Here is a 57,671-nt window from a genome sequence, read left to right as displayed (position 1 = left end):
GTTGCCACCATTTTATCTATGTAGAGGTCGCTCTCCCGCCACTTAACTGCAAAACAACAGTTCAAGTATTTTAAAAGCCGGCGACATGTTCCACCGAAAATCGAAACATGCTGCCAGCTTTATATTTTTCTTATTCACATTTATTTCATGATCGGAATATGGTACTTCACCTTCCGGTAAATTTTCCAGCCGAGTACACCCGGAATTCCAATGACCATAGCCAGTGTCGATACGCCTCCGATGATTGCATAAATAATCAGGATCAATAATGTGAACATTCCCATATCCCCTTTCTTTTTTATCGTTACTGTTCACGCTTTGCGCAAACAGCAACGTTTTATCTCCTCTGGTATTTTATTCAGAGATGAGACAAATGGAAATAGGTTTTCATGACCCTTAACGGGTTCTGTATGACTTGATAACAGTTTCTTTATAACCCCGCAATTTTCTTTTGCGTTTTCCTAACTTTTCTGCAATTTTCAGACAGAATCAGCAGACACGCCACCTGCACCTCTCCAATATGCAATGCAATGAAAAAAATCCCCGTTGCCATGCATGCACGCGCACACAGCAACGGGGATTCTAAATTCAATTACATAGAAATTACATCGAGATCCACCCAAACGCATTGGCCACAGAGCTGATCAGGATAATGACTGCAAATACCGGGCACAGGTACTGCACCATGATGTTGAAGACCTGCTTTCTGTGGAATTTGCCTTCCCCATGAAGCACCTCTTCTTCGATCCGTTTAATTCCAATGACTCTGGACACCAGAAGACAGGTTGCGATTGCTGCGATCGGCATCATGACCGAGTTCGTCAGGAAATCAAAGAAATCCAGAAACTGCATACCTATGATGGTTACATTTGCTAACGGACCGTATCCCAGACAGGAAAGTGTTCCAAGTACCAGCATAATGCCACCGATCATGACCGTAGCCTTTTTCCGGCTCCAGCCAAGCTCGTCCTCAAAAGTAGACACTGCACTCTCCGTCAGCGCGATAGAACTGGTAACTGCCGCAAAGAGTACCAACAGGAAGAATAAGACGCCTGCAATACTTCCAAAGCCCATGCTTGCGAATACTTTCGGAATGGTGATGAACATCAGCGCCGGTCCTGCCTGCAGAGTATCCGGATCACCGCCGGTAAATGCGAACACCGCCGGAATGATCATCAGTCCTGCCATAATGGCAATCGCGGTATCAAATACCTCTACATTTCCGGTGGATGCTTCAATCGAAACATCGCGCTTCATATAAGAACCAAACGTGATCAGGATTCCCATGGCAATGGACAGGGAATAGAACATCTGTCCCATGGCTGTCACCACGGTCATCCAGGAAAAGTTTTCTACATTCGGCACCAGGAAATATTTGATTCCTGCGCCTGCCCCCGGTCTGGTCATGGAATAACCTGCAATGATAACGGACAGCACGATCAGGATCGGCATCATAAACTTAGATACACGTTCAATTCCGTTTCTCACACCCGCATAGATAATAAACAGGGTGAAAAATGCAAATGCAATAAAACAGATTTCCGTTGCTGCCCCATTCGAAATAAATGCGGAAAAATTGCCATTCTCCGCAAGCTGCGCCCCCTGCCCGGTCAGATATCCAAACAAATACCGGATAACCCAGCCACCGATCACGGAATAATAAGGAACGATCAGAATCGGGATCACCGCATTGATCCAGCCGCCAAAGGAAAACCAGCCAGACTTTCCGAACGTATGGTATGCACCAACCGGACTCTTTTTCGTCATGCGGCCGATGGATGTCTCTGCCACGATCATGGTGTATCCAAAGGTTAATGCCAGCAGAATGTAGATCAGCAGAAAGATGCCGCCGCCATATTTTGCTGCCAGATACGGGAAACGCCAGATGTTTCCCAGTCCTACCGAAGCGCCTGCCGCAGAAAGCACGAAACCGAGCTTTCCGGAGAAGCTGCTTCGCTTCGTATGTTTTTTGCTCATAAGATAATAAACTCCTTTAATTAATAAACAATAAGCGGATATTTGGAAATTATACCACAAGAAAACCCCTGCATCAAGCAGGGGTTTTGAAAATATCGCTTTTATTTCTTAAGTGCTCATTTGTTAAAGAAGGATTATTTCTGGTCCTTTAGGATTTCTTCCACAGTCAAGTAACTCTTCTCATATCCAAGCGCCTCGCAAAGCTGCATCACATACGGCTTTTGCAAACGGGCCTTCTGAAGTGCTTCTTCCTGGGCAAACACCTCTTTTGCGGTTCCATCGGCCAGCACCTGTCCGTGTGCCATGATGATGACGCGCTCGAAGTTTTCTGCCACAAAATCCATGTCATGGAGAATGGCGATGACCAGCTTTCCGCGTTCTGCCAGGCTCCGGATGATGCCGCCGATGATCTGTCTGCCCTTCCAGTCCTGGGCGATGGTCGGCTCATCTAAGATCAGCACATCGGTATCCATGGCGAGGACGGAGGCAATCGCCGTCATCTTCCGCTCGTAAAGTTCCAGATCATACGGGTTCTCCTTCTCTTTTCCTTTTAGTCCGGTCAGTTCCAGTGCCCGCTCTGCTTCTTTTTTCGCACGCTCCGGGTCCATGCCGATATTTAACGGGCCAAACAGGATCTCATCCATCACGTTGTATTTAAAAATCTGGTCATCCGGGTTCTGGAAGACATATCCGACATTGCCAGCCAGCATAGCCACGGTCTTGCCGGAAATATCTTCCCCATGGAAATAAATCGTGCCGGATACTGGTTTTAACAAGCCCTTTAAGAGTTTCACCAGTGTGGTTTTTCCGGCGCCGTTCTGACCGATGATGGCAGTCGGACGCTTGTCCAGTTTCATATTCAGTGCTTTGATGACCGGAACGTCGGCCAGGTAGGCGAAATCGAGGTTTTCGATACAAAACTGCTCTGTTTCCACATTTCCGGCTTTTTCCACGCTTTTTCCATCTTCCGCATTCCCGGCATTCCCTACGCTTCCGTGCTTCGCTTTCAGCACCCCGGCAGCCTCTTCCACCGTCACCGGATAGGTTCCACCCGGCAGTGTCACCTGCTCTGCCTTACAGATGCGGGTAAATGCCGGTGCCAGGATTCCGTACTCTTCCAGGTTTTTCAGGGAGAATACTTTCTGCGGCGTGTCAAATGCAATCTGCTTTCCCTTGTGAAGCAGTAAGATCCGGTCACAGTAAGCTGCCATTTTTTCGATTTTCTGCTCGATCATCAAAATGGTGATGCCGGAGTTCGTCAGCTTTTCGACTGCCTGGAAGACCTCATCGCTTCCCTGCGGGTCCAGCTGCGACGTCGGCTCATCTAAGATCATGACATCCGGCCGCATAACCAGCACACTGGCGATGGCGACACGCTGCATCTGACCGCCGGACAGATCAAACGGATTGCGGTCCCGGTACTGCCAGATATCCAGAAGCTTTAAGGCCTCCTCGACCCGCTTTTTCATTTCTTCGGCCGGAACGCCAAGGTTCTGCATACCGAATGCCACTTCTTCGTAAACATTGTCTTTCGCGCCGGACAGCTGGTTAAACGGGTTCTGGAATACCAGTCCCACATGGCCGCAAAGCTGTGCCACCGGAGTTTTCCCAGCTTCGAGCCCGTCCACCATGACCTTGCCGCCGTAGGCGCCCTTATAAAACTGCGGAACCAGCCCCATAATCGCCTGGCTCAGTGTACTTTTTCCGGCTCCGTTTTCCCCGATGATGCCGATGAACTCGCCCTTTTCCACCGAAAAATCAATGCCATCGAGCGCCAGTTCCTTTGTGTGGGGATAACGGTAACGTAATTTTTCAACGGTTATCACAGACATCCTACGATCCTCCATACCACAGCCGCCAGAATGCAGAGTCCGAGCAAAATTGTGACCGCACGGTCACCCTTATGCGGGGTCCGCTCTGCCAGCCAGGTTTTCTTCTTACCAGCGCCAAATCCGCGCACCTCCAGGGCAATGGCACGCTCTCTGGTATTGATCAGGGAGCTCATGACCACCGGAGAGATCAGCGGAAGAAATGCCCTGGCACGGGTTCTTAAGTTTCCTTCGGTCTCGAGTCCGCGGCTCCGCTGTGCATCCATGATCGTGTTCATGGTTCCCATCATCTGCGGGATGATCTGGAATACCGAAGTAACGATATAGCCAAACCGCGGGGAAAATCCGCGCTTTTCCAGTTCATCCACAAATTCGGACGGTTTGGTGGAAAGAACGAATACCGCGAAGGAAAGCAGCATGTTTAAGATATTAAGACCAATACGGAGGGCATACAACATGCCCTCCCGGTAAAACTTCAAACCGCCGATCTGAAACAAGACGTTTTCATTTTTCTGGTTAAACAATCCGTGGATCAGGAAAATGGTCAGCAGGATCGTAAAGGAAAACGCGATCAGCGGAACGGTCTTTTTTAAGATTTTTCCACTCGCCAGCACCAAAAGACTTACGGCGATAAACACGCCGAACATCCACAGCCGCCCGGAAATCAGCGGAATGCTGATCGCCGCGGCAATGTACATCAATTTGGTGAAGGGATGTACCTTTGTCAGGTAGGTCCCGTTATCTACAAAAAGACTGATACTTTTCATGTTTTATTTCCCAGCCTCTGCCCTGTCTTAAGGCAGAAGCATTTCCTTTTCTAAGTTCGTAACTCGTAACTGTTTCAGTACCTTCCCAGTCACCTAAGTTCAATAAAACGGTTTCGCACTTAATCCAGGGTTTCAATCTCGGAGTTTGCCTCATACAGTGTGGTCAGCTTGTTCGGCAGTCCCTTTAAGATAAAGAAGACCACGATCAGGGTGATGAGCTTATCCGGCACGTCAACCACAACCTCATCGAACAGGGAGCCTAAAAATACCGGCATGGATGCTGCCTGGGTTGCTGCAAATACCGCATCGCCCCATACATTTCCGGTGGTGCCGCCCCAGAATAAAACATTTAACGGGGTGGAGATCACAACTGCGGTAAGTCCGGCTACGCACGCTGTTAAGATTGCCTTCGGGAAGGACTTCATAAATCCCAGACGCGCCATAATACCGACGGCTGCGCCAATGCCAAGGCTGGTCAGCGCATAAATTAAGGTAATGTTATCGCCTGCTGAAAAGCCGTAGATCAGGTTGTTGGCTGCTCCGCAGATCGCGCCGATGATCGGGCCTCCCAGGCAGCCGCCGATGCAGGTTCCGATGGAATCCAGCCACAGCGGAAGCTTTAACACACTTGCAAACAGTTTTCCAAGATAGTTGATACCGATGCAGGCCGGGATCAGCACGATCACTGCCGCGTCAAATTTTGTTTTAAATAAATTGTTCATAACTCACACACCCTTTCCCTTCTTTGTTCCGTTTTCCAGAACGATATGTTTTGTTTCATTGCCGGCTGGATCATCCAGGATTCCGTTTTGGCATATTGCTCACTGGATGGTCCGGGATTCCGTTTTGGCATATTGCTCACCGGATGGTCCGGGATTCGTTTTTGCCAGTTGCGTTTCCTGTCAGGCGTCCAGCTTTGCTAATGCCGCAAATGCCGTCAGGATCTCATGCTCCTCACCCTGTGCCGTCAATGTCTCGCCATCCACATAGCGGCCAATGTTTTCTGCGACATTGCCCTTGCAGGCTGCCACGACATTTAAAATAGAAGCCGCCTTCATGCCGCGGATCCGGCCGACTACAAAAAGTGCTGCCGTCTCCATGTCCGATGCCATGACTCCTTTTTTCGCCCAGTCCGCATAGATGGCCGGATTGTCATCGCGATACAAACAGTCGTGACTTCTGGCAATTCCCGTGTGGAACCGGTAACCAGCCTCGCTTGCGCTTTCCTCACAGGCAGTCAAAAGCCTGTGGTCAGCAACAGCCGGATAACTGAGCGGCGCATAGCCAAGGGATGTTCCCTCATCGCGCACAGCGGCTTCGACCATAACCAGGTCACCGACTCCGGCTTCTGGCTGAAGTGCACCACAACTTCCAATACGGATTGCCGCCGTCACCCCAATCTTTCGCAGTTCTTCCACCGCGATCGCCATGGAAGGTCCTCCCATGCCGGTAGACATGACCAGAACCGGAACCCCATTCCAGAAACCGCTGTAACTTTTATACTCCCGGTTCCAGGCAAGCAGCTTTGCATCTGTTAAATAACCTGCTGCCCGCTGTGCCCTTGCCGGATCACCCGGAAGCACCGCATAACGGATTCCCAGATTTGCCGGAAGCTGGATATGCGGCATCTTCGCAGCCGGAACATCCAGTAATTCACTGGAATGCGCTTCTTGATTTTCTTCCAATGTTATACCCTCCCTTCCATGTATCGTCACAGTTCAGAAAATTTTCACCCATGAACAATGGCCAAAATGTATACCCAATTGCGAATTTAACAACAATTTATGATAAAGATAGCATTAACTTTAGGTAAAGTCAATGAAAAGTGCGTAATCACAGGCTTGTTTGTTAATTAAATAACAACTGTTGGACTTGTATTTTTTTCGTGATAAAACTATACTGTGTTTTATATTTATAGAACAATGCCTCTGCCAACCATACCGTCAGCTTCCTCTGGCGGTATGGTCAGCAGAAGGAACATCGCATAGCAGGAGGAAATCTCATATGAAGCAATCCGAATCGAAGAACCAGGACCTCTTTCTGGTCATTGATATGCAAAATGTTTACACCGCTGGACAGGAGTGGGCATGCGAAGGCATAGAAACCGCTTCCGCTTCCATTCAGCGCATTTTAAAAAGCAATGCTCCACAAAAAATCATCTTTACCCAGTATCTGGCAGCAGATCACCCGGAAGGCGTATGGGCCGAATACAACCAGGTCAATGCCGCCGTCAATGCGGACCCATGGCTGAATGAAATGATGCCGGAATTTCTTCCCTGGACCAAAACCTGTCCAATTTACAGCAAGAACGTTTATTCTTCTTTTGCCATCCCGGAGGTTGTAGTTGCTGCCAAAAAAGCCGACCGGATTGTCATTTCCGGTGTAGTCGCTGAATGCTGCGTGCTTTCTACCGTGTTCGCTGCCATCGATGCCGGATGTAAAGTCATCTACCTGACCGATGCCGTTGCCGGACTCACCAAAGATTCCAAGAAAGAGGCAGAAAAAATCGTCTCTTACTTTGCCCCGCTCCATATCGAATGCATGACAACGGGCGAATATCTGAAACAACAGTAATCCGTTTTTAATGAAAGGAAGGAAGGATCTCCATGACACAATCATTTCGCATCCGGGTGGAAAATATTTGTATTCTGATCTTGGGTTTTTTATCACTCGGAATGTTTGCCTTAAGCTTTTTCCACCATCTCCCGGCAGAAGCAGCACTGCTAGTTTCCACGGAAATGGACTGGATGGTCCAGCGTGCCTCTTCTTTCGTACTGCTCTGCCTCTGTATGCAGCTCTGGAAACGGAAGCATGCCGCACGGGTCATTACCCAGGCACTTCTGTTATTGGATTTTGTGAGTAACATTCCCCACGTTTCAGACCTGTTTTCCCTTGCATGCATGGGGTCCGATGTGATCCTGTTTCTGGTCTTTTTCTGGTTCCGCTCCGACTTCTGCTGCCCGGCTTCCAAAACCAACCGAAAACGCGGATTCCTGATTCTGCTGCTCAGCCTGGTCGGAGTCACCGCCAACGCAGTCATCAGCTACCACTATTTAACGCCGATTCTTGGCGGTGGGCAGCACACACTGCTCGACAGCTTCGAAGAAAGTCTCGACATTCTTCTCGGCAACGGTGCGTCCATTCCGGTTTCCCATGGTGCCCACATGCTGGAGCTTGTCATGTTCTGGTTCAGCTGGGCCTGCATTCTTGCTGCCCTGCTTTACGCAGTCCGTCCATGGCTCACCCCATCCACCCGGCGTGAATCGGATCTGCAGCACGCCCGCACATTGCTTAATCTCTACAGCCAGAACAGCTGCTCTTATCTCGCTTTAGAGGATGACAAACAACTTTACTTTGGACGCAATGTAGACGGGGTCATTCCCTACGGAGTTGTCGGTGATACCATCATCGTCAATGGAGATCCTGTCTGCGCCGATTTGGATTTTCCGGTTCTGCTTGCCGAGTTTAAAGAGTTCTGTGAAAAAAGCGCTCACAAGCTTTTCTTCCTAAGTGTTACCGATCACTTTCTGGAAGAATATAAGCGTCAGGGCTTTGGCTATGTAAAATGCGGCGAAGAAGCACGATTTTCCCTGGCTGATTATGAGATCAGCGGTAAAAAGGGTGCCAAAATGCGCATGAACATCAACCACGCAAAAAAGGCTGGTGTAACCGTTTTGGAATACCGCCCGCTCGAACAACGGAACCAGGAAATTGAAAACGCCTTTGAACGTGTGACAAACGAATGGCTCGGTCAGAAAAAAAGCTCGCTTCTTGCTTTTACCATGGGAAAAGCCGGTCTGGATAACCCTATGGATAAGCGCTATTTCTACGCCACGGATGCGGACAGAAAAATTGTTGCCTTCATTGCCTTTGTCCCATTTCTTGGCAAAGACGGCTACATGGCTGATGTCACCCGTCACGGAAACGATGCGCCAAGCGGTGTCATGGAAACCATCATCTATGAAGCATTCCAGACCTTCCGCTCAGAAGGCATCCACTACGGAAGTCTTGGCGTTGCTCCCCTCGCCGGACTCGATGATGAAAAAGCGAGCCTGGTTGAACGGCTGCTGCGTTTTGTCTACAACAATCTGAATGACTGTTACGGATTTAAGGATCTGTACCGTGCCAAAGAAAAATACAGCCCGACAGAGTGGATTCCGGCTTACTACATTTATCTGCCCAAGCACCCGACCCCGGATATGTTTTACGCAGTCGTAAAAATCCAGAACCCGAACGGAATCCGTGAAGGTTTGCAGTCTTTTTTAAAAGGGAAATTACATCATGAGGAACATCCAAGAAACGATCCGCACAAACAGCGGGAAGATCAAAGAAAAAACAACTGATATTTTGCGGTCAGCCCAACAAATACCCGGATCTGCTGGGCTGCTATCTGGAAAACACCGAAATTCCCGTTCCGACCGGGGCTATTTTGAAGCAGGCGAAGTACGTCTTTATTATGAAATATCCGGCGCAGGGCTTCCCATACTGCTGCTTCATGGCAACAAGCAGTCGCACCATGTGTTTCATTCCTATGCTTCCAAGCTTCAGAAATCCTATCAGGTCATTCTAATGGACAGCCGGGGACATGGGCATTCCCAGTTGCTCTGCAGCAAAGCAGGACACACTGCATCACACAAAGAGGAATTCTTTACCATTCAGGACATGGCCCACGACGCCGCCAGCTTGTTGGTGCATCTTGGTATTTCCAAAGTCATCCTGTTCGGATTCAGCGACGGAGCCAACATTGCCCTGGAATTTGCAAGCCTTTATCCAGAACGTACGCTTGCAGTGATCTCCGCCAGCGGCAATGCCCTGCCGCATGGTCTGATATTTCCGGTGCGGCTTGGAACGCTGATGCTTGGCAGCGTTCTCACACTGGCTCAGAGGGTCCTTCCAAGCGGAAAACTCCATCAACAGCTCGGCAGCCAGCTGCAGATGAACACGCTTTTAACAGACTCTCCAAAGCTTTCCCCGGACCGCCTGCAAAAAATCCAGGCTCCGGTCCTTCTTATAGCCGGAACCCGTGATCTCATCAAAACCTCCCATACGCAATGGATGGCAGAACAGATTCCGCATAGTCAGTTATGCCTGCTTACTGGCGGGACACATAACGTACTGTTTTCACAGGAACAGACCTGTCTGGGCAAGATCCTGTATTTTCTGAAAGAAAACAATCTGTGAAAAAACATAACAGCCGCAAACAATTTCATAAAACTATGAAGTGCTGTAAATGCCACATCCGATGGAATGCACACAAAATAAGAGCTATCTGACTTTCTCGTCATCAGATAGCTCTTTTACGAAATATCCCGAAGCTTCACTTAATAACCTCTCTTTCTATTATTTAGTTTTTTATTTCATTTTTAAATTGCTATGGACCTCTGCCTTTCATTGGAATCTCCCTCCTTCGATTACATCTATGTAAACTCGTTAAGAGATTTTCTACTGGTAAAGTTTAGTAACCCATTGGACCGCCCTCCATGTTCTGAAGATTTTTGTTTTTCTCTTCTTGTGTTCTTTTTGATTTTTTCCTCTCTTGTTTTTTGTTGTCTTCATTGTACTTCATAAAGTACAATTTGTCAAGTATTATTTCAAAATATTTTTATATTTTTCTTGTTTTTTCTGAATATATTGTCACAAAATTTTATTTTATATGTACAAAAAGGACATTTCCTAAGAAATGTCCTTTTTGCAGATTCATCATTCTATTAATCTTCTTCACGTTTCTTTCCAAGCAGCATGACTGCACCTGTCTGGAAAGAACATACTCTTTTACACACTGCAAAACTTTTTATATAACCGATATTTACCTTACTTCAATATTCTCCGCCAGGTTTTTCAGTTCCTGCGTCATAGACGCATGATACCATACCTCGCAGCCATTCTGTGGAAATCTGTGAAATGCAGCTTCGATCCGTGTAAAGATCTTGCTGCAGTCTGTTTTTTCCAGATGGGTAAGTGCCAGGATAAAATGACGGTTTCCATAGCGGGTAAATGCATCATTGCTCCGCAGGGATGTCTGAATTGCTTTACGCAGATTCATCATCTGATCTGAAAACTGGTTTTGTGTCATAATTTCCTTTTTTTCATTATAAGTAAGGGTTAAAAACATCAAAATTACTTTATTTTCCACACAGGAGCGTCCACGTACCAGGAGCCTGCAATAATCTACAAAGCTCGGATAGGAACAATAATATGCGCCGTCCTGCTTTCCTTTGTCAAATAAAGACTTTGCCACATCTCCTTCCTGTGTCTTAAATAAGTAATCAATGGACGTATAATTTCCATCCGCAGATTTCTTTTTTCCCGCCATATGATTTTTTTCATCCATGTACAGGTCATCGAACTGTTTCCGTAATTCTTCTACGGGCTGCCTGCCAAGTTCCCGCTTATACAGTTCCAGTGTTTCATTATAAATTTTTGCTGCTTCCTCGTAACAATACAATTCCAGGTAATACCGGACCTGCCAAACCTGCCAGTCATCGAATGGATAGATTGCCACTGCCCGTTCATATACCGGAAGAAGTTCCCGGTACTTCCCATCCTGACTGTAGGCAGCATCCAGTTCATGAATGGTTTCTTCATACAACATTTTCAGTTCCAGGCTTTTCTCGTGAAACCACATATCCGATTCGTTTCCCGGAAGCAATGCACCATGATAGCTTTCATTGGCTTTCAGATAGCATTCCTGCCGTTCCTGTCCTTTTTTCCTTCTTGCTTCTAAAACAAGATTCCGGAAATATTCCGTATCCAGTTCCAGAGGACAGGAAACTTTGAACGTACAGATTCCATCCTGGATCTGGATGCAGTCTTCATCTGGCAGTCCGGCAGCCCGTAACTGTTTTTTTAAACGATAGATCACGTTATTCAGATTACGGTTGCGGTCGTTTCCTGCAGTTTCCACACCTGACTCATACAAATAATCTAAAAGTTCCCGTTTTGAAATTCCATTCTCCCCTGCAAGAAGCAGCATCTGCAGCAATTTAGCTGCTTTTGACTGTTCCATACGTTTCAGTGAAATTGCTTTTGTTCCATAACTCATGGAAAAGCATCCAAGCATTCGCACCTTCAGCGTTTCCAACTCATTCCCCTCATTTCCCATTACATTGTTTTTAACAGATGTTTTCAGCATTTTTTCCGTTCCTGTTCGCGTAAACGTGCCCAGTAACGGAATTTTGCCCGTTATGCCGTACCAATTTTTCGATATGGCAAGGCGTCTACCGCAGACAGACAACAGTTCATCTGCATACAGAGGGCGGGCTGTTTCACGCCGTTCCGTATGTTGATAATACAGATATTTTTCATCGTACATGTTCTGTTCCGCCAGGCGGAGAAGTTCCGCAATGTCCTTTTTTCCATCATCCCATACATATCCAAATGCCGCAAGACCGTTTTCTTCCTGTTTTAACCGATTGTTTAACGTCTCCGCAAGATTCAGAAACATTTCCTGCTCTATCTCCAGACATAATACGATGAATTCATCTCCGCTGATCCGATAAATCTGATCTTCCGGAAAATACTGTTTCATTACCTCTGCAAGACGCACTAACACTTTATCTCCATATTCGTGTCCAAACGTATCGTTCACGTATTTCAAACCGTTCAGATCCGCAAAACCAACACCACACGGTACCGGGTGCTTCTGAATTCTTTTCCGCATGCTGATATAAGAGGTGTGATTTTTTACCCCCGTCAGCTGATCCGAGAAGCTCAGACGCAGCAAATATTCCTGATATCTGCATTTTTGGATTTCTGCTGCCAGTACACTTGCGATATCTGACAAAAGCTGTTTCTCTTCCTGACCGTTTTCTCCCCGTCCAGCTTTTCCTTTTTCTACCAGCAAGACACCATTCTGTCTTTTGTCATAAAATACAGGAACCGTGAACAGTCCACTGACTCCTGTCTGTGATACAGAACCAGACTGCGGATCGATATAGTTCCTATACTGATGGATCAGCCTTTGGGGTTCGATACAGTCCGAAAGATTCTTTCGATCAATGTATACGCTTATGTTTTCTGCGGTGGTTTCCGCATTTTTTTCTGCATTTCTGTCTTTTTCATACTCAAAAAAGCAGGTCTTATCCGCAGCGTAGTACTCTCTTATCAATTCTAACACCTGCGGCATAACCTGCCGGTAATTCTTTGACAACGCAAGCAGTTCCATGCATGCGCTTTTTGTATCGGTCATTCTTAATTGTTCAGACTGATCCGTATACATATCTCGCCCCATGACATTACTCTCCCTGTACGTTCTTTTCCCAATAAAAATAACAGTCTTATTTTACTGTAATATCTTCAACCATTATAGCATCTATAGATATAATCTTCAATCGTTATAGATGTAATTTTTTCACCATAAATTTGGTATCCTATCTCTATAGTTTAAGGGAGCAGCAGGCATGGATATTGGAAAAAGAATCAGTTATTTTAGGAATGCGAAACAATATAGCGTAAACCGGCTCGCAACTATGGCCGGTATCTCTCAGAGTTATTTAAGAGATGTAGAATTAGGAAAAAAGAACCCCACGGTCGAGGTTCTTTCTTACGTGTGCGGAGCTTTGGATCTTTCTTTAAAAGATTTTTTCGATGATTCCCTTGAATTTCACTTTCAGCAGGATCCTCTGCTCACCCGGATCTACCAGATGAGCCCGGAACAGCGGACTGCACTTCTTCAGTTTTTAAACTCTATGGATAAATCTTAATTTGACAGACTTGCCAAAGCATGGAATCTTCTGTCAGAAACCGGAAAACGTGGATTCGAACATTTTGATGTTATGCTGCAGACTCAGCGCACTGTAAAGCTGCTCTCATCCTCCAGTGGAATCTGTTCCGTATCCATCCAGTCGATCGTGATAAACTGATTATGGTTGAGTCCCACCAGAAGCTTATTGATCATATACTCGCTTCCCTGAATCTCCAAAAGTACGGTTCCATCGTATTCATTGCGGACCCAGCCGGTCAGGCCCAGTGACTGGGCAAGATATTTTGCTGTATAGCGGAATCCAACTCCCTGGACCCGTCCCCGGAAAATAATGCGTTTTCTTACATCTGCCATTGCTGTTTTCCTTCTTTCTCACTTCTGTGTCTTACAAAATCCCTCTATTTCTCAAAAATAGATTCTCTGATATTATCCATTATGGTCCTTTTGCACCTTTGCACAGTGATCCATCTGTGCCTTCGCCTTGCGCGCAACCTGACCGGCCGTCTTCATCGTGCTGCCGCGTACGATCATGCCATTTCCAAAGCGCTTGCGGATGTCGTCGACCGCTCCATCCAGTTTTTGTTGTTTCTCATGATTTTGGGTGTCCTCGAACATTGACATTTGCCAGAAATCGTCAGACGTCAGATCTGTTAATGCAAGACCGATCAGACGCAGGGGCTGGCATTTCCAGCACTCGTACAGCAATATCTTTACCTGTGCAAAGATCTCTTCTGTTACATCTGTGGGATTTGTGAACTTTCTCTGATGCGATCTCGTCTTAAAATCCAGCGTCCGGTAAGTGACACTTACACAGCTGCACTTTTTCCCATCGCGCCGCATTCTGGCAGAAACCACATCGCACTGCGCCAGCAATATGGAAAAAGCCTGCTCGTAGGTCACAATATCCTCCTCGGTTGTTGTTTCCGCACTGTAACCTTTTGCTTCCTCTCGTTCTGCACAGACCGGCGAATCATCGATTCCATTTGCATATTGATACAGCTGATGCCCGGCTTTTTCGCCCAGCATACGTTTGATTCCCTCTTCCGGATAATGCGCCATCTCCCCAATCGTTCTGATTCCAGACTGCACAAGCTTCTGCTCCGATGCTTTTCCCAGGAATAACAGATCCCGCACCGGAAGCGGCCACATCTTTGCCGGGATTTCAGAAGGAAACAGGGTATGAACCTTGTCTGGTTTTTCAAAATCCGATGCCATCTTCGCCAGGAGTTTATTGGTTCCAATTCCGATATTGACAGTAAAACCAAGTTCATCCCGGATTTTGTCCTTGATTTCCTGAGCCAGGGCAACCGGATCTGGATAGATCAGATGCGTACCGCTCATATCCAGGAAGACTTCGTCAATGGAAAAAGACTCCATAACCGGTGCATAGGAAGCACAGATCGCCTTAAACGCACGGGAGCACCTTTCATACAAAGCAAAATCCCCCGGCACACAGACAAGTTCCGGACATTTTTGCAGTGCCATGGACACCGGTTCTCCCGTAGTCACTCCGTACTTTTTCGCCGGAATCGATTTTGCCACGACAATGCCGCGCCGCGATTTCGGGTCTCCTCCAATGCAGGATGGAATCTCGCGAAGATCCGGCAGACCTTCCCGGACGCGCTTCGCTGCTTCCCATGACAAAAATGCACTGTTTACATCCACATGAAAAATCAATCGTTCCATATACGCTTCTGCCGCTCCTATCGTTATTTCTATTTTCATTCCTCTATAACAGAAAGAAATCGCGTTCCGTATTTTGCATATTTATATTCTCCAACTCCGGATACATTCAACATTTCCTCCCTGGAAGCAGGTGCTTTCGCAGCCATATCGATCAGTGTCTTATCACTGAAAATAATATACGGAGGTACATGTTCTTCCCGGGCAATTTCCATTCGGAGTGCCCGCAGCTTGTCAAACAGTTTAAAGCCAGCTGAGGTAAGTGCCTCCGTTCCTTTTGCTGTTTTCTTCGGTTTTGCCGTTTTTTCAGGGAGCTTGTCCTCATCGGTGATCTTAACCAGTACTTTGGTATCCAGATTTTTCAGGGCGCTGATATCCCCCAGCCGGATCACCTGATAATCGCCAACCTGTAAATAGCCATCCAATACCAGCTGATCCATCAGGCGGCGCAGCAGATTTCTTTTGACAGAAGCCAAAACACCATAGGACTTATATGAGGTTGCCCCGATTTCTGCCAATCTTGCGGTCTTTGCTCCTGCTACCGTATCGATGATGATCGTCTTTCCATACCGGCCTTTTGCCTCATAGACACAGTTTATGATCTGTTTGGCCGCCTGTGTCATATCCAATGTTTCAAATTCCCGCAGACAGTTTCCGCAATCCCCACAGGGGTTCTCCGGGTTTTCTCCAAAATATTTTAAGATGTAATTGCGCAGGCATTCCGTCGTATAGCAGTAGCGCTCCATAACCTGAAGCCGCTTTGTATCCCGCTCCTTTACCGTTTCCCGGTCTGCAAAATCGAGATCAGACAGATCTTTATGGTCCAGCAAAAAGCGGTTGATCGCAATATCCTGCGGCGAAAACAGCAGAATACATTTGGAATCCAGTCCATCCCGCCCGGCTCTGCCCGCTTCTTGGTAATAATTTTCCATGCTCTGCGGCATATTGTAATGAATGACAAACCGGACATTCGACTTATCGATTCCCATGCCAAATGCATTCGTTGCAACCACAATGCTGGTATAATCAAACACGAAGTCATCCTGCATCTGTTTTCTCTGGGCAGCGCCCATTCCGGCATGATATTTTGCAACCGATATGCCTCTGCCCTGTAAGAGTTCATACAGATTATCTACGTTTTTTCTCGTAGCGCAGTAAATGATTCCGCTGTCCCCAGGATGCTTTTCGATATAATCCACAATATACTGATCTTTATTTTTCGGCTTATCCACCTGGAAGAATAAATTTTCCCTGTCAAAACCGGTTAACAGCGTATACGGATCGACCAGACCCAGGGTACATACAATATCTTCCCGCACACGTTCCGTCGCAGTTGCCGTAAAGGCACTCATGACCGGACGCTTGCTTAAACACTGGACGAACTCCACGATTTTCATATAACTGGGTCTGAAATCCTGTCCCCACTGTGAAATGCAGTGCGCTTCGTCGACCGTCACCATGGAAATCTGCACTTCTTTTGCAAGATTTAAAAATCCGTCTGTAAGCAAACGCTCCGGCGCTACATAAATGATCTTATATAAGCCCTGCTTTGCTTTCTTTACCGTCTCAAAAAAAGCTTTTTCCGAGAGCGCACTGTTGATAAATGCCGCTGAAACGCCCGCCTGGTTCAATGCCTTCACCTGATCCTGCATCAGCGAGATCAGCGGTGAAATAACCAGTGTGATTCCAGGAAGTAATACTGCCGGAATCTGGTAGCACACTGACTTTCCAGCTCCGGTCGGCATGACCGCAAACGCGTCTCTGCCAGATAAAATGCTGTCGATGACAGACTTCTGTCCCGGTCGGAAAGAATCGTATCCAAACAGCACTTTCAAGGCTTCTTCCGGTGTATGATATGGTTCGCTCTGCTGTGGATGATTTTCATAAAAATCCGCAGGATCACCAACCATCCCATCCACCGGATCATATTCACCGAATGGGGCAGCGTATTGATCGGCATATTGGTCTGCATATCGATCGTCATACTGCTCCTCATATCCATCAGCCATCTCAAACAAGCTGTCCCAGGATGGATCATCCAGGTATCCATCCTTTGTATTCGAATTTTTACTCATTGTAACTCCATGTTTCCTCTCATATGCATTTTTGCTTTCGAAATCATCGTCTCAAAATTTCATTGCCCGGATTTTCCGGAATGTTTATTTTTCTTCGAGCCTGTACTGCTGCACCAGCCGTTCTGCTTCTGCCCTCATCTGCTCCACGACTTCATCCGGTCCAACTATCTGAATATCCTCGCCCAGTGAGAATATCCAGCCCAAAAACTGTCTGCTGACGTGTACGTCCACATTCACGGTAACATGCGCTTCATCCGCCGGAATCATCATCACATTTTTTCCAAACCGGTCAATGATTACCCCTGCCAGATTGTTATTCACCAAAAGCTTCACCGTTTGCTCTTTTCCGCCAAACATTCCGAAACTCTTCTTCGCATAATCTGCCATATCCAGCTTTTTAAAGTGTTCTTTTCCTTCTCTGGATTCTTCAGATATTTTGATATGCAGCATCTTGTCTACCCGATAATGCTTGATCATTCCTGCGTCCGAGTCATATCCGATCATATAATAATTTTCGTCATCCCAGGACAGTCCCCAGGGGCTGATGCAATACCAGGCTCCATTATGCTTAAGTTCCATTTCTTTTTTCACATTCCACTGAAAATACTGGAACCGGATCTTCTTATTTTCAGAAATTGCATGATGAATCGCATCCACCGTATAGTAGATACTTTCATTCATCGTCTTTATTCTGCCGGAAACGTATACCTGGCGCTGCAGCTTCTGCGCATCGTACTTGCTGACCAGCGTTTCCAGTTTTTTGATCAATGCATTCGATTTCTTTTCTGTAATGAATTTGGAAGACTGGATCGCGTCTACTAGAAGCTTCAATTCCGGAAGTTCAAATGGACGGTTTACAACATGATAATGATAACGGTTGCCAACCGCTTCCCCCTCCACCTCAATGCCAAAAACACTTAAATCCCGCAAATCATTATAAATGCTTTTCCGGTCTGCCGTCACATCGTATTCCAACAGTCCTGACATAATTTCTGACATGGTAATATAATGATCCTCGTCTGTCCGCTCCTGCATGATCTGGGCAAGCCGGTAAAGTTTGAACTTTTGATTGCTTCCTTTTGGCATGCGTCCTGTCCCCCCTTTGTATGATATGAGTCAAGTATAGCACAGGTGGGGTATAAAAGCACCATCAAAAATCCTCCCCTAAAATAATTTTGATGAAATCATTTTAAGGGAGGAACTTTTATAAATTTTCTATTTCCCACTCATTTTCTTCAGATACGTATTCTTCAGCTGATTCTCTTCTTTTAGTTTTTTAATCTGATCATTCAGATACTGCATATATTCCCTGGCAAGCTTTACACCGCCGCGTACTGCCACATCTTCATGCTGTGACATTTCATCCAGCCACTGATTCAGGGATTTTTCGCGGATATCGTTGTAGGAGTTGTCTTCTTTAAAAAACATAGTCTCTTCCTCATTATCGGATATAGTAAACGTAATCGGCTTTTCTCGGCGCTGCTTCTTTAGCCGGAACCGCAGCATATCCAAGTACCAGATGACCGATTCCTTCGTAATCTCCTTCGATTCCAAGACTCGCTAAAAGTTCTTTTCCTTCCGGTGTCTCAAATTCCTCTTTTGCACGATGGATCCAGCAGCTGTCCACACCAAGATCTGCAGCAGCGTTCATGAGATTTCCCATTACCAGGGTTCCATCATAGAGATAGGTTGGCATTGCCTTGTTGGCCAGCACAATAAGCAGTTCCTGCGCTCCGTAAAACGGATCGAAACTTTCATCCTTTCCCATAAATTTTGCATTCATGGCAGAAAGCTTATCCCGCAATTCCTTATTTGTAACCGCGATAATAATCGGGGACTGTTTTCCCATACCGGTTGCGGCGTAAGTTCCGGCTTTGATAATTGCCTGCAGTTTTTCTTCTTCGATCAGCTCCGGCTTGAACGCACGGCAACTTCTTCTTGTTTCCAGTACTTTTAATGTTTCTGACATGATCCCATTCTCTCTTTCCGGGCTGATATTTTCTTTCGGCCCTTTCTTTTGAATATAACCACAAAAGATGCTCCTGTCAAGAGAGCAGGAACACGTAGACCTGTTGTCGAGCAGCCTTAAATTTCGTCTACATAGGTGTCCCAACCTCAATCAGATTTCCGTCCAGATCATAAAATCTGACCACCTTCTGTCCCCACGAGTGCTCCATCAATCTATTGACATACTCTATCTCAAAATCGGAACTCTCCAGCCTATTAACAAAACCTTCGATATCAGATTCCTCAAAATAAAGCTCTGTCATATGATTCTTTGGAAGCAAATTTTTATCCAGAAACTGTTTCCTATTCTCGCATCCTGCAGTACCAGTCCCTCTGACATAATTACATTGCCATCCTGGTCCAGGATCACCTCCAAACCAAATATCTCTTTATAAAACCGGATTGCTCTGTCCATATCGTTTACAGCAATCAGAACGTTTTTAAGTTTCATATCACTACCTCGCCAATGCACTCGCGAAAAAGTTTTCTGTTCGCTTTTGATATGTTACCGTCTATCTAAACAATTTAACCTCCAACCAGACGAACTTGCTAAATTCATGCATATGCTTGCACTTGCTCGTAATAAGTGTGCTCATGATGAACGGTTCTTTGATATTAAATTCAAAGAAAGAATTCATACAAAAAGCATCAAAAATTTTTCCGTTCTCGGAATTGTACGTGCAGCGGATGGTTCCTATACTTATGGAACAAACGATGCCTACGCTATAGCAATAATGTTTGCCTTATTATTGAGCAAATCTGATTTAAACGATTTTATATCATCCATGAGAACTGCTTTTGCTAAACTTCAAAAACAGCTACAATCTGCCACTGCTGTGGTCAACGCTACATTGAATTCTTTCCCAATGCAAAGCAGGAAAACCTTTTTATCGGAATGATTCACGCATTTCTCTACATGGGGATTCCCAAGTATGTTGATTTTTTATATTTTTTAGGAAACTAGTGTTCTTTGTAAAGCCATTCGGCTCATTCCTCAAAAATTCTGATATACTTGAATTCTCTCCATTACTTTTGCATTCGGTTTTTGTGATAGTGTTAGTTTTTATCACAATACTACCAGTCCCCACCGCATTCATCCATCGCATCATCCACACCATCTGCATAATCTCTATCTCTGTCGTATCTGTCATAATCGTAATCCCCATCCATATAAATATCATCATATCCGTCATCATAAGAATCGTATGCAGAATAAGTACTTTTCTTTGTTGCAGTACTCTTTTTCATACTGCTGCAAAAAGCACTACCAACATCTTGTTAAACAAATTCTTTTTCATACAAATCAGCCTCCTTGTCAATAAAACCGTTCGATTATTTCATTGCTCTTTCTGATTCGTATTCTAGCACCTTAGGTGTCCTATAAATAGGCCTCGCCTGTTTCATACGCAACATTTTCTTTTTGCTATAAAAAAGCACCTCTTAGATCAACTCTAAGAAGTGCTCTTACTTCATTTTATATTTAATTTTAGTACAGCTTTGCGCCTGCCGGAATGTGGTTGTCTACCATCAGCAGGTTCAGCTTCTCTTCGCCGTTCTCCTCGCATACTGCGCTAAGCAGCATACCGTTGGACTCGATGCCCATCATAGCTCTCGGCGGGAGGTTGGTGATGGCGATGAGGGTCTTGCCTACCAGCTCTTCCGGCTCATAGTATGCATGAATACCGGAAAGGATGGTGCGGTCGGTACCGGTTCCATCGTCCAGGGTGAACTGCAGAAGCTTTTTGGATTTCTTGACTGCTTCGCATGCTTTTACCTTCACTGCGCGGAAGTCGGACTTGGAGAAGGTCTCGAAGTCTACGTGCTCCTCGAACAGCGGCTCTACCGTTACGTTGGAGAAGTCAATTTTCTCGTTCGGGGTGAAGAAGCCGTTGTTGTCACCTGCAGACTTGGTCTCGCCCTCTGCTGCTTCAGAAGTGCTGTTATCTGCTTTGGAAGCTTTCTTATCTGCATCCAGGCTCTTCATGGTCGGGAATAATAATACGTCACGGATGGCCGGGTTGTCGGTCAGAAGCATAACCAGACGGTCGATACCATATCCGATACCACCTGTCGGAGGCATACCGATCTCCAGTGCATTCAGGAAATCTTCATCAGTGTGCTGTGCTTCGTCATCGCCTGCTGCCGCATTTGCATCCTGCTGTGCAAAACGCTCTCTCTGGTCGATCGGATCGTTCAGCTCGGAGTACGCGTTACACATCTCCCAGGTGTTGATGAACAGCTCGAAACGCTCTACCTTGTTCGGATCAGACGGTTTCTTCTTGGTGAGCGGAGAGATTGCCAGCGGGTGATCCATGATGAAGGTCGGCTGGATCAGTTCTTTCTCGCAGTACTCCTCGAAGAACAGGTTGATGATATCGCCCTTGGTGTGACGTACCTCGTATTCAATGTGATGCTCGTCTGCCAGTCTCTTTGCTTCCTCATCGGTCTCAACTGCGTCAAAGTCGATGCCTGCATATTTCTTGATCGCATCGTTCATGGTCAGGCGTGCAAATGGCTTGCCGAAATCGATCTCGGTTCCGTTGTAGGTGAACTTGGTGCTTCCGCAAACCTTCTCAGCCAGATAACGGAACATGCTCTCGGTCAGCTCCATCATGCCTTCATAGTCAGTATATGCCTGATACAGCTCCATCAGGGTGAATTCCGGATTATGACGAGTGTCTACACCCTCGTTGCGGTATACACGACCAATCTCGAAGACTCTCTCGAGGCCGCCTACGATCAGTCTCTTTAAGTACAGTTCCAGGGAAATACGAAGTTTTACATCCTCGTTGAGGGCATTGTAATGAGTCTCAAACGGACGTGCTGCTGCACCGCCGGCATTGGATACCAGAGTCGGGGTCTCAACTTCCATGAAGTCTCTTCCTGCAAGGAAGTTACGGATCTCTTTGATGATCTGGGAACGTTTGATGAAGGTGTTCTTCACATCCTCATTCATGATCAGGTCTACGTATCTCTGGCGGTAACGCATATCGGTATCGGTGATTCCGTGGTATTTCTCCGGAAGGATCTGCAGGCTCTTGCTTAACAGAGTCATCTTCTCTGCATGAATGGAAATCTCACCGGTCTTGGTGCGGAATGCATAGCCTTCTACACCGAAAATATCGCCGATATCGGATTTCTTGAAATCTGCATAGGATTCTTCACCAATGGCATCTTTTGCCACGTATACCTGAATGGTTCCCTGTAAATCGCGGATGTTGCAGAAAGAAGCTTTACCCATGACACGTTTGAACATCATACGTCCGGCAATGGATACATGGATCGGCTGTGCGTCCATGATTGCTCTTCTTTCATTATAATCTGCATTCAATGCTTCTTTTGCCTGTGCTTCGTCCATTCCTTCTGCGCTGAACGGTGCTCTTCCAGCCAGGATCTTCGCTTCGTGCTCATCGTAAAGCTTTTTCACTTCAACAGAATGATGCGTCTGGTTGTACTTTGTGATCTGGAACGGATCCTTGCCTGCTGCCTGAAGGTCTGCCAGTTTCTCACGGCGAACTTTCAAAAGCTGGTTGGTATCCGGCTCTTTTGCATTCTGCTGCTTTGCGTTCTGCTGCTCTGCCATCTTTTCCCTTACTCCTTTGTTTCTTCTATAAATAAATGATGTTGGGCAAAAAAGCGTTTGCCCCTATGGTATGATTAGGATACTCTCTGGATCTCCAGAATCTTGTACTGAAGTACGCCAGCCTGGGTTTCTACGTCTACCACGTCACCAACGCTCTTGCCGATCAGGGCTGCGCCTACTGGAGACTCGTTGGAGATCTTGTTCTGAAGGCTGTTTGCCTCGGTGGAACCTACGATCTTGAATTCCATCTCCTCATCAAAGTCTACATCGTATACTTTTACTTTGCATCCAACGCTTACTTTGTCTAAGTCGATCTCGTCCTCATCTACAACCTCTGCGTTCTTTAACAGCTTCTCCAGCTCTTCGATACGCAGCTCGATGTCTCTCTGCTCGTCTTTTGCTGCATCGTACTCAGCGTTCTCGGATAAGTCGCCCTGTTCTCTTGCCTCTTTGATCTTCTGGGCGATCTCCTGTCTGCGGTTGATCTTTAAGTCCTGTAACTCATCTTCATACTTTTTTAAACCTGCATAGGTTAAAATGTGTTTCTTAGCATCTGCCATGTTGCTCATTTCCTTCCTTTTTACGTTGCCGGTAACTACTGGCAACAAAATAAAATCCCCTCAAATCATTACTGCGTTCTGTCAGCGCGGTCTTGTATCTTCGCCATCGTTACTGATCACGCATCGCGCAAACAGCAGCCGATTTTCTTTCCATTTCCGCCTGCAGTAACAGGATTTTTCTTTAGTCATACATTCTGAATATTATACTTGAAAGCACTTTTCTTGTCAAGCACGGTATCGCGCCGGATTTCGCGGAATTTTGCCAGATTTTTGTTGCGCTGCATATCGAAAAAATGGTACGAACGCCCCACTGGTTCAAAACAATTTTGGCTCGAAATCGTTATCCCAGCATTCCGTACCGCCCCAGCAGTTCCACCAGCTGCTCCTCGGTTTCCAGCATGTTGCACTCCCGGCGGATCGTTGCGGAATGCGGAAGCCCGGCTGTGTACCAGGCGATGTGCTTGCGCATCTCCTTCATGCCGATGTACTCGCCTTTCAGCGCGACATGCATGCGGGTGTGGCGCAGGATCATCTCGCCGACTTCCACCGGTCCCGGAGCGGGAAGCACTTCCCCGGTTTCGAGGTAATGATTGATCCGATGAAAGATCCATGGGTTTCCCCTTGCGCCGCGACCGACCATAAGACCGTCGCAGCCGGTTTCGTCTAACATCCGCTTTGCATCCTGCGGCTCGAAGATATCACCGTTTCCGATGACCGGGATCTTCACGGCATCTTTTACCTGCCGGATGATGTCCCAGTCTGCCTTGCCGGAATAGTACTGCTCCCTTGTTCTTCCGTGCACGGCCACGGCAGAGACGCCGCAGCTTTCCGCGATCTTCGCAATCTCCACGGCATTGACATGGTCATCGTCAAAGCCCTTGCGGAACTTGACGGTAACCGGCTTGTGTACCTTTTTCACCAGAGCAGACAGCAGTTCTTCCACCAGCTTTGGATTTTTCATGAGTGCGGAGCCTTCGCCGTTTCCGACGATCTTCGGCACCGGGCAGCCCATGTTTAAGTCGATGATATCGTAAGACCCGTCCTCGATCTGATGCGCAATATCGCTGACGATCTCCGGATCGGAGCCAAACAGCTGGATGGATACCGGCCGCTCTCCCTCTCCGATTGCCATCAGGTCTTTCGTGTTCCGATTCTTATAGAGAATGGCTTTTGCACTGACCATCTCCGTCACCAGAAGGCCGCAGCCCTGCTCTCTGCAAAGCTGGCGGAATGACATGTCGGTCACGCCGGCCATCGGTGCCAGGATCAGGTTGTTTTCCAGTTCTACATTTCCAATGCGCAGCTTCATGTTTCCGGGCCCTCACCTGTATCAATTCCATAGCTTTCCGCCACTTCCTCTGCATCTTCCCCGAGATAAAACACCTTAAAGTAAAGCTCCAAAGCCTTTAAAAATTCCTGTCCCTCCTGGCGGTACTGCTTGATCTTTAAATCGGCTCCGATCTCGTCGCAGTAGCCGTCGTACTCAGAAATGGTATGCTTAAACTCCAGGGTACCGTCCGGCTCGAATTCCATGGTTAAAATGCCGCCGCATTCCTCGGTAAACCATACACACATTACATGAAGCTGTTTCTTGACTGCCTCCGGGAGGCTGTCAAATTCTTCATTAAAATAATATTTTTTTTCGTAGCTGTTAGAACCACAAAGAACGATATTTCCGTCCTGTCCTGTCATCTGCTTTTTTCCTCCTGAATCTGTTTTGCTGCCGCATGTTTCAGTCACTGGCCTTGCGCATGCATGTCTGTGAACACGATTTTGCTGCAGATTGTCAAAAAAATTTCATATCCGTAAACATGAAACACGCCCGGCGCATGATGCCGCCGGGCGGAACTGTCTATTCTTGTTGTCTGATGCGCATTTCCCATTTGAAACCGATTCATGGTGTTTCCCATTCCTCGTCGGATAACGGTCTGCGCAGCGGATTTTTATTTTGCCAGCATCTTCGCGATCTCGAACTGCTCCTCGGAGATGTCTTTCTTCATCTGGAGTGCTTCCTGAATATCGAAATCCACGAACTCGCCATGCTTATAAGCAACCAGGCGGTTGCTCTTTCCTTCGCACAGAAGCTCTGCTGCCCTTGCACCCATAATAGACGCATAAACACGGTCCTTACAGGTCGGGGTGCCGCCTCGCTGCATGTGGCCCAGAATGGTTGCACGGGTCTCAATACCGGTAGCTGCCTCGATGCGGCGTGCCATGGACGTGGAATGTCCGATGCCCTCTGCATTGATGATGATGTTGTGCTTTTTGCCGCGCTTGCGGTTCTCGATGATGCGGTCGATGAGCGCCTGCTCGTTGCCATCGTAACGCTCCGGCAGCAAAATGTCCTCTGCACCGTTTGCAATGCCACACCACAGTGCGATATAACCTGCGTTACGTCCCATAACCTCAATGATACTGCAGCGCTCATGGGATGTCGAGGTATCACGTACCTTATCGATTGCCTCCATCGCGGTGTTGACTGCAGTATCGAAACCGATGGTGTAGTCTGTGCAGGCAATGTCCAGATCGATGGTACCCGGAACACCGATGGTGTTTACTCCGAGTGCTGCCAGCTTTCCTGCTCCGCGGAAAGAACCGTCCCCACCGATGACCACGATTCCGTCAATGCCGTGCTTGCGGCAGATCTCCGCTCCAGCCTGCTGACCTTCCGCAGTTACAAACTCCATACATCTTGCTGTATACAGGATGGTACCTCCACGGAAAATGATATTGGACACATCGGTACTGCTCATGTCGACGATTTCTTCCTGCAAAAGTCCCGCATAGCCTCGCATGATACCCTTTACTTTCATGCCCTTGCTGATTGCAGTACGTACCACCGCACGGATGGCCGCGTTCATACCCGGAGCATCTCCTCCGCTTGTCAGGACACCGATTGTCTTTACTTGCTTTGCCATAGTTGTCTCCTCCTGTTACCCTTCAGTTTTAGCACTGCCGCCTTTTACGCTTTACCCGACAGCAGAACCTCTCCATTCCATTTTCTCTCGAATTCAAATGCACTTTTTTTCATACAACGTGTATTCTAAATCATTTTTCCTATCTTTTCAATCCCTTTTCCACAACTTTGATATTCTTTTCACCAAGATTTTTCACAAGTTCCGAAAGAATGGCGTCTGATGCAGCCACATGCCAGTTGGCTGGAAGGATTTTTTTCGCCCGCTCTTTTTCCAGATAAATGATCACGGTATCATTTCCATCTGAGCCGCGCAGAACTTTGCTGATCGTCGGCCACAACATGTCATACTGGGGCTTATCTGTAAATTTCAGCCACAGATCCTTTGGCACCTGGTCAAATGGAATCACCTGTTCGCAGATCAGCCGTCCCACCGGATCATCTCCAATGGAAGTTCTGCCGCTGATGAAGACCTTCGCGTCTTCATTCAGAAGGTTCCGCTTACTCTCGTAATCACGCGGGAACACGATCACCTCCACAGAACCGACCATGTCCTCGAGTGTCACAAATGCCATCTGCTGACCATTCTTAGTCAACTTCACCGTCTTTGCGGTGATCATGCCGCCAATCGTGACGCGAACTCCGTCTTCCACCACAGCTCTTCCACTCTCTTCATCGACCATAAAATCGGTTGTCTTCGCTGTAATACTATTTTTCCAGGTTTCCAGATATTCATCCATCGGATGACCGCTGATGTAAATGCCGAGGATTTCCTTCTCAAATGCAAGAAGTTCTTCTTTCGGAAACTCCGGCACATCCGGCATGGTGATCTGATACTGCTGTTTTTCTTCTTCTGCCGCAAAATCGAAGAGACTCAGCTGTCCTTCCAGCACGTTTTTACGGTCTTTGGTTTTCTGGTCAAGAAGTTCCGGTGCGATCATGGTTTTCTGCCTGCGGTTTCCAGGAAGCGAATCCATAGCTCCGGATTTGATAAAGTTCTCCAGGGTTCTCTTGTTTACCTCGCGTCCGCCCATGCGCTCCACAAAATCATCGATGGAGGTGAACAGTCCGTTGTTTTTGCGTTCTTTTATGATCTCATCCACCACGTTGCGTCCAATGCTCTTGATGGCCGACAGACCATAGCGGATGGCATCTCCGGAAACAGAGAAACCGCTCTGTCCCTCATTGATGTCCGGCGGCAGAATGCGGATTCCCAGCTGACGGCAGGTCAAGATGTACTCGGAAACCTTCGTGACATTATCCATGACCGAGGTCATCAGCGCCGCAAAAAACTCCTTCGGATAGTAATATTTCAGATAGGCTGTCTGGTATGCCACCACCGCATAGCAGGCAGCGTGCGACTTGTTAAAGGCGTACTTGGCGAAGTCGATCATCTCATCGTAAATGTGGTTCGCTGTCTTCTCATCGATGCCGTTTGCGATACACCCCTTTACATTTTCCTCCGGATTGCCGTAAACAAAGTTCTGACGCTCCTTTTCCATGACTGCAGTCTTCTTTTTGGACATGGCACGGCGCACCAGGTCACTTCGGCCCATGGTATAGCCAGCCAGGTCCCGGACGATCTGCATAACCTGCTCCTGGTAAACGATACAGCCGTACGTCGGTCCCAGAATATGCTCCAGCTGCGGACAATCGTACGTGATGGAATCTTTGTCGTTCTTTCCTTTTAAATAACGCGGAATAAAGTCCATAGGACCCGGGCGGTACAGGGAAATTCCTGCGATGATATCTTCCAGGTTCTCCGGACGCAGTTCCTTCATGAAACTCTTCATCCCGGAACTTTCCAGCTGGAAAATGCCATCGCACTTTCCGGTGCCAATGGAAGCCAGGACCTGTTTATCGTTGTAATCGATCTTTTCCATCTCCAGATGGACGCCATAGTTTTCCTCCGCCTGGCGGACCGCATTCTGAATGACAGTCAGGGTACGAAGACCCAGGAAATCCATTTTCAACAGCCCAAGTTCTTCCAGAGTCGTCATCGTAAACTGCGTGGTGATGGTTCCGTCGGACGCACGGGAAAGCGGTACAAATTCGTCCATCGCACGCTGACCGATCACAACACCGGCCGCATGCATGGAAGTATGTCTCGGAAGTCCCTCCAGACGCTTTGCCATGTCAATGAGATGGTGTACCTCATCATCATTCTGGTATGCTTCCCGCAGATCCGGGCTCTGTTTTAACGCCTTGTCAAGTGTCATGCCAAGGTCGCCCGGAATCATCTTCGCAATGGCATCACAGCGCGCATATGGAAGATCCAGGACACGTCCCACATCCCGCACGACACCCTTTGCCGCCAGGGTACCAAAGGTAACGATCTGCACTACCTGGTCTTTTCCGTATTTTTCCACAACATAGTCAATGACTTCCTGACGCCGTTCGAAACAAAAGTCAATATCGATATCCGGCATGGACACACGCTCCGGATTCAGGAAACGCTCAAAGAGCAGGTCATAGCGCACCGGATCGATGTTTGTGATCTCCAGACAATAGGAAACAATACTGCCCGCCGCAGACCCTCGTCCGGGTCCTACCATGATATCATGCGACCGCGCAAAATGAATGAAGTCCCAGACGATCAGGAAATAATCAACGTAACCCATATTGTGGATGACTCCAAGCTCATAGGCAAGCCGTTTCTGCAGGGTTCCGTCGTCGTCCGGATAACGCTTTGCCATACCATCCTGGCACAGCTTATTCAAGTAACTCCAGGAATCATAGCCCTCCGGCACTTCATACTTCGGCAGTTTTGTCACACCAAATTCAATCTCCACGTTACAGCGCTCGGCAATCTTATGGGTATTGTCGATGGCTTCCTGTGCATAAGGAAACAGTGCCCGCATTTCCTCTTCCGATTTCACATAATACTGACCGCCTTCATAGCGCATGCGGTTTTCATCGGATACCTTTTTTCCGGTCTGGATACACAAAAGGATATCGTGCGCTGCCGCATCTTCTGCCAGGATATAGTGGATATCGTTGGTTGCTACCAGATCCATGGACAGTTCGCGGCTCATGCGCATAAGCCCCTGATTCACCGTTTTCTGTGTGGGGATGCCGTGATCCTGCAGTTCCAGGAAGAAATTTTCCTTTCCGAAAATCTCCTCATAATGTCTGGCAGAGCGGCAGGCTTCCTCGTACATGCCGCGGGCCAGATAACGCTGTACCTCGCCTGCGAGACAGGCGCTTAAGGCAATCACACCTTCGTGATACGTTTCCAGTACTTCATAATCCACACGTGGTTTATAATAGAAACCGTCTACAAATCCTTTGGAGACAATTTTCATCAGGTTATGGTATCCGGTATCGTTCTCCGCCAGAAGGACCAGATGGTAATAACGATCCTCCCCATTTGTATTTTCCCGGTCAAAGCGGGATCCTGGTGCCACATAAACCTCACAGCCAATGATCGGCTTAATTCCAACTTCTCTTGCCGCACGGTAAAAATCAATGACACCATACATGACACCATGGTCTGTGATCGCCATGCTGTCCATGCCCAGTTCTTTTGCCCGCGCCGCCAGTTCTTTGATCTTACAGGATCCATCCAGAAGACTGTATTCTGTATGGACGTGTAAATGTGTAAATGCCACGTTTTTCTCCTTTTTACCTTCAGACTCTTACCGAAAAACAGGGCGGAAATGATTCCATTTCCGCCCTGCCATTTCAGCATTTGTTGTATCAATTATCTCTTTGGGGGAATGACCGCTTTGATCTTATTTCTCTCCCTTTAAGTACTTTTCAATGTTGTCGAGTGCTTCTTTTTCATCTTCTCCGTCCGCAGAAACGGTAATCTCCTCACCAGCACCCATGCCAAGGGTCATCATACCCATAATGCTCTTTGCGTTTACACGGGCATTATTGTTCTCTACATAGATCTGACTGTCAAACTGGCTTGCGATCTGTACCAGCATTGCAACTGGTCTTGCCTCAAGTCCGGATGAAAGTCCAATGGTGATCGTTTTCTTTAACATAATTATCCTCCTCGTTTTCGGGCACAATCAAAACTGCTTGTTATGCCCCTGTGTCTGGCCGTTCCTGTCTTAGAACTTCTGCCATATTTCCCAGTTTTCTGAGACGATGGTTCACACCTGATTTCCCGACCGGCGGATCCAGAGCCTCTCCCAGCTCTTTTAACGTGGCCTCCGGTCTGGTCAGCCTTAACTCTGCGATTTCCCTTAAGTTTTCCGGCAGACTGTCAAACCCCGCCGTATCCCTGATGTAGATGATATCTTCCATCTGTTTGACTGCCGCCGATACCGTTTTGTTGATATTGGCTGTCTCACAGTTTACCTGCCGGTTCACACTTCCGCGCATCTCCTTGAGAATACGGATGTTCTCCAGCTCCATAAGCGCAACCGGTGCTTCCATAATATTTAAGAGATCAACGATCTGACTTCCCTCTTTGATGTATACCACGAAATATTTTTTCCGCAGTACGATCCGGGCTTCGATTCCCATAGAAAGGATGAGTCCCTGGATCTGCTTTGCCTTTGCTTCGGTCGCACAGGCAATCTCAAAATGATAGAATTTTTCCGGATCGCTGATAGAACCTGCTGCCAGAAACGCTCCTCGGATAAACGCGCGCTTGCAGCAGTTCTGCATCAGTACCACATTCTGGGCCAGTGACAGATTTTCCTCAATCTCCCCGTATGGGTCGATCAGTTTCACTGCCTGAAGTACCCGCATGGCATCCTCATGATGGGTAACCGCTACGGTACAGGTCCTGTTTTTGTGGTTTCCGATGCTCTGCCGTATGGAGACATCAATTCTTATATTAAATGTTTTTTTCAATAATGTAAAGTACTTTCTTGCAACTGCCACATTTTCCGTATGGATTTTGACCCGGTAGCGGTTGTTTTCTGAGATCTGAATGCGGCCGCAAAGGCTTAAGATCGCCGCGATCTCCGCAATCTGACAATGCCTTGCCGGTGACAGCTGACGGGAAAGTTCTTCCTTCACCTTTGAAGAAAATGACATGTTCTGCTCCTATCGTTTGCTTTGTACTCCGGTATTGCTACTTTTCGATGTCCCGGTGTTCGATCTTCAGCCCGTATTCCTCAAATCCGCTCAAATGCTGGTACAGGGCATTGGCAACCGTAACCGACCGGTGCTTTCCTCCGGTACAGCCAATGGCAATGACCAGCTGGTTTTTGCCTTCCTGCACGTAATTCGGAATTAAGAAATCCAGCATTTCATAGAGCATGGAGAGGAATCGGTCTGCCGTGCCGCCCTGACGCACGTAGGCCTGTACCTCGGCCTCCTGACCGGTATGGCTGCGCAGCGCCTCCACATAATATGGATTTGGAAGGAAGCGCACATCGAATACCAGGTCCGCATCACTTGGGATTCCATATTTAAACCCAAATGATAAGACCGTGATAAACAGATTCTGGTATCTGTGATCCTGCACAAATATTTTTTCCAGTTCCTTGCGCAGTTCCCTGGTCAAAAGACTGCTGGTATCTAAAATCACATCCGCCTGACGCTTTATAAAATCCAGTTTTTCCCGTTCCAGACGGATTCCGCTGTCTACCCGTCCCTTTCCCGCAAGCGGATGGGATCTTCTGGTTTCTTTATAGCGCTTCACCAGGGTTGCATCACTGCTGTCCAGAAACAGGATCTCATACGGGACCTGCTGCTGTTTCCAGTTTTCCAGAACCTGTTCCAGCTGCGGCAGTTCTTCGCCGCTGCGGATATCAATACCAAGCGCCACCATCTCGTGAGCCGCCGGTTTTTGCATGACAAGCTCCACGAACGCTTCCATCAGGGGGATCGGCAGATTATCTACACAGTAGAATCCCAGATCCTCCAGCATTTTTAAAGCCGATGTTTTCCCGGCTCCCGACATTCCCGTCACGATTACCAGTCTCATCTGTACTCTCCCTTAAAATTCTCCAAGCAATTTCACTTCCAACTCCAGTTCCACCCCGAACTGCTCTTTTACCTCCTCCTGCACCTGTCTGCAAAGAGAAAGAATATCCGCAGATGTGGCATGATCCCGGTTAATGACAAAACCGCAGTGCTTTTCCGATACCTGGGCACCACCCACCGTAAATCCGCGAAGGCCGGCATCCTGGATCAGTTTTCCTGCAAAATAGCCTTCCGGGCGCTTAAAAGTACTTCCCGCACTTGGATATTCCAATGGCTGTTTTTCCCGGCGTTTCGCTGCCAGATCATCCATGACGGCACGGATCTCATCGGGATCTCCCGGCTGCAGCATGAGCACTGCCTCCAGCACAATGTAACCCTTTTTCTGGATGCAGCTGGTGCGGTACCCAAGCTCCAGTTTTTCTGCCGGAAGCGTTACAACGTCTCCTTCCGGCGTCAGCACGGTCACCTCTTTCAATACCTGACACAGTTCCCCACCGTAGGCACCTGCATTCATAACTACGGCACCGCCAATGGTTCCCGGAATCCCGGCTGCAAACTCAAAACCGGTTAGCGAAGCTGACAACGCCTGCTTTGCCACATAAGAAAGCAGTGCGCCGGCACCTGCCCGCACAAAATTTTCTTCCACCGTGACCTGCCCAAATGGCTTTCCAAAGGAAACCAGCACCCCGCGGTAGCCCAGATCGCCCACCAGCAGGTTGCTGCCGTTTCCGAGAATGGAATACGATAGCTTTTCTTCCTTACAGATGGCAAGCACCTGTTTTAATTCTTCTGCACTGGCCGGTTCGATGTAAATATCTGCCGGACCTCCGGTGCGGAAGGTTGTATGACGGCTCATAGGCTCATTCGTTAAACATGTTCCCGCCGTTACTGCCTGTTTCAATCTTTCTGCTGCCTGTTTCATGTTGTTCCTTCTGCCTTTATTTTTTGATTGCTGTTTCATGTTCGCAAGGGCTGCTGTTTTCGCAAGCGTCTCCGGCAGCCCAGAATGATATATCTTTATTTTTACTTGTTGCCAAGATTTGCCTGTACCCGGTTGTAAAGCTCCTGAGCTGCATTGTAGCCCATCTTCTTCTGACGGTAGTTGACCGCAGCAGACTCCACGATGATCGCCAGATTTCTGCCCGGACGGATCGGAATATTGTGGCATACCACCTGATTGCCCAGAAACTCGGTATAACGGTCTTCCAGTCCCAGCCGGTCGTATTCTTTATCTTTATCCCAGTCTTCCAGCTTGATGACCATATCAATGTTCTGGGTATCTTTCACACTTTCAACACCATACAGGGATTTTACATCGATGATTCCGATACCGCGCAGTTCAATGAAATGCTTGGTGATATCCGGTGCACTGCCGACCAGAGTCGCATCGCTGACTTTCCGGATCTCAACCACATCGTCGGATACCAGACGGTGTCCGCGCTTGATCAGTTCCAGCGCTGCCTCGCTCTTGCCGATGCCGCTTTCGCCCATGATCAGGACGCCTTCGCCGAATACATCGACCAGAACACCGTGAATACTGATGCACGGAGCCAGCTTTACTTTCAGCCAGCGGATTACTTCTGCCATAAGATCGGAAGTACTCTTATCCGATACCATAAGCGGCACCTGATAATGCAGGCAGAGATCCTGCATGTCTTCATCCGGTTCCTGTCCACGGCTGTAGACGACACACGGAATTTCACTGGAAAGAAGTTTATCGTATCGCTCTACCCTTACTTCTCTTGGCAGGGTATTGATATAGGCCTGCTCCACATACCCGATGATCTGGACACGTTCCCGGTCAAAATGATCAAAAAAGCCGGTCAGCTGCAGTGCCGGACGGTTCACATCCGGATGGCTTAAAACCACCTTGTCTGTATCAATCTCCGGAAGTACGTTTCTCATTTTCATTTTTTCAATTAATTCTGTAATCGTTACACCGTACATATTGCCCCGCTCCTTTATCTTAATATTTCTGTCCGCACACAGACGAACAGGCACAGTCTATCACTGTTTTTCTTCTTTTTCAGAATAGCTTTATCATACCATATTTTCCGTAACTTGTCATTACCGGTCACGTATTGCCAGTTTCCTCTAGAACCTCCACCGGCACATCCTCCTTCTTTTTCCGGAAGAAACGGTAAACACTCTCTGCCGCAGCCCGGTTCATGCCGGGCACCTGGGCGAGTTCTTCCTCACTGGCAGCCTGGACCGCCTCAATAGACTGGAAATGCTTCATCAGTGCCTTACGCCTGGTATCGCCGATTCCCGGAATATCATCCAGGATCGAACGCACCTGACTCTTGCTGCGCAGACTGCGGTGATACTCAATGGCAAAGCGGTGTGCCTCATCCTGGATACGGGTGATGAGCCGGAATCCTTCCGAATGACGGTCAATCGGAATCTCCACATTCTGGTAATAGAGTCCGCGGGTGCGGTGGTTGTCGTCCTTCACCATGCCGCAGACTGGAATGGAAAGTCCGAGTTCCGCAAGCACTTCTTCCGCAATATTGACCTGGCCCCGGCCGCCATCCATCATCAGAAGGTCCGGGAAACGGGTAAAGCTTCCGAACTGTTTCTCCACGCCGCGTTCCTTTAACTGGGATAATTCCTCAAGTCCATGGGTAAAGCGCCGCATCAGCACCTCCCGCATGGAAGCGTAATCGTTTGGCCCGATGACGGTTTTAATGCGGAATTTGCGGTAATCGCTTCGTTTTGGCTTACCGTCCTCATACACAACCATGGAACCAACCGATTCATAGCCGGAAATATTGGAGATATCGAATGCCTCAATCCGGCGCACACCGGAAAGGCCAAGCCAGGAAGCCACCTCGTTCATGGCTCCCGTGGTGCGCATCTCCTCCCGCTGATTCCGCTCAAAATCCTGCCGCAGTACCATGGAAGCATTTTTCCGGGCCAGTTCGACCAACCGTTCCTTCTCTCCCTTCTTCGGCACCACAATGTGAACCTTCTGTCCTTTTCTGGTGCTGAGCCACTGCTCGATCACCTCCGTGTCTTCCAGTTCCTGCTGCACCCAGAGTTCTTTCGGTAAAAACGGGGTTCCGGCATAAAACTGCTTCACAAAGCTGGTCAGGATCTGCCGGCTTTCCTTTTCCGCTCCGATGCGGATGCCAAAATGTTCCCGGCCGATCAGCTTGCCTTCCCGCACAAAGAACACCTGCACCACTGCGTCGGTGTCGTTCATCGCCAGTGCAATGATGTCCCGGTCCTCCATACTGCTGCTGGTTATCTTCTGCTTCTGGGCTACCTTTTTGACACTGGCTAAGAGATCCCGGTATTCTGCTGCCTTTTCGTATTCCATCTTTTCGGCCGCATCCATCATCTGATGTTCCAGCTGCTTTAAGAGATTGTCATAATGTCCATTTAAGAATTCCAGCACCTGCCGGATATGCTCTGCATACGCCTCTTTGCTGATATACCCCTGGCACGGTGCATCGCACTGTTTGATGTGATAATTTAAGCAGGGCCGGTCTTTGCCGATGTCACGCGGCAAAAAGCGATTGCAGGTACGCACCTTATAAAGCTTGTGGATCAGATCGATCGTATCTTTTACCGCTCCGGCACTGGTATAAGGGCCAAAGTAGCGGCTCTTGTCCTTTTTCATGGTCCGCGCAAACTGCACCCGCGGAAAATCTTCCCCCACCGTCACACGGATGTATGGATATGCCTTATCATCCTTTAGCATCGTATTGTAGCGGGGCTGATGCTCCTTGATCAGGTTGCATTCCAGCACCAGAGCCTCTAACTCTGAATCCGTCACAATGTATTCAAACCGGGCAATGCGGGATACCATCTGCTGGATCTTCGCCGTTTTTCCCCGGCTGCTCTGGAAATACTGGCGCACCCGGTTCTTTAAGCTGATGGCCTTACCCACATAGATGATCTCATCCTTCGCATCGTGCATGATGTAAACACCCGGCTGGGACGGAAGCTTTTTCAATTCTTCTTCGATATCAAATAACATGGTTTTCTATCTGTCCTTCCTCGTGCACTGTCTGCCAAAATTTTCATGGGACTGCTGAAACGTCAACAGTGCCTGCGAAAAATTTTAGCGCAGTCTGCTGCCGTCATAGCGCTTCTGCATGGTGAGGAAGCGGCGTACCGCGTAAAGCTGCTCCTGCAGGGATCCCCGCTCCGGTTTCATATCCAGAACCAGATACATGCTGTCTAATTCCTGCTGAGTAATGCGGTTTTCCAGCTGCTTTAAGCATTCCATGCGAAGGTCAAAATCTTCCGTATCCAGAAACTGGAGGAATACCGGATCCGGGGTGCGGTCAGCATAGTGCTGCGTAATTTTCTGGTTTGTTTCCGGCATCACTGTATTTTTCTGCGTTTCTGGCAACGCTGCATTCCATCCGGCGGATTTCTGTCCGAAAGCCTGAGCCGCCCGCTGCTCTGCGCAGGTTCCAAAACTCTGCTCTGTTTCGCACGCTTCTGCGTTTTGTTTCTCCGGCACACCAAATTCTACCCGCTCAAACCGCCACTTCTGGCTTACTTGCGGGTACTTTTCATGATCCACTTCACTGGTAAACATGTCGTAGGGACGCACATACACCCTAAAGTCCCCGTAAAGCGCCTGGTAAACCACCATGCGCTCACCGGTTTCTGAGTGTTTTGCCACTGCCACGATCTGGTACAGTTTATTTTTAAAATGCCGGTAAAATTCGCCCGGTCTTACAATTCGCTCTGTCATCGTTCATTCCTGCCTGTTTTTTCTGTCTTCTTTTTTCTGCCTTTTGTTTTTTGTCTTCTGTTTTTGTTATTCCTACATCCGGCAACTATTTTCCACATTCACTTTTCTGAATTTTCTATCTGTTTACTTTTTAGTCTGGAAAATCACATTCTGTGAACCGTTGTCATTTTTCCGTTACACGGTCGGCGGAAGTGTCGTGCCGGTCTCCGGCGGAGTTCCCGGCTCCTCTGCGGTTTCCAACGCTTCCGAAAGCGCCTGGGCCGCCGGGAAATCCCCGACAGCCAGCTTTTCTCCTTTTTTGCCAGAAGAAGCACCCCCAGCTGCACTGGTTTTTCCATCCGAAGCAGGATTTCCACCTTGTGCTTCCTCTCCACTTTGCACACCAGCCCCGGTCGGCACCGTCAGGGCATCGTGTCCGGCCTCTTCCGGTGCATAGGTTGTCTCCGGGAGCTCATCCCTGGAGGCTTCGATTGTTTTCTGCTCCTCTTCTGCCGCTTCCGGTGTCAAGAGTCCATCCCAGTCGTAAGTGCATGCTGCATCCCACAAAAGCCACTCATTGTAGCCGCAGTCATAGACTGCCCGGATCTGGTCACGCACCTGTTCCCCGCCGTACGGAATATGGTTTTTCAGCCAGCTCGCCGTAAAATCCTGAAGCCACGGACGGACCTCTGCCACATGGTCTCCATTTAGTCCGGCAAAGTACAATTCCTTTCTGGACTCTGTCAGTGCCGCACAGATGGTATCGTACGGACGCATATCCGGATGATCGATTCCATAGTTTCCATCCGAATAATGCGACGGATAGATCATGGGGCTGATATAGTCCAGATGTTTCGCCATCTCTCCGTAAATCTGTCCCACGGAGTCTGCATTGACATCACTGTTGATGATCGCGCCAAACACATCTGCCGACACAAACAGCCCCTCAGCGCTCAGCTTCTCGTACTCGTATTCCATAAACTCCAGAATGATATCTGTCCGGCTGCGCCCCTTCGTATCTTCCTCATCAAAGACTGCGTCCTGCATGCCTTTTTCCGTACAGAAACGCACATAATCGAACTGGATCTCATCAAATCCCAGTTTTTTCGCTTCCAGGGCAATCTCCGTCAGATAATCCCAGGCTTCCTGTTTGTAAGGATTAACCCAGGCATGATCATCACGGTCTTTAAACACGCTTCCATCGGACTTTTTTACGCACCAGTCTGGCTGTGCCTCCGAAAGCCACGCATCACGGAAAGCCGGGATCCGCGCAATGGTATAAATATGGTGTTCCTTCAGGTTCTGCATCAGACCAGCCATATCTTCAATATAAACTTTCGTCGAACCAAGCTGGTTTATGAGCGGAGACTCCGTCTCACACACCACACGGCCAAAGTCATCTTTAAAGTCAATGACCAGCGCGTTGGCCTCGGTCTTGTCAAATTCCTGAAGGAGGTTATCCACCATGACCGGAGTTCCTGCCACATAAGCGGAAATATAAATGCCCTTTGCCTTTATAGCATCCCGGTGCGGTCTGGATTCAATTTCAATTTCTGATATTAATTTTTGTTCTTCGGCTTCTGCATTCTGCCCTGCTCTGTCTGCTGCTGCGTCCGCTTCCGTCTGATCCTGCGCATCGTTCCCCACCACGATCGGATCAGGTGCCGTGGCAATTTTCTCAGCATTGTGGAGAAAACTGCATCCCGTGATTGCAAACACAAACAGTAACAGACCGGCCAGAAGCCATCTTCGTTTTTCTTTCATGCGCGTAATTCCTCTCCTGCATTCTAATTCTGTACGGAATTTTCAGTTTCGTTAGACATCAGTGAGATGCCAGTGGCGCCCCCATTGATTCAGGAAATTTCTATCGCGTACAGTAACGTAAACCCACAGTATAAGCCGATTATAACACACATTCTATTTTTTTGACAAATCCAGGTGCAAAACTGAATTTTATGTGATACAATAGCTCGCATGGAAAGGGGTATTATTACTATGAAAATTGGATTTGACAATCAAAAGTACTTAAAGATGCAGTCCGAACACATCCGCGAGCGGATCAGCCAGTTCGGAGACAAGTTATATCTGGAGTTTGGCGGCAAGCTGTTTGACGACTACCATGCTTCCCGCGTCCTGCCGGGTTTTGCGCCGGACAGTAAGCTGAAAATGCTTCTGCAGTTAGCGGACCAGGCCGAGATCGTCATCGCGATCAATGCGGCAGATATTGAAAAAAATAAGATCCGCCACGACCTTGGCATCACCTACGATGCAGACGTTCTCCGTCTGATCCAGGAATACCGCGACAAGGGTCTGTATGTCGGCAGCGTAGTCATCACCCGCTACACCGGACAGACTTCCGCAGATGTCTTTAAGACAAAGCTTGAGCATCTTGGCATCAAAGTATACCGTCATTATCCGATCGACGGATACCCGAACAACATCGCCCACATCGTAAGCGACGAGGGCTATGGAAAGAACGACTATATCGAAACCACCAAGCCGCTTGTCATCATCACCGCACCGGGACCTGGAAGCGGAAAAATGGCTACCTGCCTCTCCCAGCTCTACCATGAGAACAAGCGCGGCATCAAGGCTGGCTACGCAAAATTCGAGACCTTCCCGATCTGGAACATCCCGTTAAAGCATCCGGTCAACCTGGCATATGAGGCCGCTACCGCAGACTTAAACGATGTCAACATGATCGATCCGTTCCACTTAGAGGCTTACGGCGTGACTACCGTGAACTACAACCGTGACGTCGAGATCTACCCGGTTCTGGCTGCCATGTTCGAGGGCATCTACGGCTACTGCCCGTACAAATCCCCGACTGACATGGGCGTCAACATGGCCGGAAACTGCATCATCGATGACGAAGCATGCCAGGAGGCATCCCGCCAGGAAATCATTCGCCGTTACTACCAGGCATTAAACCGCGTGGCAAAAGACAAGGGCAGCAAGGACGAGGTTTACAAGATTGAGCTCCTTATGAAGCAGGCTAAGATCACAACCGACATGAGAAGTGTCGTTCCGGTTGCTGTAAACCTCGCCAAAGAGACCAACGCACCGACTGCAGCCATGGAGCTTCCGGACGGAAAGATCGTCACCGGAAAAACCACTGCCCTGCTTGGAGCTTCCGCAGCAGTCCTGTTAAACGCAGTCAAAGAACTCGGCGGCATTTCCGACGACATCCACTTAATCTCCCCGACCTTCATTGAGCCGATCCAGGGATTAAAGACCGGATACCTTGGAAGCAAAAACCCACGTCTGCACACCGATGAGGTGCTGATTGCCCTCTCCATGTGCGCTGCAACCGATCCGAACGCAAAGCTTGCGTTAGAGCAGCTTCCGAAATTAAGAGGATGCGAGCTTCACACCTCTGTTATGCTTTCCTCTGTTGATACCAATACCTTCAAGAAGCTGGGTCTGAACCTCACTTCTGAGCCAATTTACGAAAACAACCGGCTGTATCATTAATTTTTGATTGACCATTATCTTACGAAAAAGGAGGCATTCCAAAAACAGGGATGCCTCCTTTTTCGCTCTATTATGCTTTTGTCCCAAACAGTTCCGGATGCGCAGCCACATACACAGCTGCATACTCTTTATCTTTCCCGATCCGTTCTTTGAGTGCCTCCAGAGAATCAAACTTCTGCTCCGGCCGCTCAAAACTCAAAAGCTGGACCTGAATCTTTTTTCCGTACAGATTTTCATCCAGTCCCATGACATAGGTTTCCACCCCGACCGGATTTTCGCCCTGGATCGTGGGTTTTCTGCCGATGTTGCTGACTCCGCCATAAAACGTTCCGTCGATCAGCACGCGGGAAACATACACGCCAAACGGCGGCAGATGCTTCTCTGGCGGCGGAAGGATGTTTGCGGTCGGAAATCCCAGGACATCGCCGCCGATATGGTTGCCATGTACCACGGTTCCGTGGATCGCATAGGGCTCGCCCAAAAGCTCATTGGCTTTTTCGATGTTGCCGCGGTCCAGTTCTTCCCGGACATAGGTACTGCTGATGTCACGGTGCTCGTCCTGCTTTTTCTCGATGATGATCGTCTCAAACCCGTATTCTGGTCCCATCTTGCGAAGGAGCTCCGCGTTTCCGGCTCCTTTATAGCCAAAACTGCAGTCTGGTCCGGCAACCACTGCCTTTGCGTGCATCTGTCCAACCAGCACATCCGTGACAAAGCGTTCCGGTGACATGGCTGCCACTTCCCGGTTAAAGGGATACTCCACCAGATAGTCCATACCCATGGCCTGCATGTTGTTGCGACGTTCCTCGTTGGTGGTAATAACCGTCGCCCGCTTTCCTTCCACAACACCAAGCGGTGCCATGTCAAAGGTAAAAACTGCTGTTTTCCATCCGCGGCTTGCTTTTAAGCGCAGCATCTCTTTTAACAGCTTCTGGTGTCCCTGATGCCGCCCGTCAAATTTTCCAATGGTTACCACGGTTGGTTCCTCGATACAAAACTCCCTGGTCCCGGTAATTACCTTCATAACTAGTTTCCCCCAAGAAATATTTTCTGTGGCTGATAACGCCGTTTTTCTTCGCTGTAACGGTAGATGCCGATAAAATGGTGCTCGCTGTCATAGACGCGGACGCCGTCAAAGCGGTCTGCAATAGATGAAGCCAAATCACGTTCGTTTTCAGATCTTCCAGATAATTCTGTGGCCATACTGTTCTGCACCACTTCGTTCTCTGGCAGAGCAGCTTCTGTTTTCGGCAATGCAGTCCGGTTTTGGGAAGCAGAGAGCAGTTCCGTCTGTTTCTGCCCTGCCTCATTTTCCACTTCTGCTACCTCCGCCGTAAACGGATTCCCATTATGTACCAGCTTGTCCCCTTCTCCTGCTTTTGTCACCAGCGCTGGAAGTCCCAGGAATACACCTTCTACCGGAACCACGTATTCTTCTACGCGTCCTTCATCCCGAAGTTTCTCAATCTGGGACAGGGTCAGGCTATCTTCCAGCCTAAAGCGGTCCACGCGGGTGCGGAGCAAAGATTCCATGCAGCCGCCGCAGCCCAGTTTTCTTCCAATGTCATAGCACAGGGTACGGATGTAGGTTCCTTTGGAACAGGTCACGGAAAATGTCACACGCGGCAGATCCACCTGCTCGATCTGGATATCCAGAATCTGTACCGGTCTTGGCTGACGCTCTACTTCTTTGCCCTGACGAGCCAGCTCGTAAAGTTTTTTTCCGTTGACCTTTAAGGCAGAGTACATCGGCGGGATCTGCATATAGTCACCGAGAAAGCTGTAGATCGCCTCCCGCACGGCTTCTTCAGTTACCTCGACCGGATACTCTGCCAGAACGGTTCCTGTGGTGTCCTGGGTATCGGTCTCCTGTCCCAGAAGCAGCACAGCGCGGTAAGTCTTGGTCTTATCGGTCAGCATATCGCAAAGTCTGGTGCCCTTGCCTAAACAGACCGGAAGTACCCCTTCCGCTGCCGGGTCCAAAGTACCAGTGTGCCCAATCTTTTTCATGCGCAGGATGCCGCGAAGCTTCGCTACCACATCGTGGGAGGTAAAGCCTTTTTCCTTGTATACATTGATGATTCCGTCCACTAGGCGTCATGCTCCTTTATCTGCTTCTCAATCCGTGCGGAAAGATTGTTGATGACATCGTGCACGCTTCCGCTCATGGTGCAGCCAGCTGCGCGGACATGTCCGCCGCCTCCAAAGAAGGAAGCCACCTTGCTGACGTTCACGAAATTGTTGGAACGCATGCTTACCTTGTATACATGGTTCTCCGTCTCATGAAGGAAGATTGCCACTTCCACACCGTCCGTTACACGAAGCTGGTCCACAATGCCATCCAGGTCCGATGCTTCCACGCCGTAGAAGTCCATGTCCTGCTTGCGCACAACACTGAAAATACATTTGCCGTCCAAAAACAGTACACTCTCCAGCACAGCGCGTCCCATGATCTGGTTCTGCACATAGGTCTTTTTATAAAAGCTGCCGTCGATGATCTGGGAGAAGTTAATGCCTTTTTCCATCATCGCTCCGGCTACTTCCATGGTCTTTGCGGTGGTATTGCTGTTTTTAAACACGTTGGTATCGTGGATGATGCCGGTATAGATACACTCTGCCACTTCTTTGCTGATCTTTTCTTCATCCAGAAAATCATACAAAAATTCGCAGGTGGCACTGGCATTGGCATTTACAAAGTTCTTTGCCGCATAGCCTTTGTTGGTGATATGGTGATCCAGGCAGATGCTGGTCTTTGCGGTATCCAGATACACCACATTGTTTCCGAGACGTTCCCGGTCTCCGCTGTCTAAGCAGATGCAAAGCTCATACTGTTTCCCGGTATTGGAATCGGAACTGATCCGCTCGAACTGTTTTAAATAAGAGAATTTCGCCGGAGGCGTCTCCAGATAAACATCCACCGTTTTTTCCGGATACTGCTCTGTAATATAGTTGCACACAGCAAGGCAGGAGCCCACACAGTCTCCGTCCGGTCTCACATGACCGACAATGGCGATCGTGCCTGCGGCTTCCACCATTTCCATCAGTTTGCGTTCCTGCATTTACTGTCTCCCCTTTCAGTCTTTTAAATCTTTGGTGACCTCGTCGATCAGTCTGGACATGTTCACGCCATACTCGATGGACTGGTCCAGAACAAAAGTGATCTCCGGGGTATTTCTTAAGTTGACACGGTGTGCCAGCTCTCTGCGGATGTAGCCGACCGCACTCTTTAAGCCAGTCAGGGCATCCTTCGCGCGCTCCTCGTCGCCAAGTACGCTGATGTACGCCTTGCAATATTTTAAATCCGGCGTAACCTCTACTGCCACAACAGAAGTCATGGCACCATTTACACGCGGATCTTTGATCTCGGTGCGGATGATCTCACTGAGTTCTCTCTGCACTTCCATGTTGATTCTTGTATTTTTGATGCTGTTTTTACGCATTATTTTTCTTCCTCTCTAAATACTCTTAAAGGAAGCACCGGGCAAAACTGCCAGTGCTTCCTTCCTTAAGTTTCGGGGATCCATGACTGCCTGACATATCACTACAGCCACGAAATTTTCAAATCCTAAAATCCTAGCGCGGTACCTCTACCATCATGTAAGCTTCTACCATATCGTCTTCCTTGATATCGTTGAACTTCTCGAATACAAGACCGCACTCGTAACCGGTTGCAACTTCCTTGACATCGTCCTTGAAACGCTTTAAGGAAGCAAGCGCACCGTCGAAGATCTGCTCGCCGTCACGGGTAATGCGGCAGGAGCATCCTCTCTGGAACTTACCATCCATGACATAAGCACCTGCAATGGTACCAACGCCGGATGCCTTGAAGGTCTGGCGGACAACTGCGTGACCGATGACCTGCTCCTCGTATACCGGATCAAGCATACCCTTCATAGCGGCCTCGACATCCTCGATTGCCTGGTAGATGACGCGGTACAGACGCAGGTCTACCTTCTCGCGGTCTGCAATGGACTTCGCGGTAGCATCCGGACGTACGTTAAATCCGATGATGATCGCGTTGGAAGCGGATGCCAGGGATACATCGGACTCGTTGATCGCACCAACGCCGCCATGGATGACTTTGACCACAACTTCCTCGTTGGACAGTTTTACAAGACTCTGTTTTACTGCCTCTACGGAACCCTGTACATCTGCTTTTACGATGATCGGCAGTTCCTTCACATTACCAGCCTTGATCTGGCTGAACAGATCATCCAGGGAAATCTTAGCCTTGGTGTCTGCCAGTAATTTATTCTTGCTCTCAGAGATGAAGGTCTCTGCGTAGCTTCTTGCCTCTTTCTCGTTCTCGGTTGCCATCAGCACGTCGCCTGCACCCGGAACATCATTTAAGCCGAGGATCTCAACCGGCATGGACGGACCAGCTTCTTTGACTCTGCGACCTTTATCGTCCATCATTGCACGGACTTTACCATAGCACGGACCTGCAGTTACGTTATCGCCCACACGCAGGGTACCTTTCTGTACCAGAATGGTAGCAACCGGTCCTTTGCCCTTATCCAGCTCAGCCTCGATGACAAGACCTCTTGCGCGGCGGTTCGGGTTTGCCTTTAACTCTTTTACCTCTGCAGTCAGAAGGATCATCTCCAGAAGTTCCGGAATACCTTCCTTGGTGTGTGCAGATACCGGTACGAATACGGTATTTCCGCCCCAGTCCTCCGGAATCAGCTCATACTCAGCCAGCTCCTGCTTTACGCGGTCTACGTTTGCAGACGGTTTATCGATCTTGTTGATCGCAACAATGATGTCAACGCCTGCAGCTTTTGCATGGTTAATTGCCTCAACGGTCTGCGGCATAACGCCATCGTCTGCTGCTACAACCAGGATCGCGATATCGGTAGACTGAGCACCACGCATACGCATTGCGGTGAATGCTTCATGTCCCGGGGTATCCAGGAAGGTGATCTGCTGTCCACGTACATCTACCGTGTAAGCACCGATGTGCTGGGTGATACCGCCTGCCTCGCGGGAGGTAACGTTGGTCTGACGGATCGCATCAAGCAGGGAAGTTTTACCATGGTCAACGTGTCCCATAACGCAGACTACCGGCGGTCTGGAAACCATGTCTTCCTCGTTCTCCTCGTCCTCTTTTAAGAGCTCGGCGATCACGTCTACCTTCTCCTCTTTCTCGCAGAGAACATCGTACTCTACTGCGATCTCCTCAGCCTGCTCGAAATCGATCTCGGAGTTTAAGGTTACGATCTTGCCCTGTAAGAACAGCTTCTTAACGATTGCGGACGGCTGCAGTTTCATCTTGTCAGCCAGTTCCTTGATGGTCAGAACCTCCGGAATGGTGATTACCTTTACGGTCTCCTCTACCTTCTCCTCAACCGGCTTCTGCGGCATGATGAACGGATGCTTGGAAACCTTGCCATTCTTGCTTCTTGGTCCGTCTTCCATCATTCTGGTCTTATCGTATTTATCTTTCTTATGCGCATTGTTGGTCTGCTGACGGTTGTTGGTCGGCTTGGTCTGGATCGGGGTATCGTAGCTCTTAGAGCCGCCGTCTCTCTGACCCGGTCTGCCTGCGCCGCCCTGACGGTTTCCGCCAAAGCCGCCGCCCTGGCGGTTGTCGCGGTTTCCACTAAAGCCGCCGCCCTGACGGTTATCTCTGTTGCCTCCAAAGCCACCGCCCTGACGATTATCTCTGTTTCCGCCGAAGCCGCCGCCCTGACGGTTATTATCACGGTTAAAGCCACCTTCGCGGTTTCCGTTAAAGCCGCCCTGGCGGTTGTTATCACGGCCTGCGCCGCCTTCACGGTTGCCGCCGAAACCTCCCTGACGGTTGTTATCACGGTTGAATCCACCCTGGCGGTTGTTGTCACGGTTTCCGCCAAATCCACCCTGGCGGTTGTTGTCGCGATTTCCGTTAAAGCCGCCCTGACGGTTATTATCACGGTTTCCGTTAAAGCCGCCCTGACGGTTGTTGTCGCGGTTTCCGCTAAAACCTCCCTGACGGTTGTTGTCACGGTTTCCGTTAAAGCCGCCCTGGCGGTTGTTGTCGCGGTTTCCATTAAAGCCGCCCTGACGGTTGTTATCACGGTTTCCGTTAAAGCCGCCCTGACGGTTGTTATCGCGGTTTTCTGCGGTCTGTGCCGGTCTTGCCTGCTGCGCTGCTGTCTCTGCTGGTCTGTTTGCCTGCGGAGCAGATGCCTGCTGCGCCGGTGCAGATGCGCTCTGTGCCTGCGGGCGTGCTGCCTGCTTTGGCTGCGCCGGTCTCTGCTGGGAATTCTGCGGACGATATACCGCTGCCAGCTTTTTCTTCGGTGCTGCGCCCTCTGCTGCCTTCTGCTCAGAAGCGCCCAGAGCTTTCTTTACCATTCCAACCTGTGCATCACTTACATTGGATGAATGGGATGTTACATCCTGATGATTCTTCTGTAACACATCTAATACATCTTTGCTGGTTTTTCCCAGCTCTTTTGCCAGTTCACTTACTCTCATACTCACTACCTCCGATTGTATTCATTTGTTTCACGATTGCCTTTGCCAGTCCTGCATCCACAACAGCCAGCGATGCACGCATCTGCTTGCCCATGGAATGCCCAAGTTCCTCTTTTCCGCCTAAAAATAAGATGGGGACTTTATAGTAAGTACACATATTGGTAAACATTTTTTTCGTGTTGTCGGAAGCCTCCTCTGATACAATGACCAGGTGGGCTTTTCCGCTCTTTACGGCTTTCTCCGTAGAGAATTCTCCGCTTGCAGTCTTTCCGGCCTTGGTTGCCAGTCCGATCAGGTTCAGGATTTTCTGTCTGTTATCCAAGCTGTTCCATCTCCTTTTCCAGTGTCTCGTACACCTCTTTTGGAATTGCCATCTTGAAAGAACGCTCCAGCCCTTTTCCCTTTACTGCTTTTTTGAAGCAGTCCATAGACGGGCAGATGTAAGCGCCGCGCCCGTTTTTTCGTCCGGTCGCATCGACTACGAATTCCCCTTCCGGTGTCTTCAGTATACGGATCATTTCTTTTTTGTTTTTCATTTCGCCGCAGCCGATACACTGTCTCTGCGGAAATTTCTTCGCATTCACCAATTGCTCACTTCCTATTCCAATCTTGTTCCAGTCTTACAGGTAACTGTCCGGTAACTTTCCGTTACACGCCCAGTCTGTTTTTGCGTTTAGAACTCTTCTTTGTTCTCTGAATAATCATCGGTAGCGGATACTTCGAAATCAGCATCCAGGTTGTCATAGACACCCTCTTCCTGATAGTCGATTCCCATTTCCTCGAACAGGCCCAGCTCTCTTGCCTGAGTCTCGCTCTTGATATCGATCTTGTAACCGGTCAGACGTGCTGCCAGTCTTGCGTTCTGTCCCTCTTTACCGATTGCCAGGGAAAGCTGGTAATCCGGAACAATAACCTGTGCCTCTTTGCTCTCTTCGTCTGCAACGACGCAGATGACCTTTGCCGGGCTAAGTGCATTCTCGATCATGAATGCCGGGTTCTCATCCCAGGTGATGATATCGATTTTCTCACCGCGCAGCTCGTTTACGATGGAGTTGACACGGGCACCATTCATGCCGACACATGCGCCAACCGGATCTACGTTCGGGTCATTGGAGCATACCGCGATCTTGGTTCTGGAACCTGCCTCACGGGCGATGGCCTTGATCTCAACGGTGCCGTCTTTTACCTCGGTAACCTCTTCCTCGAACAAACGCTTTACCAGGTCCGGATGAGTACGGGATACGGAGATACGTGGTCCCTTCGGGGTGTCCTTAACTTCCAGGACATACACTTTAATACGCTCGGTCGGCTTAAATACCTCGCCCTTTACCTGCTCAGCCTCATTTAAGATTGCGTCAACCTTACCTAAGTTGATGCTGACGTTCTTACCAAGGTAACGCTGCACGATACCGGTTACCACATCTTTCTCTTTCTGGTACCACTCGTTGAACTGCATGCTGCGCTCTTCCTCGCGGATCTTCTGCAGGATCACGTTCTTTGCGTTCTGGGTAGCGATACGGCCGAAAGACTTAGACTCGATCGGGCAGTTGATGATATCGCCCAAGAAGAACTTCGGGTTTTTCAGTCTTGCTTCTGCGTAGCTGATCTGGGTTAACGGATCCTCTACCTCTTCCACAACCTCTTTCTCTGCGTATACAGAGAAGTCACCGGTCTCCGGGTTAATGTTTACTTTGATGTTATCTGCTTTGCCGAAATGGTTCTTGCAGGCAGTCAGCAGAGAGTTCTCGATTGCTTCAAGCAGGGTAGCCTTGCTGATATTTTTTTCCTTTTCCAGCAGGTTTAATGCCTCGATTAATTCCTTATTCATGGTTTTATCCTCCTAAAATCCTTCTGTTTAAAAATCAAACGCCAGCCGGATCAGCGCAATGTCCGGACGCTCAAATACCAGTTCGCCCTCTGCCGTTTCGATCGTCACAGTTTCTTTATCGTATGCTTTTAAGATCCCGGTAAATTCTTTCTGCTTATTCTGGGCCTTATAAAGACGGATTTCTACTTCCTCGCCAAGGCTGCGCTCAAAGTCACGCTCCTTCTTCAGCGGACGACCAAGTCCCGGGGAGCTGACCTCCAGAATGTAGCTGTCCTCGATGAAATCGGTCTGGTCAAGCCAGTCACTCAAAATACGGCTGATGACCTCACAGTCATCTACCGCAATGCCGCCCTCTTTGTCAATGTAGGCGCGCAGGTACCAGGTACCGGCCTCTTTTACATATTCCACATCCCAGAGTTCAAAGTTGTGCTCTGCAAGAACCGGAAGCAGAAATGCTTCTGTTTTGGATTCGTATTCTTCTCTTCTTGTCATGATTGTCACCTCTCTTCGTTACTGTATACGCGCACGTGTACAGTAACACCACTCCACGTCGCGCTCTGGCAAAAAATTGAGAGTGGACGTATGCCCACTCTCAGACTGTCAGATTATCATGTTATCATCGATATTATAGCACCTGTTTTTCGGAAATGCAAGGGGTTTGTACCGATGTTATGGAAAATATTATCCAAAAATCATCCGGAGTTCATTCCTGTATCCCTGCGAATCTTCCAGGAACCGTAATCTATTTTCTTCATATTATAAACTATAAGCATAAGGAGGACCGGCTATGGAACCCATTTTAAAAGCCTGCGGAATCAGCTATTCCTACCATTCCCCAAAAGGAGCCACTCCCGCCCTGTCCAACATTTCTTTTACCGTAAGTTCCGGCGAATTTCTCGCGATCGTCGGCCCATCCGGCTGCGGCAAGTCGACGCTGCTTTCTCTTCTTTCCGGTCTGCTTACCCCGGAAGAAGGTTCTATTTATATAGAAAATACGCCTCTGAAAGAAGCACGTGCCGGCATCGGATATATGCTCCAGCGAGATCATCTGTTTGAATGGCGGAGCGTGCGGGAAAATGCCGCACTTGGGCTTGAGATCCGCCATCAGAAAAATCAGGAAACGCTCCGGGAACTGGATGAAATGCTGGAAAGCTATGGGCTTGCCTCGTTTGCGCACGCAAAGCCTTCTGAACTTTCCGGCGGCATGCGTCAGCGCGCTGCCCTCATCCGCACCCTGATCTTAAAACCAGACCTGCTGCTTTTAGATGAGCCGTTCTCTGCCTTAGACTACCAGACAAGACTTGCCGTATGCGATGACATTGCTTCTATTATAAGAGAAACGCACAAAACCGCCATTCTGATCACCCATGATCTGGCAGAAGCCATCAGCACTGCAGACCGTGTGCTGGTTCTTTCCGAACGCCCCGGGAGAATCAAAGCAGAGATTTCTTTGTCCTTTGATCCTCAGTATGACAGTCCCTTAAAACGCAGGAACGCGCCAGAATTTTCCGGCTATTTCAATCAGGTATGGAAAGAGCTCCAGTCCTGATCATGCCGCTTCTTTGCCTGGCGTTTTTTCAGTCATATCATGGTCCCAGGCAGTCAGATTGCTTTCCAGTACAGGATGCCGTCGCGCTCCGACCGTTCGATGAAGCCTTCTCCCATCATATACTCCATACAGGAGAATGTCTTTGCCCAGATCTGGGTACAGGAAGCAAAGTGCGCATAATCCGGCGGTCCCTGGCTTCTTCCATAAGTCCGCACCCCGATATCACGGGTTGTCAGTGGTTTCCCCGCCTCTTCCAGAACATGCTTCATGATCTCACACTTGTCCAAATAGCCAAAGATAATGCGGTTCACTTCCTTCTCAACATCCTTAATCTCGCCGTAATGACAGGGAAGGAAGTAACAGTCTTTGTACTTGTGTTTCAACTCACCAAGAGAATCCATATAGCATTTTAACATGCCCAGATCCGTCTCCTGGGTCCCCACGATCGGAACAATGGTCGTCATGATCTGGTCCCCTACGAACATCAGCTTTTTCTCAGGTTCATAAAGTCCGCACTGCCCAAAGGTATGTCCTTTTAACAGCACGACTTCAAAGCAGTAGCCTCCATAAGAAAGCGTCTCTCCCGGGTGAATCGGGAGAAACGAAAGTTCCAGCGGTGCTTTGACTGATGCATACGCTTTTGTTGTATATTCCATAAAAGTATCATATACTTCGGGAGTTTCTTCTTTCGTGACTCCTACGATCCGGAGATTTTCGATCCGAGCCTGTTCATCTGCCAGGTAGCTGTGTAAAAGGTCGACCCGTTTTCTTGTCTCGTCCGGATTCATAAATGCCCTGGCACCAAGCTCCTGCAGCTTCGGGACAAGCCCCGTATGATCCGGATGCTCATGGGTGATGAAGATGTCCAGCTTTTTATAATCAATTCCGAGCGCATCGACCATGCCTTTTAAAATCGTCCAGTCCCGCTCAGTATTGTTGGAGGTATCGACCATCAGACTGCGGTCCTCCCCACGGATGATGTAAAGATTCCGCGGACTTCTGTGGTGATCCTCGTATGGAATGGTTTCGAGAAAAATGTTCTTTTTAATTTCTCTCATGATATCCCTCCTGTGTCCTGACGCTTATCTATTATTGTAGAGAATTTCGTTAAAATTGTCAAATCCTCACCGCCCTCTTTCTGATATTTTTTTAACATTTCAAGCGTATTTTTCTGGCTTTTTTCTCTCTCATTCTTTATAATAAAACTATGATTACAAAGGAGAAAGGTTATGAATTTACAACAGCTATATTACTTTCGAAAACTGGCTGAAGTCCAGCATTACACAGAAGCAGCCAAAGCACTTTATATCACACAGCCAAGCCTCAGTGATTCCATTGCTTCCCTGGAACACGAGCTTTCTGTTTCTTTGTTCCAGAAAAAAGGGCGCGAAATCCAGCTTACCAAATACGGGCAGGAATTTTATCAGTACGTGAACCAGGCACTGGGAATCCTGGAACACGGCATTGCCATCATAAAAGAAAAATCCGATTCTGTAACCGGAACCATCGATGTTGGCTTCTGCTCTATGGTAGAGAACCGGGACGACCTTGTTTTTGTTCCCATCACCTATCAGGAACTGATTGTGATCGTCCGAAATGCCCCCCTGGCTTCCTTTGATTCGATCGAACTGACCGCTTTAAAAAAGTACACACTTTTCACTTACCGTGACACCATTCCCATCGGAAAAACCATCCGGAAAATTCTGAACAGGAAAGACATGGAAGCCTCCTACTGTTATGACGACGAGATCTCCATTGCCGGGCAGATCAACCGCTCTTCCAAAGCTGCCATTGTGGCAGATACTCCGTTTTTAAAACAGTTTGACAATCTGAAAAAGATCCACTTAACGGATGTTCCCAAAGACACCCGCCTGCTTTACATGGTGTACAGCAAGAAAAATTTCATCACTGCAGCCGTGGAGGCTTTTGCAAACTTCATGGTTGCGCGCTGCTTAAATCTGCCTCCGGAATCTCCAGCCAGCACTGCCTGACGCCTGATTCAGAAACCAGTTTTTATAGCAGTCAGACCGGTACGCAGGCTGACTGCAATCTCAAGTCCCTGTCCCTCACGTCCTAACAGATATTTCTTGTCGATGCGACAGTTGGTGAATTTCAGTTCTCCATGACCTGCACCACGGCAGCCCATCATATGCGGCATGTTGATGACTTCAAATCCCGGTGCATCCATTGGTACGAAGAATGCGGAAAGTCTGTCGTCCTTATCAGAATCCGGATTGGTTACAGCAATGACATATGCGAATTCGCAGCAGTCCGTGTGGGAGATCAGGGTCTTCTCACCGTTTAATACATAGCTGTCGCCATCCTTCACTGCCATGGTATGTAAATCAGCTCCGGTACCGCCAGTTGCCTCTGTCAGTGCGAAGCAGGTAAATACTTCCTTATTCTGGAATTTTGACATATACTCTGCCTTCAGTTCCAGACTGCCGTAATCATCCAGGATTCTCCAGTTTAAGTCCATTGCATAGTGCAGATGCATTCTCATTCCACCCGGTCCTCTGGAGAACTCTTCCTTTGTTAACTTGCTCATGTGATATCCTCCTTATTTGCGTTGATCATTTTGATTGTTGTATTTTTGTTTTACGTTGCGATTTCTTTAACAATCTTGATGATGCTATTATAACGTGGACCCGTCGAAATATCCAATCGGCTGTATCCGCACAAACGAATCAGATTCATCAGAAAAACCTATCAATCATTTTTTCCCTTGTAAATGGACGTTCAAGGTGTTATATTCTAGCGTGTGAAGGTATAAGCTGCTGTTTTGCAGTTTCTTTATGCATATTATTATGATATTTTTTTTACAAATGGAGGCTTTTATGATCACAAGACCGGAAATACTAGAGGGAATCAAACGACATATCCAGCCCATCCGAGGGCAGGAAAACCTGAGATTATTAGAAATTGAACCGGGTCATGCCCGGCTTTCCATAGAAATAACGGAAGAATCCTTGAATCTGTACGGAAATGCCCACGGGGGCTTCCTCTTCTCTCTCTGCGACATTGCCGCCGGCATGTCTACTTATGCCTACGAAGTTGCAAACGTGACCCAGTGTGCCGGAATCAACTTTGTAAAAGGAGTAAACTCCGGCACAGTCTATGTAGAAGCCACCGCAGTCCACAAAGGGAGAAATACTGCGGTAACACGGGTCGATATCACCAATGAAAAGGGAGAGCTGTTAGTCACCGGGAACTTTACCATGTTCCTTGGACAAAAGCTGTAAACGAACCATCTTGTTATTTTGCCAGATCTTTAATGACTTCGGAAGCGATGATCAGTCCCACGACGGACGGCACGAATGCATTGGAGCCCGGAATGTCTCTACGCTCGGTGCATTTGTGTGCTGCTCCCGGCGGGCAGATACAGTGGTTGCGGCAGCTGATGGACATATCCTCGATCGGTCTGGTCGGCTGCTCTTTGGAGTAAACCACTTTCAGCTTCTTCACACCGCGTTTTTTGAGTTCGCGGCGCATAACTTTTGCCAACGGGCAGACAGAGGTTTTATAAATATCTGCTACCTCAAACATCGCCGGATTTAATTTGTTTCCGGCACCCATACTGCTGATGATCGGCACCTTCTTCTCCTGCGCTTCCATAACCAGCTGCAATTTTGCAGTTACGGTATCGACTGCGTCGATCACATAGGAATACTGGGAAAAGTCGAAATCATCCTTTGTCTCCGGCAGATAAAAGCACTTGTGTGTAGTAACCTTGCAGTCCGGGTTGATGTCGTGGATGCGCTCTTCCATCACATCGACCTTATACTTTCCTACGGTTTTTCTGGTTGCGATGATCTGGCGGTTTAAGTTCGTCAGGCACACCTTGTCATCATCGATCAGGTCAATGGCACCAACACCGCTTCGCACCAGGGCTTCTACGGCATAGCCGCCGACTCCGCCAACTCCGAACACAGCAACTCTGGACTGGGCCAGGCGTTCCATTGCCTCTTTTCCAAATAATAATTCTGTTCTTGAAAACTGATTTAACATCGTATCTACCTTTCTGTTTCTTGTATGTTTCTGTTTCTGATATGTTTCCCCTTCATTTACTGCAGCCGGTCATAGCAGCCGATTCATGCTGCATTCCACGCCACCGTTTCTCGTTCCTAGACGAAATGCACCAGCACCATATACACGACCGTTCCCACCGTAATGCTCAAAATGGAGCTTTTCTTCCAGATATGAATAACCGCAGTGACTAGCACGCCCGCAAGCAGGATCAGATTGTCCTGCAGGGCAGATTCCGGCACACTCTTTAAACAGTATACCACAAGAGTCGCCATAATTGCCATAGGAAACACATTTCCCAGATATTCGATCCGTTTCGGAAGTTCCCGTTTATTCAATAGAAGAAACGGCAGCGCCCGCAGACCAAAGGTCAGAAGGGCCGGAATCAGAATGGACAGTAACATATGAAATGATCTCATAATGCAGACTCCTCCTTCCGAGCATTTTTCCGACAGACAGCAGAAGCTTCTGATATCGCTTTCTTATCAGTATCCGTTTTCGGAACAGCGCTTTCCGCAACCGTTCTGCACGGAGCAAAGACCAGCAACAGTGCCGTTGTCACCATCAAAGACGGCAGCATAAACCGTGAGGAACCGAATAGCAAAAGGAACAGCACTGCACTCACACCGCCGATCACCGCCGGAGCATGGTTTTCGCTCTTCCTCCACTGATCGATCAGAATTGTGACGAACAGGGCTGTCATGCAGAAATCCACACCCTCAAAATTTAATTCCCGGTTCATTGACAGATTCCTCATCTTTCGTGTATTTGTACGAAATTATAAGGAAATTTACCTACCGTGTCAATATGTGTTTCTTTTCAGGCATTGCAAAAACGAGCTCGTTTTCTTTTTGGTTTTTCAATCGGTCATTGCAAAAGCGAACCGAGTTTTTCTCTGGATTTTCAAAATGCTAACATATCAAATGTTAGCATTGACCAACCTGCTATCCATTCGGTAAAATAGGCAAAAGATAAGGGAGTAGTCGCCACAAACAAACGTGGAGCAGGGTCAACACACTGGTGCATCTGCATCTGGTTCTGCTTAATGCGAAATGAAATACACAAAATTTGCAAATGATGAGACTTGTCTGCAGAAGGTAATATTCTGCAGACAGGTCTCTTTTTCATTGTGTGCCCAAATGCAACAGCAACACGTCTACGGATTCATGAAAATATTCATTCTGCAAAAAGGCACAGCAAGAAGCACTCCAGGTGCAAGAATCCGCGATGCTCCACATAAAATTAAGAAAAACCGGAGGATTTTCACATGTCACTGATCGAATTATTTCTGCTGGCTGTAGGCCTATCCATGGATGCCTTCGCCGTTTCTGTCTGCAAGGGACTTTCCATGCAAAAGCTGCGCCCGAAACACGCTCTCATCATCGGCCTGTATTTCGGCGGGTTCCAGGCACTCATGCCCTGGATCGGCTATATGCTCGGCATCCGCTTCCAGGGTGCGATCAAAGCCTACGACCACTGGATCGCATTTATTTTACTTGGCATCATCGGATTTAACATGGTCAAGGAATCACTGGACCAGGAAGCAGAGTCCTGCGATGCCTCGGTGGATGTCAAAACCATGCTGGTCCTTGCCATTGCAACCAGTATCGATGCACTGGCTGTCGGCGTAACCTTCGCCTTTCTGGATGTAAACATTCTTCCAGCGATCACCTTTATCGGCTGCACCACCTTTGTGATCTCTGTGATCGGAGTCAAAGTCGGCACCGTATTCGGTGCCCGCTATAAGTCCAAGGCAGAGCTGATCGGCGGTATCATCCTAATTCTGATTGGCCTGAAAATTCTGATTGAGCACCTGTTCTTCTCCTAGAACCGGTGCTTTCTTTTTTCTGTCCAGCATACCGATAAAGCTTCCGACACGCTGCTTTGCACTTATTTTTCTATGTTTTTCCAGGTTTTCCAATGTCATCCCATGTTTTTACTATACTTTTTTCCTATATTATGTTATCATTTTTTTATTCGACCGTCTCGCAGCTCCGTTTGTCCGTGTATCAAGGACATGCTCCCATCTGTGTCTTTTCGACGGTTCGTGCTGTTCTTCTTTTTGTGTTTTTCGGAAAGTTTCATCTTTTCTTTCCTAGAATTTTCCACGAGAACATATCCCTGTTTGGATCAGCAGCACCTATTTTACCACGAAAGAAAGGTATCCCTATGTTAAACACAATCGAATCTGTCAACAATGTGATCAACAACTTCATCTGGGGAGTCCCTGCCATGATCTGTATCATCGGTGTCGGCCTGTATTTGAGCTTTGGCCTGCGCTTTCTGCAGATCTGCAAATTTCCCTACGCGATCCGCGTAACCATCGGACGAATCTTCCGCAAACGCGATGCATCCGATGGTGCCATGACTCCGTTCCAGGCAGTCTGCACGGCACTGGCAGCTACCGTCGGAACCGGAAATATCGCCGGTGTGGCAGGCGCTATCGCCATCGGCGGCCCGGGAGCAGTCTTCTGGATGTGGATTTCTGCAGCACTCGGCATGTGTACCAAGTTTTCTGAGGTAACCCTGGCCGTTCATTTCCGTGAAACAAACAAAAACGGAGAGCTGGTCGGCGGTCCGATGTACTACATCAAAAATGGACTTGGTCCAAAATGGCGCTGGCTGGCAGTCCTGTTCTCCACATTCGGCGTACTGACCGTATTTGGAACCGGAAATGCGACTCAGGTCAACACCATCACCACCGCAATCAACTCTGCACTGGAAAACTACAATCTGATCACGGACCAGAGCAAACCGCTTGTCTGCCTGGTCATCGGTATCATTCTGGCCGCTTTGGTTGCCCTGGTTCTTTTAGGCGGTGTCAAACGTATCGGCAATGTAGCAGAAAAGCTGGTTCCGTTCATGGCGCTTCTTTACATTATTCTGGCACTTGGTGTGGTTCTGCTTCATGCAAACCGCATCCCGCTGGTATTTACCATGATCTTTGAAGGCGCATTCCATCCGCAGGCCGTGACCGGCGGTGTGATCGGAAGCTTCTTTACCAGCATGAAGCGCGGCGTATCCCGCGGCATCTTCTCCAATGAGGCTGGTCTTGGTACCGGATCCATTGCCCATGCCTGCGCTGACACCAAGAAACCGGTCAAGCAGGGCTTCTTCGGCATCTTTGAAGTATTTACCGATACGATTCTCATCTGTACCCTGACCGCTTTGGTTATCCTCTGCAGTGGTGTTCCGGTCGCTTACGGAGAAGCTGCAGGTGCTGAACTGACGATTTCCGGCTTTACTTCCACTTATGGAAGCTGGGTATCGATCTTCACCGCAGTTTCCATGTGCTGTTTTGCTTTCTCCACCATCATCGGATGGGGACTGTATGGGGCACGCTGCATTGAGTTTATCTTCGATGAAAAGATCATCAAGCCATTCATGGTTGCCTACTCCCTGGTTGCCATCCTCGGCGCAACGGTCGATCTGGGACTGTTATGGAACATCGCAGATACCTTCAACGGTCTTATGGCAATCCCGAACCTGATCGGTGTCTTCCTATTATCTGGCACCGTGTTTAAGCTGACAAAAGAATATTTTGAGACTGAGGGAAAGAATGCATAAGATTGTATATTTTTCATAAGTCAAAAAAGGGCGTGTGAAAAAATGAGAAATCATTTTTCACACGCTCTTTTAAACTAAAAAATC

55 protein-coding genes are annotated in these 57,671 nt (G+C 48.3%); 11 read left to right on the top strand and 44 right to left on the bottom strand.

Features of this window, described 5'->3' with window-relative positions; translation table 11 throughout:
• Positions 1 to 140: 140 nt before the first annotated feature.
• The 6 genes from DXB18_RS16150 to DXB18_RS07275 all read right to left on the bottom strand — a co-directional run bounded on the left by DXB18_RS16150 (position 141) and on the right by DXB18_RS07275 (position 6,258).
• The gene (locus tag DXB18_RS16150) at positions 141 to 278 is read right to left on the bottom strand and encodes a hypothetical protein (protein WP_182430507.1); all 138 of its coding nucleotides are present in this window, start codon (positions 276 to 278) and stop codon (positions 141 to 143) included.
• Between the two features lie 325 nt (positions 279 to 603).
• The gene (locus DXB18_RS07295; RefSeq protein ID WP_118543815.1) at positions 604 to 1,977 is read right to left on the bottom strand and encodes a sodium-dependent transporter; all 1,374 of its coding nucleotides are present in this window, start codon (positions 1,975 to 1,977) and stop codon (positions 604 to 606) included.
• Positions 1,978 to 2,111: 134 nt separating this feature from the next.
• Positions 2,112 to 3,809, bottom strand: coding sequence for an ABC transporter ATP-binding protein (locus tag DXB18_RS07290; RefSeq protein WP_118706878.1), 1,698 nt, complete (start codon positions 3,807 to 3,809; stop codon positions 2,112 to 2,114).
• The gene (locus DXB18_RS07285) at positions 3,800 to 4,573 is read right to left on the bottom strand and encodes an energy-coupling factor transporter transmembrane component T (RefSeq protein ID WP_118706877.1); all 774 of its coding nucleotides are present in this window, start codon (positions 4,571 to 4,573) and stop codon (positions 3,800 to 3,802) included. Before DXB18_RS07285 ends, DXB18_RS07290 begins: the two co-directional genes overlap by 10 nt.
• Before the next feature lie 119 nt (positions 4,574 to 4,692).
• Positions 4,693 to 5,295 (bottom strand): ECF transporter S component, encoded by a 603-nt coding sequence (locus DXB18_RS07280; protein WP_118706876.1) that lies wholly within the window; start codon positions 5,293 to 5,295, stop codon positions 4,693 to 4,695.
• 180 nt (positions 5,296 to 5,475) lie between these two features.
• Positions 5,476 to 6,258, bottom strand: a complete 783-nt coding sequence (locus tag DXB18_RS07275; RefSeq protein ID WP_347560867.1) for a nucleoside phosphorylase — start codon at positions 6,256 to 6,258, stop codon at positions 5,476 to 5,478.
• 319 nt (positions 6,259 to 6,577) lie between these two features.
• Between DXB18_RS07275 and DXB18_RS07270 the strand changes: the two genes are divergently transcribed.
• Genes DXB18_RS07270 through DXB18_RS07260 form a run of 3 tightly spaced genes read left to right on the top strand, consistent with a single transcriptional unit; the run spans position 6,578 to position 9,754 of the window.
• Positions 6,578 to 7,147 carry an isochorismatase family cysteine hydrolase gene (locus DXB18_RS07270; RefSeq protein WP_118706874.1) on the top strand — a complete coding sequence of 190 codons (570 nt, stop codon included), beginning with the start codon at positions 6,578 to 6,580 and terminating at the stop codon, positions 7,145 to 7,147.
• 32 nt (positions 7,148 to 7,179) lie between these two features.
• Positions 7,180 to 8,916, top strand: coding sequence for a DUF2156 domain-containing protein (locus DXB18_RS07265; protein WP_118706872.1), 1,737 nt, complete (start codon positions 7,180 to 7,182; stop codon positions 8,914 to 8,916).
• On the top strand, positions 8,855 to 9,754 hold the full coding sequence (locus DXB18_RS07260) for an alpha/beta hydrolase (RefSeq protein ID WP_118543809.1): 900 nt from the start codon (positions 8,855 to 8,857) through the stop codon (positions 9,752 to 9,754). Before DXB18_RS07265 ends, DXB18_RS07260 begins: the two co-directional genes overlap by 62 nt.
• Positions 9,755 to 10,379: 625 nt before the next feature.
• Here the strand turns inward: DXB18_RS07260 and DXB18_RS07255 are convergent.
• Positions 10,380 to 12,803: a diguanylate cyclase gene (locus DXB18_RS07255; RefSeq protein WP_118706870.1), complete on the bottom strand. Its 2,424-nt coding sequence runs from the start codon at positions 12,801 to 12,803 to the stop codon at positions 10,380 to 10,382.
• Positions 12,804 to 12,972: 169 nt separating this feature from the next.
• Here DXB18_RS07255 and DXB18_RS07250 point away from each other — a divergent pair, with 169 nt between their 5' ends.
• Positions 12,973 to 13,275: a helix-turn-helix transcriptional regulator gene (locus tag DXB18_RS07250; protein ID WP_118543806.1), complete on the top strand. Its 303-nt coding sequence runs from the start codon at positions 12,973 to 12,975 to the stop codon at positions 13,273 to 13,275.
• Positions 13,276 to 13,358: 83 nt separating this feature from the next.
• On the opposite strand, the gene DXB18_RS07245 is transcribed toward DXB18_RS07250, so the two are convergent.
• The 8 genes from DXB18_RS07245 to DXB18_RS16860 form a co-directional block, all read right to left on the bottom strand.
• The gene (locus DXB18_RS07245; protein WP_118706868.1) at positions 13,359 to 13,628 is read right to left on the bottom strand and encodes an acylphosphatase; all 270 of its coding nucleotides are present in this window, start codon (positions 13,626 to 13,628) and stop codon (positions 13,359 to 13,361) included.
• 72 nt (positions 13,629 to 13,700) lie between these two features.
• Positions 13,701 to 14,960, bottom strand: a complete 1,260-nt coding sequence (locus tag DXB18_RS07240) for a DNA polymerase IV (RefSeq protein WP_118543804.1) — start codon at positions 14,958 to 14,960, stop codon at positions 13,701 to 13,703.
• Between the two features lie 35 nt (positions 14,961 to 14,995).
• Positions 14,996 to 17,032, bottom strand: coding sequence for a DNA helicase RecQ (gene recQ, locus DXB18_RS07235; RefSeq protein ID WP_347560866.1), 2,037 nt, complete (start codon positions 17,030 to 17,032; stop codon positions 14,996 to 14,998).
• 84 nt (positions 17,033 to 17,116) lie between these two features.
• Positions 17,117 to 18,118 carry a WYL domain-containing protein gene (locus DXB18_RS07230; protein ID WP_118706866.1) on the bottom strand — a complete coding sequence of 334 codons (1,002 nt, stop codon included), beginning with the start codon at positions 18,116 to 18,118 and terminating at the stop codon, positions 17,117 to 17,119.
• A gap of 129 nt (positions 18,119 to 18,247) precedes the next feature.
• Positions 18,248 to 18,460: a hypothetical protein gene (locus tag DXB18_RS07225; RefSeq protein WP_118543802.1), complete on the bottom strand. Its 213-nt coding sequence runs from the start codon at positions 18,458 to 18,460 to the stop codon at positions 18,248 to 18,250.
• A 13-nt stretch (positions 18,461 to 18,473) separates the two neighbouring features.
• Positions 18,474 to 19,001 carry a nitroreductase gene (locus tag DXB18_RS07220; RefSeq protein ID WP_118543801.1) on the bottom strand — a complete coding sequence of 176 codons (528 nt, stop codon included), beginning with the start codon at positions 18,999 to 19,001 and terminating at the stop codon, positions 18,474 to 18,476.
• A 127-nt stretch (positions 19,002 to 19,128) separates the two neighbouring features.
• A complete protein-coding gene (locus tag DXB18_RS16865; RefSeq protein ID WP_347560865.1) occupies positions 19,129 to 19,302 on the bottom strand; it encodes a VOC family protein in 174 nt (57 codons plus the stop codon).
• Complete coding sequence (locus tag DXB18_RS16860; RefSeq protein WP_347560864.1) at positions 19,299 to 19,490, bottom strand: VOC family protein; 192 nt, start codon at positions 19,488 to 19,490, stop codon at positions 19,299 to 19,301. The genes DXB18_RS16865 and DXB18_RS16860 overlap by 4 nt, the downstream gene beginning before the upstream one ends.
• 112 nt (positions 19,491 to 19,602) lie before the next feature.
• Here DXB18_RS16860 and DXB18_RS07210 point away from each other — a divergent pair, with 112 nt between their 5' ends.
• Positions 19,603 to 19,938, top strand: coding sequence for a hypothetical protein (locus tag DXB18_RS07210; protein ID WP_207665771.1), 336 nt, complete (start codon positions 19,603 to 19,605; stop codon positions 19,936 to 19,938).
• A gap of 175 nt (positions 19,939 to 20,113) precedes the next feature.
• Here DXB18_RS07210 and DXB18_RS16145 read toward each other — a convergent pair whose 3' ends face one another.
• The 15 genes from DXB18_RS16145 to DXB18_RS07140 all read right to left on the bottom strand — a co-directional run bounded on the left by DXB18_RS16145 (position 20,114) and on the right by DXB18_RS07140 (position 38,445).
• The gene (locus DXB18_RS16145) at positions 20,114 to 20,287 is read right to left on the bottom strand and encodes a hypothetical protein (RefSeq protein ID WP_182430506.1); all 174 of its coding nucleotides are present in this window, start codon (positions 20,285 to 20,287) and stop codon (positions 20,114 to 20,116) included.
• A gap of 238 nt (positions 20,288 to 20,525) precedes the next feature.
• A complete protein-coding gene (lysS, locus tag DXB18_RS07205; RefSeq protein ID WP_118706862.1) occupies positions 20,526 to 22,622 on the bottom strand; it encodes a lysine--tRNA ligase in 2,097 nt (698 codons plus the stop codon).
• Between the two features lie 74 nt (positions 22,623 to 22,696).
• Positions 22,697 to 23,182: a transcription elongation factor GreA gene (greA, locus tag DXB18_RS07200; RefSeq protein ID WP_118706860.1), complete on the bottom strand. Its 486-nt coding sequence runs from the start codon at positions 23,180 to 23,182 to the stop codon at positions 22,697 to 22,699.
• Between the two features lie 340 nt (positions 23,183 to 23,522).
• Positions 23,523 to 24,491 carry a tRNA dihydrouridine synthase DusB gene (gene dusB, locus DXB18_RS07195; RefSeq protein WP_118706858.1) on the bottom strand — a complete coding sequence of 323 codons (969 nt, stop codon included), beginning with the start codon at positions 24,489 to 24,491 and terminating at the stop codon, positions 23,523 to 23,525.
• Positions 24,488 to 24,874, bottom strand: coding sequence for a DUF6145 family protein (locus tag DXB18_RS07190; RefSeq protein ID WP_118543794.1), 387 nt, complete (start codon positions 24,872 to 24,874; stop codon positions 24,488 to 24,490). The genes dusB and DXB18_RS07190 overlap by 4 nt, the downstream gene beginning before the upstream one ends.
• Before the next feature lie 251 nt (positions 24,875 to 25,125).
• Positions 25,126 to 26,100 (bottom strand): 6-phosphofructokinase, encoded by a 975-nt coding sequence (gene pfkA / locus DXB18_RS07185; protein WP_118543793.1) that lies wholly within the window; start codon positions 26,098 to 26,100, stop codon positions 25,126 to 25,128.
• A 139-nt stretch (positions 26,101 to 26,239) separates the two neighbouring features.
• Entirely contained in the window at positions 26,240 to 29,707 is a 3,468-nt protein-coding gene (locus DXB18_RS07180) for a DNA polymerase III subunit alpha (RefSeq protein ID WP_118706856.1), read from the bottom strand.
• Between the two features lie 123 nt (positions 29,708 to 29,830).
• Positions 29,831 to 30,088 carry an HPr family phosphocarrier protein gene (locus DXB18_RS07175; protein ID WP_118543791.1) on the bottom strand — a complete coding sequence of 86 codons (258 nt, stop codon included), beginning with the start codon at positions 30,086 to 30,088 and terminating at the stop codon, positions 29,831 to 29,833.
• Between the two features lie 40 nt (positions 30,089 to 30,128).
• A complete protein-coding gene (gene whiA, locus DXB18_RS07170; protein WP_118543790.1) occupies positions 30,129 to 31,094 on the bottom strand; it encodes a DNA-binding protein WhiA in 966 nt (321 codons plus the stop codon).
• Between the two features lie 37 nt (positions 31,095 to 31,131).
• Positions 31,132 to 31,989 (bottom strand): RNase adapter RapZ, encoded by an 858-nt coding sequence (gene rapZ / locus DXB18_RS07165; protein ID WP_118706854.1) that lies wholly within the window; start codon positions 31,987 to 31,989, stop codon positions 31,132 to 31,134.
• 12 nt (positions 31,990 to 32,001) lie between these two features.
• On the bottom strand, positions 32,002 to 32,910 hold the full coding sequence (gene murB, locus DXB18_RS07160; protein WP_118706852.1) for a UDP-N-acetylmuramate dehydrogenase: 909 nt from the start codon (positions 32,908 to 32,910) through the stop codon (positions 32,002 to 32,004).
• 101 nt (positions 32,911 to 33,011) lie between these two features.
• Positions 33,012 to 33,935: an HPr(Ser) kinase/phosphatase gene (gene hprK / locus DXB18_RS07155; RefSeq protein ID WP_118543787.1), complete on the bottom strand. Its 924-nt coding sequence runs from the start codon at positions 33,933 to 33,935 to the stop codon at positions 33,012 to 33,014.
• Positions 33,936 to 34,062: 127 nt separating this feature from the next.
• Positions 34,063 to 35,973 (bottom strand): excinuclease ABC subunit UvrC, encoded by a 1,911-nt coding sequence (uvrC, locus tag DXB18_RS07150; RefSeq protein ID WP_118706850.1) that lies wholly within the window; start codon positions 35,971 to 35,973, stop codon positions 34,063 to 34,065.
• A gap of 84 nt (positions 35,974 to 36,057) precedes the next feature.
• Positions 36,058 to 36,702, bottom strand: a complete 645-nt coding sequence (locus DXB18_RS07145; protein ID WP_118706848.1) for a DUF1653 domain-containing protein — start codon at positions 36,700 to 36,702, stop codon at positions 36,058 to 36,060.
• Positions 36,703 to 36,876: 174 nt separating this feature from the next.
• On the bottom strand, positions 36,877 to 38,445 hold the full coding sequence (locus tag DXB18_RS07140) for a putative glycoside hydrolase (RefSeq protein WP_118706846.1): 1,569 nt from the start codon (positions 38,443 to 38,445) through the stop codon (positions 36,877 to 36,879).
• Positions 38,446 to 38,676: 231 nt separating this feature from the next.
• Here DXB18_RS07140 and DXB18_RS07135 point away from each other — a divergent pair, with 231 nt between their 5' ends.
• Entirely contained in the window at positions 38,677 to 40,155 is a 1,479-nt protein-coding gene (locus DXB18_RS07135) for a DUF1846 domain-containing protein (protein ID WP_118706844.1), read from the top strand.
• A gap of 70 nt (positions 40,156 to 40,225) precedes the next feature.
• On the opposite strand, the gene DXB18_RS07130 is transcribed toward DXB18_RS07135, so the two are convergent.
• The 9 genes from DXB18_RS07130 to rimP form a co-directional block, all read right to left on the bottom strand.
• Positions 40,226 to 41,179: a bifunctional riboflavin kinase/FAD synthetase gene (locus tag DXB18_RS07130; RefSeq protein WP_118706842.1), complete on the bottom strand. Its 954-nt coding sequence runs from the start codon at positions 41,177 to 41,179 to the stop codon at positions 40,226 to 40,228.
• A 2-nt stretch (positions 41,180 to 41,181) separates the two neighbouring features.
• Complete coding sequence (truB, locus tag DXB18_RS07125; protein ID WP_118706840.1) at positions 41,182 to 42,246, bottom strand: tRNA pseudouridine(55) synthase TruB; 1,065 nt, start codon at positions 42,244 to 42,246, stop codon at positions 41,182 to 41,184.
• Positions 42,246 to 43,214: a bifunctional oligoribonuclease/PAP phosphatase NrnA gene (locus DXB18_RS07120; protein WP_118543781.1), complete on the bottom strand. Its 969-nt coding sequence runs from the start codon at positions 43,212 to 43,214 to the stop codon at positions 42,246 to 42,248. Before DXB18_RS07120 ends, truB begins: the two co-directional genes overlap by 1 nt.
• A 15-nt stretch (positions 43,215 to 43,229) precedes the next feature.
• The gene (rbfA, locus tag DXB18_RS07115) at positions 43,230 to 43,595 is read right to left on the bottom strand and encodes a 30S ribosome-binding factor RbfA (protein ID WP_118531946.1); all 366 of its coding nucleotides are present in this window, start codon (positions 43,593 to 43,595) and stop codon (positions 43,230 to 43,232) included.
• A gap of 133 nt (positions 43,596 to 43,728) precedes the next feature.
• On the bottom strand, positions 43,729 to 46,617 hold the full coding sequence (gene infB / locus DXB18_RS07110) for a translation initiation factor IF-2 (RefSeq protein ID WP_118706838.1): 2,889 nt from the start codon (positions 46,615 to 46,617) through the stop codon (positions 43,729 to 43,731).
• Complete coding sequence (locus DXB18_RS07105) at positions 46,604 to 46,939, bottom strand: ribosomal L7Ae/L30e/S12e/Gadd45 family protein (protein WP_118543779.1); 336 nt, start codon at positions 46,937 to 46,939, stop codon at positions 46,604 to 46,606. The genes infB and DXB18_RS07105 overlap by 14 nt, the downstream gene beginning before the upstream one ends.
• Positions 46,932 to 47,201 carry a YlxR family protein gene (locus DXB18_RS07100; protein WP_118531989.1) on the bottom strand — a complete coding sequence of 90 codons (270 nt, stop codon included), beginning with the start codon at positions 47,199 to 47,201 and terminating at the stop codon, positions 46,932 to 46,934. The genes DXB18_RS07105 and DXB18_RS07100 overlap by 8 nt, the downstream gene beginning before the upstream one ends.
• An 89-nt stretch (positions 47,202 to 47,290) precedes the next feature.
• Entirely contained in the window at positions 47,291 to 48,445 is a 1,155-nt protein-coding gene (gene nusA, locus DXB18_RS07095; RefSeq protein ID WP_118543778.1) for a transcription termination factor NusA, read from the bottom strand.
• A gap of 27 nt (positions 48,446 to 48,472) precedes the next feature.
• Positions 48,473 to 48,937, bottom strand: coding sequence for a ribosome maturation factor RimP (rimP, locus tag DXB18_RS07090; protein ID WP_118543777.1), 465 nt, complete (start codon positions 48,935 to 48,937; stop codon positions 48,473 to 48,475).
• Between the two features lie 295 nt (positions 48,938 to 49,232).
• On the opposite strand from rimP, the gene DXB18_RS07085 reads away from it, so the two are divergent.
• Positions 49,233 to 49,994 carry an ATP-binding cassette domain-containing protein gene (locus DXB18_RS07085; protein ID WP_118543776.1) on the top strand — a complete coding sequence of 254 codons (762 nt, stop codon included), beginning with the start codon at positions 49,233 to 49,235 and terminating at the stop codon, positions 49,992 to 49,994.
• A 53-nt stretch (positions 49,995 to 50,047) separates the two neighbouring features.
• Here the strand turns inward: DXB18_RS07085 and DXB18_RS07080 are convergent, their stop codons facing one another.
• Positions 50,048 to 51,052 (bottom strand): MBL fold metallo-hydrolase, encoded by a 1,005-nt coding sequence (locus DXB18_RS07080; RefSeq protein ID WP_118706836.1) that lies wholly within the window; start codon positions 51,050 to 51,052, stop codon positions 50,048 to 50,050.
• A gap of 171 nt (positions 51,053 to 51,223) precedes the next feature.
• On the opposite strand from DXB18_RS07080, the gene DXB18_RS07075 reads away from it, so the two are divergent.
• Entirely contained in the window at positions 51,224 to 51,985 is a 762-nt protein-coding gene (locus DXB18_RS07075) for a LysR family transcriptional regulator (RefSeq protein ID WP_118706834.1), read from the top strand.
• 8 nt (positions 51,986 to 51,993) lie between these two features.
• On the opposite strand, the gene DXB18_RS07070 is transcribed toward DXB18_RS07075, so the two are convergent.
• Positions 51,994 to 52,542, bottom strand: a complete 549-nt coding sequence (locus tag DXB18_RS07070; protein WP_243103263.1) for an acyl-CoA dehydrogenase — start codon at positions 52,540 to 52,542, stop codon at positions 51,994 to 51,996.
• A gap of 289 nt (positions 52,543 to 52,831) precedes the next feature.
• On the opposite strand from DXB18_RS07070, the gene DXB18_RS07065 reads away from it, so the two are divergent.
• Positions 52,832 to 53,236, top strand: coding sequence for a PaaI family thioesterase (locus DXB18_RS07065; protein WP_118706832.1), 405 nt, complete (start codon positions 52,832 to 52,834; stop codon positions 53,234 to 53,236).
• A 13-nt stretch (positions 53,237 to 53,249) separates the two neighbouring features.
• Here the strand turns inward: DXB18_RS07065 and DXB18_RS07060 are convergent, their stop codons facing one another.
• The 3 genes from DXB18_RS07060 to DXB18_RS07050 form a co-directional block, all read right to left on the bottom strand.
• On the bottom strand, positions 53,250 to 54,002 hold the full coding sequence (locus tag DXB18_RS07060) for a tRNA threonylcarbamoyladenosine dehydratase (RefSeq protein ID WP_118706830.1): 753 nt from the start codon (positions 54,000 to 54,002) through the stop codon (positions 53,250 to 53,252).
• A 116-nt stretch (positions 54,003 to 54,118) separates the two neighbouring features.
• Entirely contained in the window at positions 54,119 to 54,439 is a 321-nt protein-coding gene (locus DXB18_RS07055) for an AzlD domain-containing protein (protein WP_118706828.1), read from the bottom strand.
• Positions 54,436 to 54,762 carry a hypothetical protein gene (locus tag DXB18_RS07050; RefSeq protein WP_118706826.1) on the bottom strand — a complete coding sequence of 109 codons (327 nt, stop codon included), beginning with the start codon at positions 54,760 to 54,762 and terminating at the stop codon, positions 54,436 to 54,438. The genes DXB18_RS07055 and DXB18_RS07050 overlap by 4 nt, the downstream gene beginning before the upstream one ends.
• Positions 54,763 to 55,287: 525 nt before the next feature.
• On the opposite strand from DXB18_RS07050, the gene DXB18_RS07045 reads away from it, so the two are divergent.
• Entirely contained in the window at positions 55,288 to 55,848 is a 561-nt protein-coding gene (locus tag DXB18_RS07045) for a manganese efflux pump MntP family protein (protein WP_118544313.1), read from the top strand.
• Between the two features lie 341 nt (positions 55,849 to 56,189).
• Positions 56,190 to 57,587, top strand: coding sequence for a sodium:alanine symporter family protein (locus tag DXB18_RS07040; protein WP_118544314.1), 1,398 nt, complete (start codon positions 56,190 to 56,192; stop codon positions 57,585 to 57,587).
• The last annotated feature ends 84 nt before the right edge of the window (positions 57,588 to 57,671 follow it).

This window comes from Clostridium sp. OM02-18AC (genome assembly GCF_003481825.1).
Lineage (GTDB): Bacteria > Bacillota > Clostridia > Lachnospirales > Lachnospiraceae > Brotaphodocola.
Note: the sequence above shows the minus strand (reverse complement) of the source record. Positions and strands in the feature narration are given on the sequence as shown.

Coding starts and splice junctions, on each gene's coding strand:
- DXB18_RS16150 (WP_182430507.1), bottom strand. CDS start 278: ATGTTCACATTATTGATCCTGATTATTTATGCAATCATCGGAGGCGTA.
- DXB18_RS07295 (WP_118543815.1), bottom strand. CDS start 1,977: ATGAGCAAAAAACATACGAAGCGAAGCAGCTTCTCCGGAAAGCTCGGT.
- DXB18_RS07290 (WP_118706878.1), bottom strand. CDS start 3,809: ATGTCTGTGATAACCGTTGAAAAATTACGTTACCGTTATCCCCACACA.
- DXB18_RS07285 (WP_118706877.1), bottom strand. CDS start 4,573: ATGAAAAGTATCAGTCTTTTTGTAGATAACGGGACCTACCTGACAAAG.
- DXB18_RS07280 (WP_118706876.1), bottom strand. CDS start 5,295: ATGAACAATTTATTTAAAACAAAATTTGACGCGGCAGTGATCGTGCTG.
- DXB18_RS07270 (WP_118706874.1), top strand. CDS start 6,578: ATGAAGCAATCCGAATCGAAGAACCAGGACCTCTTTCTGGTCATTGAT.
- DXB18_RS07265 (WP_118706872.1), top strand. CDS start 7,180: ATGACACAATCATTTCGCATCCGGGTGGAAAATATTTGTATTCTGATC.
- DXB18_RS07260 (WP_118543809.1), top strand. CDS start 8,855: ATGAGGAACATCCAAGAAACGATCCGCACAAACAGCGGGAAGATCAAA.
- DXB18_RS07255 (WP_118706870.1), bottom strand. CDS start 12,803: ATGGGGCGAGATATGTATACGGATCAGTCTGAACAATTAAGAATGACC.
- DXB18_RS07250 (WP_118543806.1), top strand. CDS start 12,973: ATGGATATTGGAAAAAGAATCAGTTATTTTAGGAATGCGAAACAATAT.
- DXB18_RS07245 (WP_118706868.1), bottom strand. CDS start 13,628: ATGGCAGATGTAAGAAAACGCATTATTTTCCGGGGACGGGTCCAGGGA.
- DXB18_RS07240 (WP_118543804.1), bottom strand. CDS start 14,960: ATGGAACGATTGATTTTTCATGTGGATGTAAACAGTGCATTTTTGTCA.
- recQ (WP_347560866.1), bottom strand. CDS start 17,032: ATGAGTAAAAATTCGAATACAAAGGATGGATACCTGGATGATCCATCC.
- DXB18_RS07230 (WP_118706866.1), bottom strand. CDS start 18,118: ATGCCAAAAGGAAGCAATCAAAAGTTCAAACTTTACCGGCTTGCCCAG.
- DXB18_RS07225 (WP_118543802.1), bottom strand. CDS start 18,460: ATGTTTTTTAAAGAAGACAACTCCTACAACGATATCCGCGAAAAATCC.
- DXB18_RS07220 (WP_118543801.1), bottom strand. CDS start 19,001: ATGTCAGAAACATTAAAAGTACTGGAAACAAGAAGAAGTTGCCGTGCG.
- DXB18_RS16865 (WP_347560865.1), bottom strand. CDS start 19,302: ATGACAGAGCTTTATTTTGAGGAATCTGATATCGAAGGTTTTGTTAAT.
- DXB18_RS16860 (WP_347560864.1), bottom strand. CDS start 19,490: ATGAAACTTAAAAACGTTCTGATTGCTGTAAACGATATGGACAGAGCA.
- DXB18_RS07210 (WP_207665771.1), top strand. CDS start 19,603: ATGCTTGCACTTGCTCGTAATAAGTGTGCTCATGATGAACGGTTCTTT.
- DXB18_RS16145 (WP_182430506.1), bottom strand. CDS start 20,287: ATGAAAAAGAGTACTGCAACAAAGAAAAGTACTTATTCTGCATACGAT.
- lysS (WP_118706862.1), bottom strand. CDS start 22,622: ATGGCAGAGCAGCAGAACGCAAAGCAGCAGAATGCAAAAGAGCCGGAT.
- greA (WP_118706860.1), bottom strand. CDS start 23,182: ATGGCAGATGCTAAGAAACACATTTTAACCTATGCAGGTTTAAAAAAG.
- dusB (WP_118706858.1), bottom strand. CDS start 24,491: ATGAAGCTGCGCATTGGAAATGTAGAACTGGAAAACAACCTGATCCTG.
- DXB18_RS07190 (WP_118543794.1), bottom strand. CDS start 24,874: ATGACAGGACAGGACGGAAATATCGTTCTTTGTGGTTCTAACAGCTAC.
- pfkA (WP_118543793.1), bottom strand. CDS start 26,100: ATGGCAAAGCAAGTAAAGACAATCGGTGTCCTGACAAGCGGAGGAGAT.
- DXB18_RS07175 (WP_118543791.1), bottom strand. CDS start 30,088: ATGTTAAAGAAAACGATCACCATTGGACTTTCATCCGGACTTGAGGCA.
- whiA (WP_118543790.1), bottom strand. CDS start 31,094: ATGTCATTTTCTTCAAAGGTGAAGGAAGAACTTTCCCGTCAGCTGTCA.
- rapZ (WP_118706854.1), bottom strand. CDS start 31,989: ATGAGACTGGTAATCGTGACGGGAATGTCGGGAGCCGGGAAAACATCG.
- murB (WP_118706852.1), bottom strand. CDS start 32,910: ATGAAACAGGCAGCAGAAAGATTGAAACAGGCAGTAACGGCGGGAACA.
- hprK (WP_118543787.1), bottom strand. CDS start 33,935: ATGTACGGTGTAACGATTACAGAATTAATTGAAAAAATGAAAATGAGA.
- uvrC (WP_118706850.1), bottom strand. CDS start 35,973: ATGTTATTTGATATCGAAGAAGAATTGAAAAAGCTTCCGTCCCAGCCG.
- DXB18_RS07145 (WP_118706848.1), bottom strand. CDS start 36,702: ATGACAGAGCGAATTGTAAGACCGGGCGAATTTTACCGGCATTTTAAA.
- DXB18_RS07140 (WP_118706846.1), bottom strand. CDS start 38,445: ATGAAAGAAAAACGAAGATGGCTTCTGGCCGGTCTGTTACTGTTTGTG.
- DXB18_RS07135 (WP_118706844.1), top strand. CDS start 38,677: ATGAAAATTGGATTTGACAATCAAAAGTACTTAAAGATGCAGTCCGAA.
- DXB18_RS07130 (WP_118706842.1), bottom strand. CDS start 41,179: ATGAAGGTAATTACCGGGACCAGGGAGTTTTGTATCGAGGAACCAACC.
- DXB18_RS07120 (WP_118543781.1), bottom strand. CDS start 43,214: ATGCAGGAACGCAAACTGATGGAAATGGTGGAAGCCGCAGGCACGATC.
- rbfA (WP_118531946.1), bottom strand. CDS start 43,595: ATGCGTAAAAACAGCATCAAAAATACAAGAATCAACATGGAAGTGCAG.
- infB (WP_118706838.1), bottom strand. CDS start 46,617: ATGAGAGTAAGTGAACTGGCAAAAGAGCTGGGAAAAACCAGCAAAGAT.
- nusA (WP_118543778.1), bottom strand. CDS start 48,445: ATGAATAAGGAATTAATCGAGGCATTAAACCTGCTGGAAAAGGAAAAA.
- rimP (WP_118543777.1), bottom strand. CDS start 48,937: ATGACAAGAAGAGAAGAATACGAATCCAAAACAGAAGCATTTCTGCTT.
- DXB18_RS07085 (WP_118543776.1), top strand. CDS start 49,233: ATGGAACCCATTTTAAAAGCCTGCGGAATCAGCTATTCCTACCATTCC.
- DXB18_RS07080 (WP_118706836.1), bottom strand. CDS start 51,052: ATGAGAGAAATTAAAAAGAACATTTTTCTCGAAACCATTCCATACGAG.
- DXB18_RS07075 (WP_118706834.1), top strand. CDS start 51,224: ATGAATTTACAACAGCTATATTACTTTCGAAAACTGGCTGAAGTCCAG.
- DXB18_RS07070 (WP_243103263.1), bottom strand. CDS start 52,542: ATGAGCAAGTTAACAAAGGAAGAGTTCTCCAGAGGACCGGGTGGAATG.
- DXB18_RS07065 (WP_118706832.1), top strand. CDS start 52,832: ATGATCACAAGACCGGAAATACTAGAGGGAATCAAACGACATATCCAG.
- DXB18_RS07060 (WP_118706830.1), bottom strand. CDS start 54,002: ATGTTAAATCAGTTTTCAAGAACAGAATTATTATTTGGAAAAGAGGCA.
- DXB18_RS07055 (WP_118706828.1), bottom strand. CDS start 54,439: ATGAGATCATTTCATATGTTACTGTCCATTCTGATTCCGGCCCTTCTG.
- DXB18_RS07050 (WP_118706826.1), bottom strand. CDS start 54,762: ATGAACCGGGAATTAAATTTTGAGGGTGTGGATTTCTGCATGACAGCC.
- DXB18_RS07045 (WP_118544313.1), top strand. CDS start 55,288: ATGTCACTGATCGAATTATTTCTGCTGGCTGTAGGCCTATCCATGGAT.
- DXB18_RS07040 (WP_118544314.1), top strand. CDS start 56,190: ATGTTAAACACAATCGAATCTGTCAACAATGTGATCAACAACTTCATC.